The organism is Acinetobacter sp. WCHAc010052, from assembly GCF_002165295.2.
GTDB lineage: Bacteria > Pseudomonadota > Gammaproteobacteria > Pseudomonadales > Moraxellaceae > Acinetobacter > Acinetobacter chinensis.
In genome coordinates, this window is record NZ_CP032143.1 from 1095754 (window position 1) to 1153424 (window position 57671).

At 42.5% G+C, this 57671-nt stretch carries 45 protein-coding genes and 5 tRNA genes (2 of these 50 only partly in view); 25 read left to right on the forward strand and 25 right to left on the reverse strand.

All coding sequences use genetic code 11. From position 1 onward, the window contains the following. Together CDG61_RS05590 and CDG61_RS05595 are read left to right on the forward strand one after the other, a co-directional pair. Window positions 1-397, forward strand: the 3' portion of a protein-coding gene (locus CDG61_RS05590; protein WP_087550698.1) for an ABC transporter ATP-binding protein. 1190 nt of this gene lie to the left of the window's left edge; the window shows 397 of its 1587 coding nt (coding positions 1191-1587); its start codon lies off the left edge, out of view; the stop codon is at window positions 395-397. A 99-nt stretch (window positions 398-496) separates the two neighbouring features. Further along, window positions 497-1741: an NADH:flavin oxidoreductase/NADH oxidase family protein gene (locus CDG61_RS05595; protein ID WP_087550699.1), complete on the forward strand. Its 1245-nt coding sequence runs from the start codon at window positions 497-499 to the stop codon at window positions 1739-1741. A 538-nt stretch (window positions 1742-2279) separates the two neighbouring features. Here CDG61_RS05595 and CDG61_RS05600 read toward each other — a convergent pair. Continuing rightward, entirely contained in the window at window positions 2280-2834 is a 555-nt protein-coding gene (locus CDG61_RS05600) for a hypothetical protein (protein ID WP_087550700.1), read from the reverse strand. Window positions 2835-3124: 290 nt separating this feature from the next. On the opposite strand from CDG61_RS05600, the gene CDG61_RS05605 reads away from it, so the two are divergent. Further along, window positions 3125-3874, forward strand: coding sequence for a hypothetical protein (locus tag CDG61_RS05605; protein WP_087550701.1), 750 nt, complete (start codon window positions 3125-3127; stop codon window positions 3872-3874). Window positions 3875-4132: 258 nt separating this feature from the next. Here CDG61_RS05605 and CDG61_RS05610 read toward each other — a convergent pair whose 3' ends face one another. From CDG61_RS05610 to ahcY, 6 genes are all read right to left on the reverse strand, one after another. Next, window positions 4133-5374 (reverse strand): multifunctional CCA addition/repair protein, encoded by a 1242-nt coding sequence (locus tag CDG61_RS05610; RefSeq protein ID WP_087550702.1) that lies wholly within the window; start codon window positions 5372-5374, stop codon window positions 4133-4135. A 92-nt stretch (window positions 5375-5466) separates the two neighbouring features. Next, window positions 5467-7746 (reverse strand): NADP-dependent malic enzyme, encoded by a 2280-nt coding sequence (locus CDG61_RS05615; RefSeq protein WP_087550703.1) that lies wholly within the window; start codon window positions 7744-7746, stop codon window positions 5467-5469. 148 nt (window positions 7747-7894) lie between these two features. Continuing rightward, window positions 7895-10762: an EAL domain-containing protein gene (locus CDG61_RS05620; protein ID WP_087550704.1), complete on the reverse strand. Its 2868-nt coding sequence runs from the start codon at window positions 10760-10762 to the stop codon at window positions 7895-7897. A gap of 169 nt (window positions 10763-10931) precedes the next feature. After that, entirely contained in the window at window positions 10932-11648 is a 717-nt protein-coding gene (locus CDG61_RS05625) for a 16S rRNA (uracil(1498)-N(3))-methyltransferase (protein ID WP_087550705.1), read from the reverse strand. A 37-nt stretch (window positions 11649-11685) separates the two neighbouring features. Further along, window positions 11686-12522, reverse strand: a complete 837-nt coding sequence (gene metF, locus CDG61_RS05630; RefSeq protein ID WP_068975269.1) for a methylenetetrahydrofolate reductase [NAD(P)H] — start codon at window positions 12520-12522, stop codon at window positions 11686-11688. Between the two features lie 211 nt (window positions 12523-12733). Beyond that, window positions 12734-14116 (reverse strand): adenosylhomocysteinase, encoded by a 1383-nt coding sequence (ahcY, locus tag CDG61_RS05635; protein ID WP_087550706.1) that lies wholly within the window; start codon window positions 14114-14116, stop codon window positions 12734-12736. Window positions 14117-14590: 474 nt separating this feature from the next. Between ahcY and CDG61_RS05640 the strand changes: the two genes are divergently transcribed. Together CDG61_RS05640 and CDG61_RS05645 are read left to right on the forward strand one after the other, a co-directional pair. After that, window positions 14591-15223: a hypothetical protein gene (locus CDG61_RS05640; protein ID WP_205671800.1), complete on the forward strand. Its 633-nt coding sequence runs from the start codon at window positions 14591-14593 to the stop codon at window positions 15221-15223. 71 nt (window positions 15224-15294) lie between these two features. Further along, a complete protein-coding gene (locus tag CDG61_RS05645) occupies window positions 15295-16251 on the forward strand; it encodes a DUF4424 family protein (protein ID WP_087550708.1) in 957 nt (318 codons plus the stop codon). Between the two features lie 46 nt (window positions 16252-16297). On the opposite strand, the gene CDG61_RS05650 is transcribed toward CDG61_RS05645, so the two are convergent. The 4 genes from CDG61_RS05650 to CDG61_RS05665 all read right to left on the reverse strand — a co-directional run bounded on the left by CDG61_RS05650 (window position 16298) and on the right by CDG61_RS05665 (window position 19373). Then, complete coding sequence (locus tag CDG61_RS05650) at window positions 16298-16819, reverse strand: tetratricopeptide repeat protein (protein WP_087550709.1); 522 nt, start codon at window positions 16817-16819, stop codon at window positions 16298-16300. Window positions 16820-16976: 157 nt separating this feature from the next. Next, window positions 16977-17315, reverse strand: coding sequence for a DUF3325 domain-containing protein (locus CDG61_RS05655; RefSeq protein WP_087550710.1), 339 nt, complete (start codon window positions 17313-17315; stop codon window positions 16977-16979). Further along, window positions 17312-19027 (reverse strand): PepSY-associated TM helix domain-containing protein, encoded by a 1716-nt coding sequence (locus CDG61_RS05660; RefSeq protein ID WP_087550711.1) that lies wholly within the window; start codon window positions 19025-19027, stop codon window positions 17312-17314. Before CDG61_RS05660 ends, CDG61_RS05655 begins: the two co-directional genes overlap by 4 nt. 1 nt (window position 19028) lies before the next feature. Further along, entirely contained in the window at window positions 19029-19373 is a 345-nt protein-coding gene (locus CDG61_RS05665) for a hypothetical protein (RefSeq protein ID WP_087550712.1), read from the reverse strand. A gap of 321 nt (window positions 19374-19694) precedes the next feature. Here CDG61_RS05665 and CDG61_RS05670 point away from each other — a divergent pair, with 321 nt between their 5' ends. Next, on the forward strand, window positions 19695-20111 hold the full coding sequence (locus CDG61_RS05670) for a hypothetical protein (protein ID WP_087550713.1): 417 nt from the start codon (window positions 19695-19697) through the stop codon (window positions 20109-20111). A 101-nt stretch (window positions 20112-20212) separates the two neighbouring features. Here CDG61_RS05670 and CDG61_RS05675 read toward each other — a convergent pair. From CDG61_RS05675 to pyrC, 9 genes are all read right to left on the reverse strand, one after another. Continuing rightward, window positions 20213-20288 (reverse strand) — tRNA-Glu (locus CDG61_RS05675). 30 nt (window positions 20289-20318) lie between these two features. Continuing rightward, a tRNA-Glu gene (locus tag CDG61_RS05680) sits at window positions 20319-20394 on the reverse strand. 250 nt (window positions 20395-20644) lie between these two features. Beyond that, the gene (locus CDG61_RS05685) at window positions 20645-22063 is read right to left on the reverse strand and encodes an amino acid permease (protein WP_087511103.1); all 1419 of its coding nucleotides are present in this window, start codon (window positions 22061-22063) and stop codon (window positions 20645-20647) included. A gap of 106 nt (window positions 22064-22169) precedes the next feature. Then, window positions 22170-22245, reverse strand: a tRNA-Glu gene (locus tag CDG61_RS05690). 160 nt (window positions 22246-22405) lie between these two features. Further along, on the reverse strand, window positions 22406-23839 hold the full coding sequence (locus CDG61_RS05695) for an amino acid permease (RefSeq protein WP_087550714.1): 1434 nt from the start codon (window positions 23837-23839) through the stop codon (window positions 22406-22408). 229 nt (window positions 23840-24068) lie between these two features. Further along, entirely contained in the window at window positions 24069-26588 is a 2520-nt protein-coding gene (locus CDG61_RS05700; RefSeq protein ID WP_087550715.1) for a TonB-dependent receptor plug domain-containing protein, read from the reverse strand. A 171-nt stretch (window positions 26589-26759) separates the two neighbouring features. Next, a tRNA-Glu gene (locus tag CDG61_RS05705) sits at window positions 26760-26835 on the reverse strand. A gap of 20 nt (window positions 26836-26855) precedes the next feature. Continuing rightward, the gene (gene rnt / locus CDG61_RS05710) at window positions 26856-27515 is read right to left on the reverse strand and encodes a ribonuclease T (RefSeq protein ID WP_087550716.1); all 660 of its coding nucleotides are present in this window, start codon (window positions 27513-27515) and stop codon (window positions 26856-26858) included. Next, window positions 27500-28534, reverse strand: a complete 1035-nt coding sequence (gene pyrC, locus CDG61_RS05715; RefSeq protein ID WP_087550863.1) for a dihydroorotase — start codon at window positions 28532-28534, stop codon at window positions 27500-27502. Before pyrC ends, rnt begins: the two co-directional genes overlap by 16 nt. A gap of 150 nt (window positions 28535-28684) precedes the next feature. Here pyrC and CDG61_RS05720 point away from each other — a divergent pair, with 150 nt between their 5' ends. Beyond that, window positions 28685-29944, forward strand: coding sequence for a GGDEF domain-containing protein (locus CDG61_RS05720; protein ID WP_087550717.1), 1260 nt, complete (start codon window positions 28685-28687; stop codon window positions 29942-29944). Window positions 29945-30006: 62 nt separating this feature from the next. After that, on the forward strand, window positions 30007-31248 hold the full coding sequence (locus CDG61_RS05725; RefSeq protein ID WP_087550718.1) for a sensor domain-containing diguanylate cyclase: 1242 nt from the start codon (window positions 30007-30009) through the stop codon (window positions 31246-31248). Window positions 31249-31309: 61 nt separating this feature from the next. Here the strand turns inward: CDG61_RS05725 and argG are convergent, their stop codons facing one another. Together argG and CDG61_RS05735 are read right to left on the reverse strand one after the other, a co-directional pair. Then, window positions 31310-32653 carry an argininosuccinate synthase gene (gene argG / locus CDG61_RS05730; RefSeq protein WP_087511115.1) on the reverse strand — a complete coding sequence of 448 codons (1344 nt, stop codon included), beginning with the start codon at window positions 32651-32653 and terminating at the stop codon, window positions 31310-31312. A gap of 258 nt (window positions 32654-32911) precedes the next feature. Continuing rightward, window positions 32912-33763 (reverse strand): LysR family transcriptional regulator, encoded by an 852-nt coding sequence (locus tag CDG61_RS05735; protein ID WP_087550719.1) that lies wholly within the window; start codon window positions 33761-33763, stop codon window positions 32912-32914. Between the two features lie 185 nt (window positions 33764-33948). Between CDG61_RS05735 and CDG61_RS05740 the strand changes: the two genes are divergently transcribed. From CDG61_RS05740 to dld, 5 genes are all read left to right on the forward strand, one after another. Further along, on the forward strand, window positions 33949-34851 hold the full coding sequence (locus CDG61_RS05740) for a DMT family transporter (protein WP_087550720.1): 903 nt from the start codon (window positions 33949-33951) through the stop codon (window positions 34849-34851). Window positions 34852-35347: 496 nt separating this feature from the next. Continuing rightward, complete coding sequence (gene lldP / locus CDG61_RS05745) at window positions 35348-37018, forward strand: L-lactate permease (RefSeq protein WP_171405577.1); 1671 nt, start codon at window positions 35348-35350, stop codon at window positions 37016-37018. 61 nt (window positions 37019-37079) lie between these two features. After that, window positions 37080-37823, forward strand: coding sequence for a transcriptional regulator LldR (lldR, locus tag CDG61_RS05750; RefSeq protein WP_087550722.1), 744 nt, complete (start codon window positions 37080-37082; stop codon window positions 37821-37823). A 2-nt stretch (window positions 37824-37825) separates the two neighbouring features. Continuing rightward, window positions 37826-38980: an FMN-dependent L-lactate dehydrogenase LldD gene (lldD, locus tag CDG61_RS05755; protein ID WP_087550723.1), complete on the forward strand. Its 1155-nt coding sequence runs from the start codon at window positions 37826-37828 to the stop codon at window positions 38978-38980. 303 nt (window positions 38981-39283) lie between these two features. Beyond that, complete coding sequence (gene dld / locus CDG61_RS05760; protein ID WP_228199618.1) at window positions 39284-40993, forward strand: D-lactate dehydrogenase; 1710 nt, start codon at window positions 39284-39286, stop codon at window positions 40991-40993. A 43-nt stretch (window positions 40994-41036) separates the two neighbouring features. Here the strand turns inward: dld and CDG61_RS05765 are convergent, their stop codons facing one another. Then, window positions 41037-41936: a hypothetical protein gene (locus CDG61_RS05765; protein WP_087550724.1), complete on the reverse strand. Its 900-nt coding sequence runs from the start codon at window positions 41934-41936 to the stop codon at window positions 41037-41039. 223 nt (window positions 41937-42159) lie between these two features. On the opposite strand from CDG61_RS05765, the gene CDG61_RS05770 reads away from it, so the two are divergent. From CDG61_RS05770 to CDG61_RS05810, 9 genes are all read left to right on the forward strand, one after another. Further along, window positions 42160-44193: an NADPH-dependent 2,4-dienoyl-CoA reductase gene (locus tag CDG61_RS05770; RefSeq protein WP_087550725.1), complete on the forward strand. Its 2034-nt coding sequence runs from the start codon at window positions 42160-42162 to the stop codon at window positions 44191-44193. 98 nt (window positions 44194-44291) lie between these two features. Further along, a tRNA-Ser gene (locus tag CDG61_RS05775) sits at window positions 44292-44381 on the forward strand. An 809-nt stretch (window positions 44382-45190) separates the two neighbouring features. After that, on the forward strand, window positions 45191-45451 hold the full coding sequence (locus CDG61_RS05780; protein ID WP_087550865.1) for a hypothetical protein: 261 nt from the start codon (window positions 45191-45193) through the stop codon (window positions 45449-45451). Window positions 45452-45468: 17 nt separating this feature from the next. After that, window positions 45469-46050 (forward strand): hypothetical protein, encoded by a 582-nt coding sequence (locus tag CDG61_RS05785; protein ID WP_087550726.1) that lies wholly within the window; start codon window positions 45469-45471, stop codon window positions 46048-46050. 11 nt (window positions 46051-46061) lie between these two features. Then, entirely contained in the window at window positions 46062-46442 is a 381-nt protein-coding gene (locus CDG61_RS05790; RefSeq protein ID WP_004960803.1) for a hypothetical protein, read from the forward strand. Between the two features lie 113 nt (window positions 46443-46555). Next, window positions 46556-46855, forward strand: a complete 300-nt coding sequence (locus CDG61_RS05795) for a hypothetical protein (protein WP_032000530.1) — start codon at window positions 46556-46558, stop codon at window positions 46853-46855. A gap of 88 nt (window positions 46856-46943) precedes the next feature. Continuing rightward, window positions 46944-47981 (forward strand): DUF932 domain-containing protein, encoded by a 1038-nt coding sequence (locus CDG61_RS05800; RefSeq protein WP_087550727.1) that lies wholly within the window; start codon window positions 46944-46946, stop codon window positions 47979-47981. A gap of 144 nt (window positions 47982-48125) precedes the next feature. Then, the gene (locus tag CDG61_RS05805) at window positions 48126-49199 is read left to right on the forward strand and encodes a YqaJ viral recombinase family protein (protein ID WP_087550728.1); all 1074 of its coding nucleotides are present in this window, start codon (window positions 48126-48128) and stop codon (window positions 49197-49199) included. Window positions 49200-49337: 138 nt separating this feature from the next. Then, complete coding sequence (locus CDG61_RS05810) at window positions 49338-50234, forward strand: hydrolase or metal-binding protein (protein ID WP_087550729.1); 897 nt, start codon at window positions 49338-49340, stop codon at window positions 50232-50234. A gap of 103 nt (window positions 50235-50337) precedes the next feature. Here the strand turns inward: CDG61_RS05810 and CDG61_RS05815 are convergent, their stop codons facing one another. After that, window positions 50338-50934: a putative adenosine monophosphate-protein transferase Fic gene (locus CDG61_RS05815; RefSeq protein ID WP_005176409.1), complete on the reverse strand. Its 597-nt coding sequence runs from the start codon at window positions 50932-50934 to the stop codon at window positions 50338-50340. Window positions 50935-50946: 12 nt separating this feature from the next. Then, the gene (locus CDG61_RS05820) at window positions 50947-51117 is read right to left on the reverse strand and encodes a YhfG family protein (protein WP_087550730.1); all 171 of its coding nucleotides are present in this window, start codon (window positions 51115-51117) and stop codon (window positions 50947-50949) included. A gap of 301 nt (window positions 51118-51418) precedes the next feature. Between CDG61_RS05820 and CDG61_RS05825 the strand changes: the two genes are divergently transcribed. The 3 genes in view from CDG61_RS05825 to CDG61_RS05835 are tightly spaced (each overlapping or abutting the next) and all read left to right on the forward strand, a layout consistent with a single transcriptional unit that may run on beyond the window. Further along, window positions 51419-53704: a type I restriction-modification system subunit M gene (locus tag CDG61_RS05825; protein WP_087550731.1), complete on the forward strand. Its 2286-nt coding sequence runs from the start codon at window positions 51419-51421 to the stop codon at window positions 53702-53704. Continuing rightward, the gene (locus tag CDG61_RS05830) at window positions 53704-55107 is read left to right on the forward strand and encodes a restriction endonuclease subunit S (protein WP_087550732.1); all 1404 of its coding nucleotides are present in this window, start codon (window positions 53704-53706) and stop codon (window positions 55105-55107) included. The genes CDG61_RS05825 and CDG61_RS05830 overlap by 1 nt, the downstream gene beginning before the upstream one ends. Then, a protein-coding gene (locus CDG61_RS05835; RefSeq protein ID WP_087550733.1) for a type I restriction endonuclease subunit R crosses the window boundary here: on the forward strand, window positions 55104-57671 show its 5' portion. It continues 681 nt past the right edge of the window; only the first 2568 of its 3249 coding nucleotides appear in the window; it begins with the start codon at window positions 55104-55106; its stop codon lies beyond the right edge, outside the window. The genes CDG61_RS05830 and CDG61_RS05835 overlap by 4 nt, the downstream gene beginning before the upstream one ends.

Consider the following 57671-nt stretch of genomic DNA (forward strand, 5'->3'; position numbering starts at 1 on the left):
CAGACAGGCTGTGACTGTTGCTCTTGGTGAAGTTGAACTGCCTGTCAGTTTTCTGCATCGTTATCCGCATGAACTTTCGGGTGGGCAGAGACAGCGGATTGCTCTGGCAAGAGCACTGGTACTGCAACCTGATTTACTGATTCTGGATGAACCGACATCCGCACTGGACAGAACTACACAGGGTGCAATTGTTCAGTTGCTGCGAAAACTGCAGGAACAGCACAATATTGCTTATCTGTTTATCAGTCATGATTTTCAGGTGGTTCGGGCGCTGTGTCAGAAGGTACTGGTGCTTAGACATGCTCAGGTTATCGAGTTCCAGGAAACTGAAAAACTGTTCAGTTCACCTGAGACTGAATATGTCCAGAAGCTGATTGAGGCGAGTCAGTATACTTAAAGTCGCAAACTTGACATAATATATTGTCAAAAATAACTTGACGTACCGAATAAAATATTTAGAGTAAATACTCTATAGAAATAAAAACAGGAATACATCATGAGCCATCTTGCTGAAGCGATATCAGTGCGTAATGTCACATTCAAGAACCGAATCATAAAAGGTGCAATGAGTGAGGCACTGGCGAACTACGAAGGGCAACCCAACCATCTGCACTTCGGATTATATGAGGCATGGGCAAAAGGTGGACTGGGCTGCGCCATTACAGGCAATGTCATGGTGGATTTCCGTGCGAAAAATGAACCTGGTGTTGTTGTCGTAGAGACAGAGCGTGATTTGTCTGCACTGAAAAAATGGGCTGATATTGGCAAAAAATATGGCATGGTGCAGCTGATACAGTTGTCTCATCCAGGACGACAGTGTCCAAAAGGGCTGAATAAAGAAACTGTTTCGGCATCTGCTGTGCCATTCAGTCCATTACTGGCGACGACTTTTGGTACACCACGTGAACTCCGTGAAGAAGAAATTCTGGATATTATTCATCGTTTTGCTGAAGCTGCACGTATCTGTGAAAAAGCAGGTTTTGAAGGTGTTCAGCTTCATGGTGCGCATGGTTATCTGATCAGTCAGTTCCTGTCTCCTTTGACCAATAAGCGTCAGGATCAGTGGGGCGGTTCCATAGAAAACCGTATGCGTTTTCTGCTGGAGATTTATAAAGCAGTCCGTGCTGCAACATCAGAAAGCTTTATTGTTTCAGTCAAACTGAACTCAGCAGATTTCCAGCGCGGTGGTATTACAGAAGAAGAAGTGATTCAGGTCTTTAAAGCAATAGATGACGCAGGCATCGATCTGATTGAAGTTTCAGGTGGAACTTATGAAGCACCGGCAATGGCGGGTGCAAAAGCAGATAAACGTAAAGTCAGTACCATTGCACGTGAAGCATATTTCCTCGATTTTGCAGAGAAAGTCCGTAAGGAAGTTAAATGCCACATTATGGTAACAGGCGGTTTCCGTACAGTTTCAGGCATGAATGCTGCGCTGGACAGTGGTGCCTGTGAGTTTATCGGGATTGCCCGTCCGCTGGCAGTAGAAACTGATCTGACTGACCGTCTGATTGCAGGTCAGGATGTCCGTTATGCGGTTGAACAGATTAAAACAGGAATTCCAATGGTGGATAAGATGGCCATTATGGAAATTTTATGGTATGCCGCTCAGTTCAAAGCGATCGGTGAAGGTAAAAAGCCAAACCCTAAACTTTCGCCATTAAAAGTGTTCTTCCATTATGCAAAAAATAATGTCAAAGCGGTTATTCAGGGGCGTGTGAACTCCAGAAAATCTGCTTAATCTATTTTAAAGCTGTTCAGATCAAAAAAGCCCTCAGTTCTTGAGGGTTTTTTATATTTCATCTGAGAATCTATGAATAGATACGAATAAAATAAACAGTCTGCCATTTTGTTGTTTAACACTTGAGGGAAAATACCGATTGTATTTTTTTAATATACCTCGTTATTTCAATTACCTACTTTCTAATGAATCTCACTGGAAGCCGCTTTATGCAGGGGGGATGGAATCTGCAGAATCTGATAGTTCGTAAATTTTTAAATCCCTTTACGCTTAAGCATACAAAATTGCAGAAAATTTATCTTTAGCTTGATTTGTGGAAAATATGGATGGTTTCAGAAATGTGACTGTTGAGAAATCAGGGGGGATCGCTTTTTGAATAAAATTATTGGCAGGAAATATTAAAACTGCTTATAAAAAAACCGATAGGTTTTAGTATCTGTTTTTTGCTGTTTTTAGGTTGATCAGAAATTTATAATTGTATGAAAAAATGATTTATGAGAATAATTTTGCATAGTACCCATTATGTTAAATGGGGAAGTTAGATCCATCCTCCAGTAATAAAATCTCCTGAGTCATACCCAATAGAGTATCCAATCTTTCTCTCTAGATAGGTGTTTTTATAATGATTCAGTGATGCTTGTGCCAATTTAAGTGCATAAGCTAAGAACAAAGGATACTCTGCGTAATTATTCAGTTCAGTCTCATCTGCTAAATCTTCAATAGATCGTAGAATTTCAGAGCTAAAAGCTCCTTGCTCAGGATAGTATATTTTTGCTTCAGACATCCAATCAAGGTTATCTTCTTCAGCAATGTATTGATCTGATACTGCAAAATATAGATATCCATTATCAGAAAGACCGAACCAAAAGCCTTTCTCAATAAACGGGGAAGGCTCTTTTTCTAAAGAGTCAATTACATGAGATGCTAATTTTTTAACTTCTGTTGTGTAATCTAATTCCTTGAATAGATCCCAACTTTTTTGTGGCTGCATTTCATGGCAATGATTGATGATCGTTGTCATGAAATTATCAATATCTGGATCATTTTTATGAAGATCAATTTCTTTAGAGATTTTTACAAAGTCAAATGACATAAATAGCCTGTATTTCCTAAGATTTTAATAAGTAAGATACTTTTTAGACTTCCTAAAATTAACATAATACACCTGATATGAAAGGTATTGTATGAGTTAAATAATTTCAATAACTTTAAGTTAATGAAATGTCTGGCATGTTTCAGTATCTGTTTTTAGGTTGATCAGAAATTTATAATTGTATGAAAATAATTTCGTATAACAGCCATCATGTTAAGTAGAATAGAATTTGAACGATAAAAAATTAACAGTCATACATTATCATCAACAGATAATAGGGGATATTTTTTATGGGTGATAAATTGAAAGAAATACCAGTACTTACTGGGTGTTTTATTGCGGGTACTTTAGTACGTGTACAGAGGGATCTAAATTTACCACATAGAATTTGGAAAAAAATCGAAGATATACAGGTAGGTGATCTAGTTTTATCCAGACCAAAAGAGGGTATAGAAATACAGGAATATAAACCTGTAATTAATACTTTTAAACTCGAGAAGAAACCAATTTGGTTATTAAGTGTTTTAGAATTAGTCGATGATTTCAGAAACAATCCAACTTATCCAAAAAAGGTAATTGCAACACCTAACCATCCCTTCTGGGTGTGTGGTTGGGCATCTATCTCAGGTGAATTGGATAGTCTTGAGCTTTATGACAAAGGAAAATGGTGTCGATTGGATCAGTTAATGGAGGGTGATGTGATCCAATCTAATGACAAATATTATGTTATACATTTTACAACACCTTTGTATCAGACGGAACAACCACATATTGCATGGGCGATGGATCCAGAAAATAGAATGGAGGAGTGTGGTTGGAATTTTGATCTTGAGGAAATAAAACAAAGCGGTCAAATCATAGGAGATTTTTCTTATAATACATATTATCAAGAAAATATGCACGGAGAGCGGGAGTATCTACCATATCTTGCTGATGTTTATAATCTTGAGGTTCAGTATTACCATACTTACTATGTAGGTGGTGCATGTCTATGGGTTCATAATACCAATTGTGGGGCATTTACGAGCCCAAATGACTAAGTACCTAGTTGAGATGAATTAGTGGATCACTATGGTTGATATAATTTTAGATTTTCTAAAATTAACATAATACACTTTATGCGCAAAGTATTGTTTTAGTTAATTAATTTAAATAACTTGAAGTTTATAAAGTGCCTGACTTAGACAGATTAGGCTTTTTTATATGAAATTTCATTGTTCCACGTAAACCATCATTAAGTAGTTATAAATCATTGCCAATAATGAATGTAATCCTCCCATCACTGAGAGGATTTTTCTTTAAGCGATATGACTGTGATAACCCCGTTCTTGTTTTAAGTGCCCAATCGCTTCAATCCGTTTCTGAATCAGCATCTCTCCAATATCAGGACCTTTCACATCAGAAGGTAAGTCTGATGCTTTAATACTGCGGACTTTTTGCATGACATCCAGCAGATACTGAGCCTGAGGGTAAGCACGATCTTCCAGTCCCAGACGACCACGCGCATCACATTCACATGCCTGAACAAAAGCCTCTACACGCTCAGGACGACGCAGTACATCCAGACGTTGCAGTAAACGCCATACAGTACCTGCTTTCAATGTAAATGCCTGATGGCACTTTAAATGTTCCTTACATACAGCAAGAGCCAGCTGTTTTGTATTTGTAGGCACACGCAAACGGTCACAGACTTCAGTCACAGGGGCAATCCCGCGTTCTTCATGCATGATGTGACGGGGTAACTCATCGACAGGAGTTAAAGCTTTACCAAGGTCGTGTACGAGCACTGCAAAACGGACATCCAGTGAATAACCGGCTTTACATGCCTGCTGTAGGGACATCATGGTATGAATGCCGCAGTCTATTTCCGGATGATATTCTGGGCGTTGTGGTACACCGTACAGTGCATCAATTTCAGGAAATAAAATTTTTAAAGCACCACAACTGCGTAATACTTCAAAATACACATCGGCATGATTTTCCATCAGTGCCCGTGCTGTTTCTTTCCAGACCCGTTCCGCTGTCAGTGCCTGTAATTCGCCTGATTCTGCCAGCTGGCGCATCAGGGTAACGGTTTCTTCAGCAACGCTGAAACCATAAGCTGCATAGCGGGCAGCAAAACGTGCAACACGCAAGACACGCAGAGGATCTTCTGCAAAAGCATGAGAAACATGACGTAGGATTTTATTGTTCAGATCATCTTGACCATTATAAGGGTCATAGATATTGCCATCATCATCCATTGCTATGGCATTGATGGTCAGGTCACGTCGGATCAGGTCATCTTCAAGTGTGACAGAAGGGTCAGTATAGAACTCAAAACCATGATAACCATGCCCAGACTTACGTTCAGTACGGGCGAGAGCATATTCATCTTTGGTTTCAGGATGTAGAAAAACAGGAAAATCTTTCCCCACAGGCATATAGCCTTGTGTAATCAGCTGTTCTGGCGTAGCGCCGACAACGACATAATCTTTTTCGTGATAGGGGTGTCCGAGCAACTGATCTCTGACGGCACCACCTACTAAATAAACTCGCATGAAAAAACCTCTATTCTTATTGCCATCATGCAACAGAACAGAGGTTTTCTCAAGTGACAAGATGTGATCAAGTCTGCAAATTAAGCAAGTGCTTAAAGAGCATCTTTCTCCGTTTCCTGAATTTCAGCGACAGTCAGCGCAGTCATGTTGACTACACGACGGGTTGTTGCTGTAGGTGTCAGAATATGCACAGGTTTCGCTGCACCAAGTAAAATAGGACCAATGGTCACATTATTACCAGAAGTGGATTTTAAAAGGTTAAACGAAATATTTGCAGCATCCAGATTTGGCATGATCAGCAGGTTCGCAGAACCTTTGAAACGCGAGTTCGGGAATGCAAAGTGACGGATGTTTTCATCCAGCGCAGCATCTGCATGCATTTCACCTTCCACTTCAAGTTCAGGTGCAATCTCAGTCAGGATCTCAAACACTTTCCGCATTTTCTGTGCGCTTGGGTCAGTCTGGTCAGAACCAAAACTTGAGTGAGACAGTAAAGCAACACGAGGTGTCATACCGAAACGGCGAACTTCTTCAGCTGCTAAAATGGTCATTTCAGCAAGCTGTTCAGCAGTAGGATTAGTATTTACATACGTGTCGGCAATGAACAGGTTACGGTCTTCAAGCATCAGCGCGTTGAGCGTAAAGAAGTTATTACGGCCTTCTTTCAGTCCAATGATATTGCGCACGAAATCCAGATGGATGTCATAGCTTGAATAAGTACCACACAACATACCATCTGCTGAACCATGACGGACCAGCATTGCAGCAATCAGGGTTGAACGGCGGCGTGATTCACGCTGAGCGTATTCTGGAGTAACACCTTTGCGCTGCATGATGGTGTAGTAATCATCTGCAAAAGTTTCATAATCAGGGTTATTTTCCTGATCAACAATAGTGATGTTCACACCATTTTCCAGGCGTAAGCCCAGTTTTTTGATGTTCGCTTCAATGACTGCTGTACGACCAACCAGAATTGGCAGGGCTAAACCTTCATCCACTGCAATCTGTACTGCACGAAGTACACGAAGATCTTCACCTTCAGCATATGCAATACGTTTTGGATCTGATTTTGCCTGAGCAAAAATTGGTTTCATCATCAGTGCAGAGTTATAAACAAACTCAGACAGACGCTGACGGTACGCAGAGAAATCAGTGATAGGACGGCTTGCAACACCTGAATCCATTGCAGCCTGAGCAACAGCAGGAGCAATTTCAAGAATCAGACGCTGATCAAGTGGACGTGGAATTAAGTAGTCACGACCAAAAGATGCTGATTTTTCACCATAAGAAGCGGCATCTGCCTCCACGTGCGCCATACGAGCAATCGCATGTACGCAGGCAATCTTCATTTCTTCGTTAATGGTGGTTGCACCAACGTCCAGAGCACCACGGAAAATGTACGGGAAGCAAAGTGCGTTGTTTACCTGGTTAGGGTAGTCTGAACGACCAGTCGCCATAATCACATCAGGGCGAACTTCATGTGCATGTTCAGGTAAAATTTCTGGATCTGGGTTTGCCAATGCAAAGATGATAGGATCAGCTGCCATCACTTTAACCATTTCTTTGGTCAGAATACCTGCCGCAGAAAGACCCAGGAACATATCCGCCCCACCGATCACATCTGCAATCTGTGAGCCTTCAATATCCTGTACATAACGTTTTTTGGATTCGTCCAGACCTTCACGTTTTGTGGTTAATAAGCCACGTGAGTCAGCAACAACGATGTTTTCTTTTTTCGCACCGATTGCACACAGCAGATCGAGGCAGGAAAGGGCAGCAGCACCTGCACCTGAAGCGACAATTTTGATTTCATCAATTTTTTTGCCGTTCAGCTGTAAAGCATTGATCAGCGCTGAACCTACAATGATGGATGTACCATGCTGGTCATCGTGGAATACAGGAATATTCATGCGTTCACGAAGTTTCTGCTCAATGTAGAAACATTCTGGCGCTTTAATATCTTCCAGGTTGATACCACCAAAAGTAGGTTCTAATGCTGCAACGATATCAACAATTTTATCTGGATCATTTTCAGCAATCTCGATGTCAAATACATCAACGCCTGCAAACTTCTTGAACAGTACGCCTTTACCTTCCATAACCGGTTTTGATGCTAAAGGACCAATATTGCCCAGACCCAGCACGGCTGTACCGTTACTGACCACTGCGACGAGGTTTCCACGCGCAGTATACAATGCTGCTTTTGATGGGTCTTTTTCAATTTCTAAACAAGGTGCTGCGACCCCAGGAGAGTAGGCAAGAGCAAGGTCGTGCTGGTTGACCAGCTGCTTGCTTGGTGTGACGCTGATTTTCCCCGGTGTTGGAAATTCATGGTAGTAAAGGGCTTGCTGCTTTAATGATTGATCGTCCATCTGAATCTCGATTGTTACTTAAGTTACCAGCGACGCTGATAGTTTTTGCTAAATTTGATCGAATATACCATTAGTTGCCTGCTTATCACAGTCAGACATGACTCTTTTTCAAACAAACTTAGATTTCAGGTCAATAGACTTATAGCTGTTATGTATAAGTAGGGCTTTGCATATTCTGTTCAAGGTAAATGGTTGCATCCTGTTCGGGGAGTGGGCGGGAGAACAGATAGCCCTGAGCAATGTCACATTCCAGTGATTGCAGATAGTTCAGTTGCTGCTGTGTTTCAATGCCTTCTGCAACAACGGTCATGCCCATGGCTTTACCCATTGCCACCATAGCACTGACAATCGCTTCCTGTTTGGCTTGTCCGATTTTGGAAACAAAACTGCGGTCAATTTTCAGAATATCAATTGGAAAGTCTGCCAGGTAGGATAATGAAGAATAGCCTGTACCAAAATCATCCAGTGAAATATGAATTTTCCGTTGTTTGATACTCTGTAAAACATCTTTGACTGATTCAGAGTTTTCAACCAGGGATGACTCTGTAATTTCCAGTTCCAGGCTTTCACCTGAAATGTTGTAGGTGCTGATGGCAGCATCGAGGTCTTCAATAAGCTGACCACGCTGAAGCTGCTGAGCAACAATATTGACTGAGACGCAGATATTCTTAAAACCTTTTTTATTCCATTCCTGAATCTGTTTTGCAGTCTGCTGAATAACGATTCTGCCGATATCAGAAATCAGACTGGTCTGTTCGGCTAAAGGAATAAACATATTAGGTGGAATAATACCTTTGACCGGATGATTCCACCTGACCAGGGCTTCAAAACCATAAATCTGCTGATCACGGAAATTGATCTTTGGCTGATAATAGACAATCAGTTCATTGTTCTGAATGGCATGACGTAAATCCCGTTCCAGATAAATACCTTGTTCCAGTAATTTTGTATTTTCTTTGGAATAGTATTTGATGGTATTGCCACCCAGACGTTTTGCTTCTGACAGTGCCTGTTCAGCACAGTTATTCAGATAATCCAGCTGGCGACCATGTTCTGGATAGAACGAGACACCCATGGACAGTGTAATAATATGATCCTGTCCAGAAATGTTAAAAGGCATGGAAAATGCTTTTGCTATTCTTTCACAGTGCTGCTGAACCGATGTTCTGATATGTGAGATTTCATAGACAATTGCAAAATCATCGCCATTGAGATGCGCAAGGAACAGTGCTTCTGTATTGGTCAGACGTAATCTTTGTGCGACCTGACGGAGAAGTTCATCACCGCCATTATTGGTCAGGTATTCATTCAGTGGTCTGAAGCGGTCTATGTTCAACCGGATAATGGCAAATTGATTGATTGAATCTTCCTGACTGACCAGATACTGGTGCAGCTGGTAGTTATAATAAAAACGGTTGGGTAGATCAGTCAGTGGATCATAGTTTTCTAGGTAGGAAAGACGCTGTTCCTGAAGCTTGCGTTCGGTCAGATCTGTGACGATACCAATATAATGAATGATACGATCCTGCTCATCTTTAATCGCACTGATATGAAGTCTGATGGAAAGCTCTTTGCCTGAAAGGAACTTTTCATTAAACTCAGCATCATATTTATGTGTTTCAAGTAGTTGCTTTACAATTTCATTGTGTTTTGAGCGCTGCAGTGATTTGTAATTTGCAGTGATGTCAAACAGATGCTTACCCAGGATTTGCTCACGGTTAAAACCGCTGATTTTTTCATAAAATGGATTGGTGTCGATATAACACAGATCTTCATTGAGTATGAATATACCCTCGGCAGCCTGCTCAAGGACGCTTGCAGCAAGACGCAGGCGCTCCTGATCTGTACGTTCCTGATGAATATTACGTCGGATACCTACCATACGAAGCGGTTTTCCAGACTGTGGGTCACGTTCAATGACTCTCCCGGTATCATGCACCCAGTACCATTTTTCCTTGGTGTTCTGAAGACGGTATGTTGTTTCATAGCGTTCAGTTTTTCCACGAAGATGGTGCTTCATGGAAGTTTTCAGGTGTGTAATATCATCGGGATGGATTTTATTCTGGAGTAACAGCTGATGTGAGCGGGCATCAATTTTTCGGGTCTGTTGCTGTTCGTTGGTAATGGAAAAATGTCGTTCTTTGATGTTCCAGTCCCAGGGATTCAGCCCCGCAATTTCGTGAGCGAGGTTTAAATTGTCCTGCTGTTCCTGAAGATTTTTATGCATCAGTTCAATATCATAGATGCGCTCTCGGACTTTCTGTTCCAGTAACTGGTTATTCAGCTGTAGCTGTAACTCAATGTCTTTGGATTTATTCATTTCCGACTGAAGTTGCTGACACAGCTCATCAGACCAGCTTGCCTGTTGTTCTGCATTTTTTTTCAGTACATTGTTCCGATAGTACATGCCTGTCAGACGACTGTGCATATTCATGATGGCATTGGCACATAAGAGTAGTATGATCAGAATAAAGTTGGTTACCAGATGAAACAGCGGATCAGACTGGCTGGTCATAAATATCTGAGAAGCCACATAAGGTAAGACTGTGGGAACGGCAACCAGTAAAAAGAAGCTGAGGCGTTGCGTCAGATAAGTCAGGGCAAATGTCTGTGACACCAGAATCAGCAAACCAGAAAGAATTAAGGCGTGGAATTCACTGAAATCAGGGTTGATACTCGGCAGATAGTAGTACAGCAGGGCGATGCCGATGGCGATGAGGATACCTGTCATCAGACAGACAAATTTCAGCCAGTAGTTCCCTGTCTGAGGGTTGAACTGTCCTTTTTTGAAATACAGTGTGGTGATCATCAGCATGGAGCTGACCGAAACAGCAGTAATGACAAACCAGGAATTGAAATAAACCGAAGTCTGAGAAAAATAAAACTGATAGAGACAGAATGTATAAATACAGGCAATAAAAATACTGACCAGATACAAGCGGATAAACCGAATGGTATTGGTTATTTGAGCCGCACGAATATGCTGCTCCAATAGCTCATCTTTAATGTCTGACATGAATCCCCAAAAACCTTATTTTTTTTCTGTAGTAAAGAAAACAGCAATTCCAAATATTTTGCTAAGGTGCTAAATCAACAGGCAATCTGTTGATTTAATGTATAGAGATTAATCATGTCAATGATAAAAATCAATAAATTAAGACAGGTTTTTTTTAAATATAGATGAGTTACATGTTTAAGTTGTAATTAAGAATGGATAATGCGACGACTGGAGCAGTTTCAGTCCTTAAAACACGGTTCCCAATACACCAGTTCTTAAATCCGTGATCATTCGCCTGGCTGATTTCAGCTTCACTCAGACCGCCTTCTGGACCAATCAGCAGCACAATATCCTGGCTTGCATCTTTGAGCACATCCGTCTGTTCTTTTTCAGGTGCGAGAACCAGTTTTGTTGCAGGTAATTCTGTTTGTAACCATTGCTCTAAACTGAGTGGTGCAAGTATTTCAGGAACAATATTCATTCCGCATTGTTCACAGGCTGCAATTGCGATCCCTTGCCAGTGATCAATTTTCTTCTGATCACGGTCGTATTTTAAACGCATTTCACAACGTTCCGAAGTCAGCAGCTGAATTCTGGAAACACCGAGCTCGACAGCCTTTTGAATCGCATAATCCATACGGTCACCTTTACTCATCACTTGCCCAAGTAGAGCTGTGAAGTGTGGTGTACGGTTGTCAGAATTAAATGCATCAACATGTACTGAAGCGGATTTTTTCGCAACATCTGCCAGTGTCACAGCATATTCACCACCTTGTCCATTGAACAACGTGGCTTTTTCACCGGTTTGCGCACGTAAGACTTTTACCCAGTGATGGAAAACTGTTTCAGTCAGTTCAACCGTAGTATTTACAGCTAAATCAGTTTCAATATAAAAACGGGGCATTCAGTCTTACTCGCAAAATAGGTGATTCAATTTTGAATTATGCTAAACCAAGGTCAAGTACAAGCTGACGGTTTGGTTCAGTATGGTTCATGGTATAGAAATGCAGACTTGGCGCACCACCTGCAATCAGGCGTTCACATAGCTTCACCACAACTTCATGACCAAAGGCTTTGATACTTGCAGAATCATCACCATAAGTAGCCAGTTGCTTACGAATCCAGCGTGGAATTTCCGCACCAGTACCATCAGCAAAGCGAATCAGATTACTTGCATTGGTAATCGGCATGATCCCTGGCGCAACTGGAATATCAATGCCTTCTTTTTGAATGCGGTCTACAAAGTAGAAATACGCATCTGGATTGAAGAAGAATTGAGTCAGTGCTGCATTTGCACCTGCGCGGGCTTTGTCACAAAAACGTTGAATGTCTTTGTCAAAACTGTCCGCTTGTGGATGCATTTCAGGATATGCGGCAACTTCGATATGGAAATGATCACCTGAATGTTCACGAATGAAGCGAACCAGATCAGTGGCATAAGGCAGTTCACCTAAACCTACCTGACCTGAAGGTAAATCACCACGAAGTGCAACAATACGGTCAATGCCTTGTGATTTATACAAATCCAGCAATTCAGCAATACGTTGTTTGCTGTCACCAATACAGGAAAGGTGAGGGGCAACTGGTGTACCTTTGCCGTTGAAATCGTCCAGTGTAGACAAGGTGCGTTCACGGGTAGAACCGCCCGCACCATAGGTCACTGAGAAAAATTCAGGATTCAGTAACTGAAGTTCTTGATGTACAACTTTAAGCTTTTCCGCACCTGCATCGGTTTTTGTCGGGAAAAACTCAAAAGAAATCGGGACACGTTTGGTCATGGTTAAATCCTTTTTTATCAATATTTTTTCTTCATATTAAACCCTCTCCCTGACCTCTCCCAAAGGGAGAGGGGCTATTCATTACTGAAAAAAATTCAGTAGGCAAACCAAATTAATCTAAATGAAGAAATCAGAATTTCATCAAATATTAAATTAGGTGGTCACCCTCTCCTTTCAGGAGAGGGATGGGGAGAGGTGCTTTTATTGAAAATTAATATTTATAAGCCTCAGACTTAAACGGACCTTCAACAGTTACACCTAAGTAATCTGCTTGTACTTGAGTCAATTGAGTCAAGACACCACCGAAACCTACAACCATTGCCGCAGCAACTTCTTCATCCAGTTTCTTAGGAATAAGTTCTACACGGATTGCAGCTTGTTTTTGATCTTCAGGAAGATCAGCAAATTTCTCAGCGAATAAATGCATTTGACCTAAGACTTGGTTAGCAAATGAACCATCCATAATACGAGAAGGGTGACCAGTTGCATTACCAAGATTCACCAAACGACCTTCAGATAAAAGGATTAAGTAATCGTTTTCATTTTCTGTACGATAAACTTGGTGTACTTGTGGCTTCACTTCAACCCATTTATAACCACGTAAGTAGTTGGTATCGATTTCAGTGTCAAAGTGACCGATGTTACAAACCACTGCACCTGCTTTTAATGAATCAAGCATTGCAGAATCACATACGTGATAGTTACCCGTTGTTGTTACGATCAGGTCAGTGTTTTGAAGAAGGTCAAGATTGATGTCTTCTTTTTTGCCTGTTTGTACGCCATTTTTGTATGGAGAAACAACTTCATAACCGTCCATGCATGCTTGCATTGCACAGATTGGATCGATTTCAGTTACACGTACAATCATGCCTTCTTGACGAAGTGATTGCGCAGAACCTTTACCTACGTCACCATAACCGATCACAAGCGCACGACGACCAGATAAAAGCATATCTGTACCACGTTTGATGGCATCGTTTAATGAATGGCGGCAACCGTATTTGTTGTCATTTTTAGACTTAGTCACTGAGTCATTTACGTTGATTGCAGGAACTTTTAAAGTACCGTCACGGTGCATTTCATACAGACGTTGAACACCTGTAGTTGTTTCTTCAGTAATACCATGAATTTTAGCAATGACTTGAGGATATTTTTCATGAACAAGTGCAGTTAAGTCACCGCCATCATCCAGAATCATGTTGGCATCCCAAGGTGTGCCATTGACATTGATCTGTTGTTCCAGACACCAGTTGTATTCTTCTTCAGTTTCGCCTTTCCACGCAAATACAGGAATACCCGCAGCAGCGATTGCAGCAGCAGCATGGTCTTGTGTAGAGAAGATGTTACAAGATGTCCAGCGAACTTCTGCACCTAACTCAACCAGAGTTTCGATGAGAACCGCAGTTTGGATTGTCATGTGGATACAACCTAGAATCTTAGCACCGGCAAGTGGTTTCGCAGCAGAATAGCGTTTACGAAGACCCATCAAAGCTGGCATTTCTGCTTCAGCAAGTTTGATTTCTTTACGTCCGTAGTCAGCAAGTGAAATATCGGCAACTTTATAATCTGTAAATGAAGCATTAACCGCGTTCATCACGATCTCCTTAAAATAAATAATTGATCATTATGCTCGCGGATGCCGTTGTTGGTGATTCTGAACAGAATACCGATGGTCGAGCCTAGCGATCTTACATTTAGTGCCTGTAAGAAAGTCGCAGCATCCCTCGACTGGCGACTATTGTACCGATATTTTAATTTTGTTCCAATGTAGATTGTATAAAAACGTATCAACTAAGGTTTAAGGTATTTTAAATGCTTTAAACTTAGAACAAGGATTAAAAAAATGAATTAAATGAGTAGTGGAAAATAAAAATTGAGTAAATTCATACATAAATTAAAAGAAAATCTAAGTCTCATTTTCGGAATTCCACTTGTTGCTTTTGGGCTTTGGTTGAGCTTATTTGATAATGAAAATCTTCGGGTTGTTCCTTATAGCATTGTACTTTCTTTGATTATTTTATTGAGCAGTCAATTTTATTTTAAGAGGAGAGTAGCTTGGTATCTGTACTTGGTATTGCCATTTGTTTTGTATTTCTTTTTACAGATTATTTTCCGATCTTCGCCTTTGTTGCAGTTAAAAGAGTTTGAGTGGACGCATCCTGGCTGGCAACGAGGGAGCGATGTTCAGTTGGTCTCACTTGAACTGGATGCTCATCGGGGTTCGAGACGTATTAATTCAACTTATGGGATTCTGATTTATCAGTATCAGTTTGATGGGCAAATTTATAGTACTGAACAGAGTGATGTAGCTCGGCAGTATACTTTGTGGATGAGTGATGATGCTTTGGATCTGTATCAGCTGACTGAATCTAAAATTCAGCAGTCATTTCAACAGGGGCAGAATATTGTATTGATAAACTCAAAAGATCCATCACAGTCCATCTTTTTTTACAGTCAGGACATTGTTGATATTCGAGGTTCGTGGATTTCTGAGTTTTTAGTGATTTTGCAGGTTTTACTAGGCTTGGGTGTATTTGCTGTGATCGGTATTGGAGTGAAAAAGATTATAAATCCACACAATACAATTCAAACATGGTCTAAACCTAAACGTTATGCTTTTATTGCCGTATTTTTTATCATCGCATGGAGTGTATTATTTGCAGGTTGGATTTTATTTATGTACATCAAAAATGCACCTTAAATTTAGTATTTAATCGTACCTTAATATCTGAGATTATAAACTTCTGAGCTTATAAAAAATGGAACATGATAATGAAAAAATTAATGATATTCATAAGCTTGTGTATTTCAACTCTGACATATGCCAATGATTCAACGGGCTATGTGGGAACAGGGGGAATTGAATATTTAAAGAATAAAAATATTGCGATGCAAAGCGAAGATTTATTTATCAGTAAAAAAATTATCAAAGTCGATTATCAGTTTAAGAATCTCAGCAAACAGGATGTGACAGAAACCATCTTATTTCCTTTACCTCAGTTAGATAATTATCGTGATGGAGACTTTGCCCATACCGAAGAATTATTAAAAAATTTTAAAGTTCAGGTGAATGGGAAAACTGTAGTGCCTCAAATGCATGTCCGAGCATTTATGAAGCCTTTGAAAAATGGTGAAGTCGATGAGAGTGCAAAAGAAACAGATGTGACTGATGAGTTTAAGCATTGTGGCTTTTCTGAACAAGATTTATTGACGCCTTGGATGGATGCTTATGAGAGTAAGTTTTTTTCATCCAGAATTTTTAATTGTAAAATGCCAAAAATTCAAAAACTGGTACAAGGTTATACAAAAGATCAGGAAATTTACTGGACAGGGCAAGTCATTTATAGCTGGAAGCAAACATTTAAAGCCAATTCAGTTACACAAGTGAAGCACCAGTATAAACCACTGGTTGGTGGTTTAGTTGCACTGTATGAAGATGAATATAATCAACAATTTTGTATGGATGCTCACTTTAAAAAAGGTTTGAAAAAAGCGCAGTCAGAAAATTCCTCATTCAGTGCATTGGGCTATATTTTAATGACAGGGGCGAACTGGGCAAAACCGATTGAAAATTTTAAATTAACCATTGAACGTGATCCAAAAGAACTGGTGTCATTTTGTTGGAAAGGGAAAGTCAGCAAAATTAGTCCAACACAGTTTCAGATGGTGGAGAAGAACTTTGTTCCTAAACAGGACTTGGATATTATTTATGTATATTTACGCAATTAAAGAAAGTGGGCATCAAACTCATATGGTATGAGTTTGATGCTTTGCATTATTCGGCAGAGTCTTCAGCGGTATTTGCTTTTTCCGCCCAGAAGTCTGCTTTGTCTTCATCTACGTCTACACCTAAACCATGTTCATAGATCGCGACAAGATCACGCATGGCTTGCACTTCGCCTAACTCAGCAGACTGGATCACCATTTGTACAGATTTTTCAACATCTTTCTCAACGACATCACCACGACGATAAAAACTGGAAAGCTCCAGTATAGCAGCAGGATGGCGATGCTTAACTGCTTGCTCTAACCAGCGATGCGCATGTTCAAACCAGACTTTGGCTTCTTCTGGATCTTCTTCACGTAAGTCTTTTGCATAAGCATGATAGCCTTCACCAAGCCAGTACATGGCTTCTACATGACCGAGTTGAGCCGCTTTCAGTGCCCATTCTTCTGCCAGCTGGTTATCATCTTCGTCATCACTTTCCATGTAAATTTCAGCAAGTTCAAATTGAGCTGCTGGGTTTCCCATGGCTGCACGATTGAGAAGTTCAGCAGAAATGATGATTGAAGCCATAAAAAATCCACAAGATAATAAAAAGGAAGATCAGCAATGAAAAAGTCAGTCCATGGACTGACCTTGAATGGTTGCTGATTATAGCCTGAATCCGGTCTGTATGGGATAGGACAGAATCGGATTCAGGAATGCATCATGGTTAAAGTAACTTCTGCATTTACATAAAACTGAATACTGCACTGATCAGGCTGATGATGATCATGACAATGGCAAACCATTTCAGGCGTATTGCCAGATAACTGGTGACCAGTCCAACAGATAAAGCAGAGAAGGTCAGCACAACGACCCAGTAACTGATCGCTGTACTCCAGTGATCTTTCAGGAGACAGGGAATCAATGAAAACAGTAACAGCCCCCATCCTGCCCAGCTGGCAGACCGAGTCTGAAATGGTGTTAATTCAACCAAAAAAAACTGCTTCTGATGTTTTGACATGGAACAGGCCAGTGCTGTAAATCCAAGGCAGGACAGTGACCAGATCAATAAAAACCACATCATGTCTGAGCCTCCTGTGCTGTTTCTATTTTAGCTCTGGTTTTTTTTACAGGCAGTCCAGTGTGATTTTTCACTTTATAAAAACTGTATGCAAACAGCAGGGCAAGTACCCACATGATGAGGTCAAATGAGGCAATCATCCACTGAGCATTGGCGATACTGTTCCATAAGGCTTGACCACCTGTCATAAAGTTCAGGACGGGCAGTAAAGCAAAAAGGAGAGTTGCACATGCCAGCAGTTCAAGCCATGCCTGACGGTGATTACGGATCATGGCGTAGAGCAGTGTGATGAGCCAGACAATGAAGAAACTACGGATTTCCCAGTTCAGACGCATGTCCATTTCAGCAGGAATCAGGCGGTTTGCGTAAAAATAGGCTGCACAGGCAATCGGTAGTCCAATGATAGCTGCAATATTGGTCACTTCCATCACACGGTAACCCACAGACTTATAGCCCTGTTTCTGCTGTTGCGGTGCTCTTTTAACACACCACAGAATCAGACCCGTTGCGATCATTAATGTACCTACAACGCCAGACAGGAACAGTAACCAGCGCAGAGCCAGATCAACTCCGCGTGCTTCATGCAGGACGGTTACAACATTATAAATTCCGGCAGGAATGGATGGGTTGGCAAGGCTTTCACCGTCTTTACTGATTTTTTGACCTGTAACGCCATCAAATTTCAGACTGGCATAAACGTTACGATGTGCCACACTTTCCGCATGTAGTGCACGCAGTTCAATTTTTGCCTGACTGGTATTGGGTGCAATGATACTGATGGATGCAATCGGGTTATTTTTCCACTGTGACTGAGTATAGCGGATAACAGGAGCAAGATCTGTCAGTGCTGCCGGCTGACCTGTTTCATCTTTTTTATGCTTGCGACCTTCGCCACGGCCGCCGCTGCGGCGTTCTGATCTGCCTTTCAGCTCAGACTGCGCTGTATGATTTTTTTGTGCATTGTCAGGATTCTGCTGAATTAAACCCGCCCGCTGATCCTGGAGAAACTCCTGACGGCTTTCGTAGACCTGATTGATCCCCCAGGGCATCAGAGTGAACATCAGCAGCAGCAGTCCACTGAATGTGATCATGATGTGAAAAGGCAGGGCAAAGACTGCTGTTGCATTGTGTGCATCGAGCCATGAGCGCTGTCCCTTACCAGGACGGAAAGTAAAGAAGTCCTTAAAGATTTTTTTGTGGGTAATGATGCCGCTGATAATTGCCACCAGCATCAGCATGGTTGCAAGCCCCACAATCCAGCGTGCCCAGATACGATCCATTCCATACAGTTCAAAATGGAAACGGTACAGGAAACTTCCCCCACGTGTTTCGCGGTTTTCGATTTTCTCACCTGTCGCACTGTCTATGGTAATGCGTTCCCCACCACGGCGTGCCTGCAGATCTTCACCCTGTTTACGGATGTTCAGTTCAGTTGTGGTCTGGCGTGAGTTGGGCAGTTGAACAGTCCAGCTGCCAGCATCAGGATAGTTTTTCTGTAAATAGTTCAGCGCTACCTGAGTCTGCTCAATCTGTGATTGTGCAGGAATGGACTGATGGCTTTCGGGTTTCATCCATACCGAAATTTCGGTCTGAAAAAAACTCAGTGTACCTGTCAGAAAAATCGCATAGAGCAACCATCCTAAAATCAGGCTTGCCCAGGTATGCAGCCAGGACATGGACTGGCGTGGCCCTTCTGTTTTGTCATCTATGCGCATATCAGTTCCCCATCATTTTATAGAGTGCAAATAAAATGAGGCAGGGCAGCACAATACCTAAAGTTGCTTTCACGGTTTTTTTGACCATGAAGATCCAGATAAAAGTAGCGCAATAAACGCAGAATGCAATCAAGGTTGCAGACATGACAGCAGCAGCCCGATATTCAGCAAAGTATTGTGCAATCACGATGGCAGAAAGTGCTGAAAGTGCATAACCACCTGCAAAAGCGAGTACAAATCTGTAGAAAATCATGATTCGGTACTGATTGAGAGAGGTCACGGTTTTTTTCGGCTGAGAATGAATAGGAACGGATGTACTGACATCAAGTCCAGTCGGATTGTTCATGAGCGGAGAAGATTTGTTGAAACATAATGTAAATGATATCAATTATCATTAATAATTAACAGGGCTGATTTTAAAAAAATATATTGAATCAGTGATATAGAAAATTCAGTCAAAAAAGACTGAATCGGGTTGAATTAAAATTTAAAGAGAGAAAGGTATTGGGGCTGAAGCATGATTCTGTGAAAGATGATTGAAGAATTACACAACTGCAACAGAAGCCTGTTCAAGCTTATTAAAGTAATAATAAATAGTCACACATGCAGATGCCGGAGTTTCTTATGATAAGCAGGCAAAATAATAATTGTAAAAAATGGAGCAAAAATGAAAATAACAGCAAAGCAATGGATGTTGATGATCTCACTTGGACTGTATTCTGGTTTGAGTATGGCAGCAGTCTGTAACAGTCAGATTAACAACAATGCAGTGGGTGGATTGAGTGTCCCTGCAAATGCGACCTGTATTATCAATGGTACTGCTGTCGATGGTAATGTGAATGTACAGAAAGGCGGTTCACTGGTACTGCATAATTCTTCGGTCAGTGGCAGTATTCAGGCTGATGCAGCAAAGTCGGTTCAACTGATCAATTCTGCAGTTGAAGGCGATGTCAGAACAGCAGGTGTTACGGGTTTACTGAAAGTGGATAAATCATCTGTTGAAGGAAAACTTTACTGTTCTTCTGCAACCAGGTTACAGGCAAATATGAGCAGTATTAATGGAACAGTCGGTAAGTGTAAATAACTGAAAAGATGTTTCGGTTTTCATATACAGATTTAATAAAATAAAAAAGCCTGATGCTTAATGCTCAGGCTTTTTTATGAAAGATAAATACTTTCAGAATATGGCGTCCCTACGGGGATTCGAACCCCGGTTACCGCCGTGAAAGGGCGATGTCCTAGGCCTCTAGACGATAGGGACTTATATGAGGCAATACTTCTGAAAAATTAATGGCGTCCCTACGGGGATTCGAACCCCGGTTACCGCCGTGAAAGGGCGATGTCCTAGGCCTCTAGACGATAGGGACGTTTCAGAGGTGGGCGTATATTAGGTTGAAAATACGGAGGTGTCAAATCATTTCAGGGAATAAAACTTAAAAAAATGACTGGATGTATGAAAATAAATCACTTATGCAAAATTGGAATAAAAATACAGCAATTTAAGAGTTCTTTCGTACTTTTGACTTCATTTTTCTGAGATCAGTAAATGATGCGAATTGAACTTTATAAATAAAAAAAGAGCAGTTAAAACTGCTCTTTTTAAGTATGGGGACTGTTTTAGGATTTTTTGTGATAAAGCAGGTAGTAACTGATATAGCATCCTGCAATAAAAATCAGACAGCCAATAAAACCTGGCAGCATTTCTGGATCAAAAACCATGCTGATACAGGTGATCAGACAGAACAGGAAACCCAGAACAGGAACAACAGGGAACAGCGGTGCTGCAAATCCTAAGTCTTTGGCAGTTTTACCCTGTTTATACCATTGGCGACGGAAGTTGAACTGGCTCAGACAGATACTCATCCACACCACCACCATGGTAAAAGCTGCAATTCCCAACAGATTTTTAAAGATAGTTTCCGGTGCAAATTTTTCTGAAAGTAAGCCTGGTAATCCACCCAGCATAGTTACGATAACTGCAACATAAGGAATGCCGCGAGTGTTTACGCGGGAAAATATGGCAGGTAACTGCTTCTGATAAGATAAAGACCACATCATACGGGATGCAGCAAACAACCCTGAGTTTGCAGCTGACAACAGTGCCGTGATAATGACAAAACGGATAATATCTTCTGCGTAAGGAATACCGATATGATCAAACACAGTTACGAAAGGACTGCTGCTGACACCTTCTGCGTCCAGTCCTGCCATCTGATGGGGCAACAGCGCACTGATCACAACAATCGTTCCTACAAAGAAAATCAGCAGGCGCCAGATGGCTGTATTGATTGCTTTAGGCACATTTTTGGCAGGATCCTGAGTTTCACCTGCAGCAACACCAATCAGTTCTGTCCCTGAAAATGCAAAATTTACAATCAGCATGGTGGCAAAAATTGGAAACAGACCTTCAGGGAACCAGCCTTGAGCAGTCAGATTGCTGAACAGTGGCGCAGATTCATAATCCTGATAGCTCAGTACACCTGTAATGGCAAGCAAGCCCAGCAGGATGAAAGCAATCACAGTTACGACTTTGACCAATGCCAGCCAGAACTCAGACTCTGCAAACCAGCGGGTCGAACTCATATTCATTGCAAAGACAAATGCTGCAAAAATAATGGTCCAGATCCATACGGAAATATGGGGAAACCACTCCTGCATCAATAAAGCAGCTGCGGTAAATTCTGTGCCCAGTGTGGCAGCCCAGGTCAGCCAGTATAACCAGGTGATGGTATATCCGGTGCCAGGTCCGATATATTGTCTGGCATATGCACCAAATGAGCCTGAAACTGGCATATGGACAGCCAGTTCACCCAGGCAGAGCATAACCATGTAAGCAATGACACCGCCCAGAATGTATGAAATGATAGCGCCAACAGGACCAGTCTGTGCAATTACTTCACCAGAACCCAGGAATAAACCTGTTCCAATTGCCCCACCCAGTGAAATCATAACCAGATGCCGGGTGCTCATGGCACGCTTTAATGGCGCGGAACTGTCCTGTGATACAGAATCTTCCGTATTATGACTTGTCTGCATAACTGAAAAAATGAAAATGTGTAATGAAGCGCGCTATTGTAGTGAAAAATGCCAATACTGCAATGTAATAATGATAAATAGCGAAAGAAAATAAAGAAGATATAGATGGCGTCCCTACGGGGATTCGAACCCCGGTTACCGCCGTGAAAGGGCGATGTCCTAGGCCTCTAGACGATAGGGACGTTGCGAGGTGATGCGTATATTATGGATTTTTTTACAGGGTGTCAAACCAAACTGAATGTTATTTTTATAATGCTGATTTAAATGGATAAAAAATGTGTTATTTCATAAAAAAGGTACAGAGAAAAGTCTGTACCTTTTTTATTTATGGCAATCATCAGATTATTTTTTTGGATGATAAAGCCAGTAATAGCTGGCATAACATGCAGCCATAAACAACAGACATCCAATAAATCCAGACAGCATTTCAGGGTCTGCAGCCATACTTAAACCTGTTGCGGTACAGCAGACAAAACCAAGTATGGGCACGAGTGGATACCAGGGCGTTCTGAATTTTAATTCACTGAGCTGATGTCCCTGCTTCAACCACTGACGACGGAAATTAAACTGACTCCAGCAGATACTCATCCAGACAATCACCATGGTGAACGCAGCCACACCCAGCAGGTTTTTGAAAATAACATCAGCACCGAACTGTTCAGACAGTAAACCTGGCAGACCACCGATCATGGTCACCAGTACCGCTATATACGGAATACCAGATCGTGTAATTTTGCTGAAAACTTTAGGCAGCTGTCCCTGTGCAGATAAAGCCCACATCATACGCGAAGCCGCATACAGACCTGAGTTGGCAGTCGACAGTAAGGCTGTGATAATGACAAAGCGCATGATGTCTTCAGCATAAGGAATCCCCATCAGGTTAAAGACAGAAACGAAAGGGCTGCTGCTGATGCCATCACCATGTGCTGGTGCATTGATTCCTGCATCCTGGTAGGGCAACAGGGAGCTGATGACAATAATCGTCCCGACAAAGAAAATCATGAGGCGCCATACGGCAGCATGAATGGCTTTCGGTACATTCTGTTCAGGATTTTCTGTCTCGCCTGCTGCAATTCCGATCATTTCTGTACCGTTAAAGGCGAAATTTACAATCAGCAGAGTGGTAAACAGTGGAATCAGACCATTTGGCAGCCAGCCATGTTCAGTCAGATTGCTGAAAAGTGGAGCAGAACTGTAGCCCTGAAATGGGATAAATCCAAAGATTGCGCCAGCACCCAGCAAAATGAAAATCAGTACCGTTGCAACCTTAATCATGGACAGCCAAAATTCAGATTCTGCAAATGTCCGGGTGGAGCTCAGGTTGGAGAGTAAAACCCCCGCTGCAAAAATAAGTGTCCATAACCAGATGGATGTGGTGGGGAACCATTCCTGCATCAGGATTGCAGCAGCAGTAAACTCTGTTCCCAGTGTTGCGGACCAGCCCAGCCAGTACATCCAGGACACCATATAGCCTGTACCTGGACCGATATACTGAGTGGCAAATGCACCGAAAGAACCTGATACAGGTAAATGTACAGCCAGTTCGCCCAGGCAGAGCATGACCATATAGGCGATCAGACCACCAATAATATACGCAGTCACAGCACCCAGCGGTCCAGCCTGTGAAATGACTTCGCCAGAACCCATAAACAGTCCTGTACCAATTGCCCCTCCCAAAGAAAGCATAATCAGATGCCGTTTGCTCATGGCACGTTTCAGGGAAGGGCTTTGCTCCTCGGCAGTATCTGTCTGCGAAGGTTGAGAGGGAGAATGCATAACAAGATGAACTGAATTTTAAAGCAGTATTTTAAGTGTTGATTACATGAAATTTCAAATAAATTTAAAACAACAACAGTTTTGGGTCATTGTTGTGAATATTTAAAAGGATGGCTCCATTTTTTATGGTGATCCTGCAGTGCTTATTGCAGTGAGCTGCAGCAGATATCATCCGGAGACAATATCTGCCTGTGTATATTATGAATATATACTGAAGTCAGTGGGCTGTTTAAAATTTAAAAGTCACATCTGCAATGAACTGACGACCATATTCGGCATTTATCTGTCCAGTTGAATCAATATATTCATTGTTTTTATTGGTTATATTGTTGATGGTCAATCCAAAGACCGTGCTGTAGTTTTTAGAAACAGGCAATGTGTAGGTTCCACGCATGTCCCAGGCAAAAGTACTGGCATTTTTTACTGGGGTGTAACTGTCATAAATGTTGCCGTCTGTATCTGTGTATCCATTGGCTTTCAATTTCATGGCATCATAATGATATTTATAAGTCATGAAGTTACTGATTCGGACGGGCAGATCAGTCAGTGCAATGTCCCAGCCTGTACGGACAGTCCAGGGCTGATTAAAATTGTCGGCTGGACGGTTGCCGGATTGCATGATTTTGCCATCATAATAAATCAGGCTGTTCGGATCTTCATAACGATCATTATAAGAGCTGAAGTTACGCTGTGTGTCAGTATAATCCACTCCCAGGCTGAAATGGTGCAGGGTATTTTTAAATGGCAGAGCCTCAATATTTTTAAGGCTTAGCGTGAAGATATCAGACTTTGAAAAACCTGTATTATCAAGTTCATAAATACTGTACGTTCCTGAGCCTGTCGGTTTAGGCACTGTCTGATAGAGGGTCTGCCGTAATATATCCTGAGTATCACGGTTCACCCATTTTAATGACCAGTCAATATTTGCATGTTGCCCATTGATGGCAAAAACAGTCTCATCACTGAAAGGGGTATCCAGCTGATTGCTGAGCTGCATTGCCCCATATCTTGAGCCTGCTGTCTCTGTCCATGCATCGATGACACTGTTTCGTGTCTGAGTGGACTGCAGCATTCTTTTTCTGTTCTGCAGTTCATTGGCAAATGCATTCAGACCATAATAGCGGTTCCATCCTGTGGTAAAACGCAGGGAACTGTCACCAAAAGGCATATAGCTGAAAGAACTTCGCGGAGCAAAATTATTATTTTTTGAGAGTGAGTCATAATCTGCGCGCAGTCCCAGTGTCGCTGAAAAATAGCGGTCGTAGTCCATTCTGTTTTCCAGGTAGGCATGCCAGCGATCCTGCCGTACTGCAATATCACCTGCGCCATAGACAGTTCTCGTTTTGGCATATTGTCCATCGTATTTTGCTGCATTTGTGGTTGCTTCATCACATGCATCGTAACGGATACCTTCTGCTGAATAACAGGATGCTCCTTTCAAATTGGTAGTGCTGACATACCAGTAGCTGTCATTTTCTCTATGATTGAATGCTTCATAATGACCATAACCCGCGCCCATTTTGAAGGTGTTCTGGAGTTTGCCAAAGCTGATCGGTGCAAAACTGGTTTTGAGGGTGTATTCCAGCTTTTGTTCTTCCTGTTCAAACTGCCCAAAGCTGCCTTCCTGTGCCAGTGTGCCGGTATTGATCCAGTTTTTGGATTCGGATCTTAACCAGCTGTAGAGATGATCCTGTCCATCCCGTGCTCTGTTCTGAGTCTGATAGTTCAGCTGCTGTTCAATTTTCACTGCATCCAGCTCATTTTTCATCTGGATATAAAAAGCCTGGCTGTCTGAAGTATGAGTTGTTGCCGAATTTTTTACATTGTCCTGAAAATAATCCCCGCTATCTTCAAAAAGAAGCATGCCAAATTTTAACTGGGTCTGATCAGTGAGCGCGTAAAAGGTTTCCAGGGCGAAGTTGCTGGCCTGTCGCTCCTGTTCGGCATGAGTTGGATCGTTGAGAGATGTTTTCAGCGGAATATCCGACCAGCGATGAGAACCTGCAAGATTAAAACCGAGTCTGTCTGTTAAGTTTCCATAGAGTGTTCCGCTGAGACCCTGTTTGGTATAACGTTTCTGGTATGACTCTGACACAGAGTTTTCATACTTTGATTCTTCTTCCTGACTGACATAATTCTGCGTTGCCCATTTATCTGAAGTGTAGTCATAGGACAGACTTCCATGAAACTGGTTAACAGCGGTCTGTGGTGCGCAGGTTTCAGCTGAAACGACACCGCCTGTGAACTCACCGTATTCGGCACTGACATTACTGTCCAGAACCGTCACGTTGCACAGCAGGTCGGTGTTGACAGCGACCGTCTGACTGGAACCCATAAGGTCGGTATTACTGTTGGACGAGGCACTGCTGGCAGGGTTGATATTGTCGTTGATACTCAGTCCATTAATCAGAAATTTATTTTCATAAGGCAATGAACCATTAATGCTGATTTCAGCAGGGGACAGTTCACCTTGCTGACGACCTGAGCGCTGTTTTCTGTCGAACTGAACATTTGGATTTACTTTTAATAAATCAGTGATGTTCTTACTGCTGTTGGGCGTATTTTTTATTTCTTCTTCGGTATACGTGGTTTTACCGACCGTATTTCCCTTTTCTGCCTGGGTTTTGATGGGTTGTAACTGTGGGACTTCTACGGTTTGTTCTGGTACGGGTATTTCAGTTGTTGCGGAAATGGATGCGCTGATGACGGAGAGTATGGCAAAGGCGAGCGGAGATAGAGCAGGGCGCATAGTGTATAGAATATGTAAATATTAATGCTAGCGATTATCATTAACTTTAATATTGTAATCAATAGTAATGAGAATTATTTTCAATAAAAATATATAATTGAAATTCAGAATTTAATTGAAAAAAATGAAGTGTCTGAAAAAGACATAACAGAAGGAATGGTGTACAGATAATGGCGTCCCTACGGGGATTCGAACCCCGGTTACCGCCGTGAAAGGGCGATGTCCTAGGCCTCTAGACGATAGGGACGTTTTGAGGATGGCGGTATCTTATTGATCCGCCACCATTGTGTCAAGTAAGTGGGGTGCGAGTTTGTTCAAAATGTAGCAGAACAGTTCAGCTGTTTTCTGCGTGTCATAAAGTGCAGAGTGCGCTTCTTTACCATCAAACTCGATTCCAGCCTGGATACAGGATTTTGCCAGTACCGTCTGCCCAAACATGACAGCACTTAAAGTCACTGTGTCAAAAACAGAAAAGCTGTGAAACGGGTTCTGGTTTTTGGTACCGGTACGCGCAATAGCTGCCTGTACAAAGCCCAGATCAAAGTGTGCATTATGCCCGACTAAAACCGCATGAGTGCAGTTCTGCTGACGGCGTACTTCATTGACTGCTTTGAAAATACGTTTCAGTGCGGATTTTTCATCTTCTGCCATTGCCATACGCATAGGGTTGAATGGGTCTACACCAATAAAATCCAGTGAGCGACGATCCAGGTTTGCACCTTCAAAAGGATTGATATGTGCATGATAAGCCTGACCTGGAACAAACTGACCAGATTCATCATATACTATTGGAATTGCCGCAATTTCCAGTAAGGCATCTGTCTGAGCATTAAAGCCCGCAGTTTCGACATCGACAACTACAGGCAGAAATCCACGAAAACGCTGACCAATCACTGGCAAGGTTTCATCTGTCACACTTTTCTCCATTGGATGGTTTTACCCGCATACAGCGGAATAATCTGTTCACCATCCAGATAGTCTAAACTTTCAGGAATGACCTGATCTTCTTTTACAAGGGTAATCGTATTTGTATTGCGTGGCAAACCATAGAAGTCTGCACCGAAATGACTGGCAAAGCCCTCAAGGCGTTCAATTCGACCCACCTGATCAAATGCCTGCGCATATAATTCAATTGCAGTCGGAGCACTGTAGCACCCAGCACAGCCACATGCATTTTCTTTGGCATTTTTTGAATGCGGCGCACTGTCTGTACCAAGGAAAAATTTAGGATTACCACTGGTCGCCACTTCAAGCAGTGTCTGTTGATGAGACTGACGTTTCAGAATAGGCAGACAGTAGAAGTGAGGCTTAACACCACCGACCAGTAAGTCGTTGCGGTTGAACAGTAAATGCTGTGGCGTGATGGTTGCTGCAACATTCCGGTCCTGTTCCAGGACAAAATGAGCCGCTTCACTGGTGGTGATATGCTCTAGAACCAGTTTCAGTTTCGGGAACTGTTGCAGTAAAGGAGACAGTACTTCATCGACAAAACGCTTTTCACGGTCAAAAATATCAACATGATGATGAGTGACTTCACCGTGCAGCAATAAAGGAACCTGATGTTCTTCCATCTGCTCAATGACAGCATACACTTTACTGATGTCACTGACACCACTGTCTGAGTTTGTAGTCGCCCCGGCAGGATAAAGTTTAATGGCATTTACATGTTCAGAGTTCTTGATTTTCAGAACTTCTGCCGGTGAGGTCAGATCTGTAAAATAAAGCACCATGCGTGGGTCAAAATTTACACCTTCAGGAACATGCTGCATGATCCGTTCACGGTATGCATTGGCTTCTTCAACGGTTTTTACCGGTGGAACCAGGTTCGGCATGCAGATCGCCCGTGCAAACTGATTTGCCAGGTCCGGAACAGTACGTTGCAGGGAAAGTCCATCGCGTAAATGCGCATGCCAGTCATCTGGCTGAAGAAGAGTAATTGAGTTCAAGGTCATGCCGATCTTAGAAATAAAACAAATGATAATGCATAAATGTGAAAATGATAACGTTAAATAAAGATAAATGGTGTCATAAAGCTAAATTAAGCCAGATAAACTGTGCTATTTTTAAGCCATTATAAAAATTATATTTTTATCTGAATGGAATATAAATATAAACTTGCCAAGTTACAGTATGACAAGGAAAAAATTGAGGGGTTGATCTCACGTCAGAAAAGGCGGGCAGGTCAGGTTTTTCCAAAGCAGCTTGAACTTGAGTTCTGGGAGCAATACCTGGAAAGGGCACGGGACAATATTAATCAGTACTTCTGGTCAGGAGTGCTGACGTATTTCATTTTTATTTTATTGATCGTTCCGGGTGATTACTGGATTATTGATAAAACACACTTCAGATATGACTTTATTCATAGTTTGCTTGGACTGGTCAATGGCGCACTCTGTCTATTGGCATTGTTCTTCTTCGCACATTATAAAAAACTGAAACCGTTTTTTCCCTGGGCGTCCATGGCTATTGTCCTGTGGGCAGTCATCAGCATGACCTGGCTGACCATGACAGTTCATACTGAAGCACTGAAACATCAGGCGATGATGATTATCTGTACCATTTATATCATGGGCTATGTGCTGACAGGTGTTAAACCGTTTCATATGCTGCTGACAGGGCTTATGGCTGCCATTATTGCACTGATTATCCTGATGGTTTCATTCGTAAAGATTGATGTCATGGTCATGTCCAGAGTACTGGTTGGCAGCTGTGTGATGGGTTTTCTGATCAGTAAAATGCTGTGTACCCGTGAACGTATGATTTTCCTGATCATGCATCAGGCAAAAATCAGTGAACGGATCAATATTATTCATACCAATGAATTACTGCATTTAAGCCAGCATGATGAACTGACCAAGATATCAAACCGCCGTAATTTTGATGAAATGCTGAATGTCCTTTACGATCAGGCAAAGCGTAATAAAACTGCTCTGTCATTGCTGTTTATCGATGTCGATCATTTCAAAAACTATAATGATTATTATGGGCACCAGAAAGGTGATGATGTCATTTCCTCCATAGCACGTGCAATTAAAGATGCGATTCGCCATATGGATTTTGTGGCGCGATATGGCGGTGAGGAATTTGTGGTGCTTTTACCCGAAACCGATGCACATGGTGCTTATGCGGTTGCATCCAATATTTATAAAGGGATAGACAGGCTCGCTATTCCACATGCAAAGTCACTTGTGTCAAAGCATGTCACGATCAGTCTGGGGTTTACAGTTTATCGTGGCGAAACAGATTTAACTGAACATGAGTTTTTATCAGTAGCCGATCAGGCGCTGTACCGAGCCAAGCAACTGGGAAGAAATCAGATTTATTTTCAGTCCATGCAGACTGAACAGGTTGCCTGATGATGTGTTTTTTCAGCACTGGGTCAGCAGCATCTGACTGATGCAGGTATTTTGCTTTTATTATGGATATTGAACAGCAAGTCACAGAGCTTCAGCGGGATAAGCAGAAAATAGAAGCCGTGTTGCAGCAACAGCACAATCGTATGCAGTCCATCTTTTCCGTGGAGCTTGAGCAGAAGTTCTGGAAAGACAGAGAGGACAGACTTACACGCCTGATCGTCAGGGCATTTTTTCCTGCGACTGTATTTTATCTGTTTTTTGAATTAATCAGCTTGCCATTGAATTATTTCAGTATGGCTGCTGAGTTTCGTCGACATGATATTTCATTGATTATGACTTCATATACAACGGGGTGGCTGGCGTTATTTTCCATTTTCATTATGTCCAGAAATGATCAATGGAAAAAGTATTATTCTGTCGTTGTAACGACCGTGATCTGTATCAGCCTGACCGTTGTTCAGAGTGTACTGTTGTCTGTACAGTCGGTTGAGATGAGCTGGCGTGGTACGCTGATTATTATCATTGCACTGATGTTTGCTTATCTCTGTTCTGGTCTGCGTCCACGTAATATGCTTTTTGCAGGGCTGCTGTCAGCTGTACTGACATTGATCTATCTGGAAACAGTGTCTACGCATGTTTCATCGCTTGTACTTTCCAATGTATTTTTACTTGGAAATCTGGTTGGACTGGGTTTGTCTGTTTTAACCATATCAACGGAAAGAATCCGTTTTTTACAGTCGATCATTATCAAACTCGACAGCCAGATTCATGAGTTACTTGGACAGCATTTATATACATTAAGCCATCAGGATACACTGACTGCGCTGATGAACCGTCGTGGGTTTGAAGATCGCTTTAGTCTACTGTTCAGGGAGGCACAGGAACAGCAGGCTCCACTGGCTTTATTGTTTATCGATGTGGATTTTTTCAAACTTTATAATGATTTTTATGGGCATCAGAATGGTGATATTGCTTTAATCCGTGTTGCTCAGACCCTGAAGCGTCTCAGTGGTGAGCAGGGAGTGGCAGTTCGTTTTGGTGGCGAAGAGTTTTTACTGGTATTGAAAAATACAGATATGCAGAATGCTGTTCTGATAGCTGAATCCATTCTGACTGATATCCGTGAACAGTGTATTCCTCATGCAGACTCAAGTGTTTCTGAGTATCTGACCTTAAGCATTGGGGTGGCGGTGTATACCGGCGCTGAAAATATCAGTGAATATGATCTTTTAAATCAGGCCGATAATGCATTGTATCAAGCTAAACGGCAGGGACGGGATCGGGTGATGGCTGCTCACTACTGAAATCCTGTTTAGGCTGCAATAAAAAAGCCACTGATTACAGTGGCTTTTTTTAAGTCGAAACTTATTTGTTTTTGTCTTTTAACTGAGGAACAGCAGAACCTGTACCTACTGCAAGTAAACCTGCACCTGTATAGATGCCCAGTTTTGCACGGGTATCTGTAATGTCCAGGTTACGCATGGTTAACTGACCGATACGATCCATCGGAGTAAAGACTGAATCACCTTTCTCCATGGTCAAACGCTCAGCTTCATAAGTGAGGTTTTCAGATTCAGTGTTCATGATGGTGTAGTCATTACCACGACGAAGCTCTAAAGTCACAGTACCAGTGACTGCTTTAGCAACCCAGCGTTGTGCAGTTTCACGCAGCATCAATGCCTGAGAATCGAACCAGCGACCTTGATAAAGCAGACGACCTAAACGTAAACCGTTGATACGGTACTGTTCAATGGTATCTTCGTTATGAATACCGGTTACAAGGCGTTCATAAGCAATATGAAGAAGTGCCATACCCGGAGCTTCATAGATACCGCGGGATTTTGCTTCAATGATACGGTTTTCAATCTGGTCAGACATACCTAAACCATGACGACCACCGATACGGTTTGCTTCAAGAATGAACTCAACTGGATCTTCGATACGTTTGCCGTTCAGAGCAACAGGGAAGCCTTCTTCGAAAGTTACAGAAACTTCTTCAGCTTCAACTTTTACGTCATCTTTCCAGAATGCAACGCCCATGATTGGATCAACGATCTTGATACCTGCATCGAGGTATTCAAGATCTTTTGCTTCGTGCGTTGCACCTAACATATTCGAGTCAGTTGAATATGCTTTCTCTTTCGACATTTTATAGTCAAAACCATTGTCGATGAGGAATTGTGACATTTCCGCACGACCACCTAACTCATCAATGAAAGTCTGGTCTAACCATGGTTTGTAAATTTTAAGCGCAGGGTTGGTCAGTAAACCGTAACGGTAGAAACGTTCAATATCGTTTCCTTTATATGTTGAACCATCACCCCAGATGTTTACATCATCTTCTTTCATTGCGGTAACAAGCATCGTACCTGTTACTGCACGACCTAAAGGAGTCGTGTTGAAGTAAGGAACGCCACCAGTGCTGATGTGGAATGCACCACACTGAATCGCAGCAATACCTTCCAATGCAAGCTGTAAACGGCAGTCAACCAGACGTGCTTTTACAGCACCATAAGCTTCTGCTTTACGAGGAATCGCATCGTAATCATCTTCATCAGGCTGTCCAAGATTTGCAGTATACGCATAAGGTTCAGCGCCTTTTTGCTTCATCCACAAAAGTGCAGCTGAAGTGTCCAGACCACCAGAAAAGGCGATACCTACTTTTTTGCCTACTGGTACATTCTGCAAGATGGTTGCATTATCAGTCATTGCTTGTCCTAACTTTTCACTATTTCAGATATAGGCACCATAAAACGTGGTGGCCAAAGAGAATTCTATAACGCAGTATTATAGCACTTTTAATTAAACTTTTTTTCCAGTTCAAAAGCGCATTTGAAAAATATTCGCAGGTTTTGGATGGAATAAAGGTATTGAAATACAGCTCTCAATTGAAACGGACAATCATCTGAAGCGATAAAAATTTTCAGATGCTTGATGAAATCATGGATGCAGTGATCAATCCCACTGTTACAGCGCATCATTTAATGCAATAAACTGTTTTTCAACCGGTGTGAAAATATGATCGCTCCGTGCAATCAGATATAAGCCAATATGTCTGTATTGCTCCGGAATTTCCATCAGATACTGCACATCATATTTTTGAGCCAGGGATCGGGTCACCATGGAAACGCCCATGCCCAGCTGCGTAAAATGAATCAGTGCTTCATAGTCATTGATGTGGGTCATTTCGCCTTTGACCAGATGATGGTCCTGATACATCTGCTCAAGCACGGACGAATAACAGCATTCCATCGAAGTAAATAATAAGTTTTGCTGATTCAGTGCATGATTGATGTGTTCATGATTGATCAGGTCTTTACCGATCAGCACCAGTTCATCCTTACCTTTCTGGATGTACTGTAGATTTTTCTGTTCAGGATGACCCAGAGCATAAGCAAAGTCGATATGCCCCTGTAAAATTTCCTGTTCCAGAAAGCCTGTTGCACCTGTTTTCATGGTAATGGACAGTTCAGGATAAGTATTTGAAAGCTGACTGAATGAAGGATAAAAACGCATTCCGCCCAGGCTGGTATTTGTGCCGAATCTTAAAGTCAGATCATGCTGATTGATTTTATTTTCAGTTTCCTCCCAGGTGAACAGCATTTTTTTATACTGTGTATATACCTGCATGCCGGTATCTGTCAGTTCAACACCTTTGGGCTTGCGTATAAACAGTTGACGTTTATAGTGGTTTTCTATTTTTTTGATTTTTGCAGTCATGTTGGACTGTAAATAATTCAGTTTGTTTGCCGCGGCTGTTATGCTTTTCATTTCAGCCACATTCACAAAAGACCGGATATCACTGATATCAATATTCATTACGACTCCAGGAGGGTGCAGGCTGTTCAGCTTTATATATTATTTCAGACTGAGCTATGGCACAGGACAGGGGGAATAATACATTTAACATCAAAAATAATGATGGATATATTAAAACATAACATTATTCATGATGTTATTTATTTTTTAAACTCGCTCTACATTGCATCTGTTGAGTACAGAAAATGAATATGAAAACCGTCGGCGCCATTGCTGTGCTATGTCTGATCTGGGGATCTTTGTGGGGGCTGGTGAAATTCAGCTTACAGATTTTCCCACCTTTTCTGTTTATCGCTGCGCGTTTGATTCTGGCAGGATTAACATTGCTGGTGGTACAGCGGATGTTGGGAAAGTCGATTCTTCCTGCCAGAGAAGACTGGAATAAGCTGATAATTTCCAGTCTGATGCTTTGTGTCGGGTTCTATGCAACTCAGACTTTCGCAATGCAGTTTGTAGATTCAGGCTTATCGGCAGTACTGGTTTTTACCATGCCTATTTTTATCGCTGTGCTGGCACATTACATTTTGAATGAGCATCTGAGCAGACAAAAAATACTGGGACTGGTCTTTGGAGCACTGGGACTGATTTCAATTTTATGGCCGCAGTTACATCATATTCACATGAATCTTGCTTTACTGGGGCAGGGGATGCTGATCGGTGTTGGATTTATGTGGGCATTGACCACGGTCTATATGAAAAAGTACTTTGCCAGCTATGACAAGCTGAAACTGACCATCTGGCAAATGTTACTCGGCGGTGGGTTGATTCTGATCGGGGCTTTAATCCTGGAACCTGTTCATCTGGATGTCTGGACCACTCCATTTAATGTTTCCATTCTGTTTTATATTTCGGTGATTGGAACTGGGGCTTCATTTGTGATGTGGAACTGGATTGTCAGTCAGGTGGATACCTTTGTTGCATCTATTTCCATTATGAGTATTCCTGTTCTGAGTCTGATTTTTGGTTGTGTATTCTGGCATGAACCACTGACTGTCAATATTTTAATTGGCGCTGTTCTGATCCTTTCAGGCATTGTTTGCAGTTCGGTCAAAATCAGGTCATTCAAAACATCAGATGTCATCAGTTAATTAAAAGATGCAGTGAATCTGTAAATCTACCAATCCCGGGAATGGGCTCATCCATTCCTGGGTATTTTTTTGCTCTGAAATGCTTATTCGTTATGCTGACCGGACACTTTTTATGTGGACTGAATCCGCACTTCTTCGGCTTGTTCCAGCCACAGCTCAAGCCGAACCTCATCTGCTTTTTAAAAATTACACCTGAATTACGACTAAAGTTGTATTTTTCTGAAATGATCCGTTTAAATATTCAATAAAAACATAAATTTTATAAGAAAAAAGAACATTTTTAACTTGTGGAAATGTGATTTATTTAACCAAAAATACATTAATATTGGTCATACCAATATTAAGTTATTCAGACCATTATTGCTCTTTTATTTTTATTTATTTACTATAAAGTCGATTTTAAATGATATTTTTGAAATTAAACTAAAATTGGTCATACCAATTTAGATAAGAATGGTATGCGCTCAGACCACATTCCTGAAAGCATTTCAAGGAGATGACAATGCTTCAACATTGGCAGCAGATTTATGATCCGATGGGTAATATCTGGGTATCCAGTGCCATCGCACTTATTCCAATTGTATTTTTCTTTTTAGCCCTTGCTGTGTTCCGCATGAAAGGAAGCGTTGCGGGAACAATTACAGTTGTACTGGCTTTACTGGTTTCGCTTTTTGCTTATCAAATGCCAGTCGCTATGGCTTTGGCTTCAATGGTCTATGGCTTTCTTTATGGTCTTTGGCCAATTGCTTGGATCATCATTGGCGCTGTATTCCTGTATAAAGTTTCAGTCAAAACAGGGCAGTTCGATATTATTCGTTCTTCGATCATGTCGATTACTGAAGATCAGCGTTTACAGATGCTGTTCGTTGGTTTTGCTTTCGGTACTTTCCTTGAAGGTGCGGCAGGTTTTGGTGCGCCAGTTGCGATTACGGCTGCATTATTGGTTGGACTTGGGTTTAAGCCACTTTATGCTGCGGGTCTTTGCTTGATTGTGAACACAGCACCAGTTGCATTTGGTGCAATGGGTATTCCAATTATTGTGGCAGGGCAGGTTTCTGGTGTAGACACCATGGAAATCAGTCAGATGGTGGGTCGTCAGTTGCCATTCATGGTGCCGATCGTATTGTTCTGGATCATGGCAATCATGGACGGTTGGCGTGGCGTGAAAGAAACGTGGCCAGCAGTGATTGTGGGCGGTGGTTCTTTCGCATTGGCACAGTATTTAACCTCAAACTTTGTCGGTCCTGAACTTCCAGATATTACTGCTGCGATTGCATCATTGGTATCTTTAACGATTCTTTTAAAATACTGGCAGCCTAAACATATTTTCCGTTTTGAAAATGAAGAAGGCACGCCTGCGATTGATTTAGCTGAAGAACGTAAGAAGAAATTCACCATCGCACAAATTGCGAAAGCATGGTCTCCATTTGCAATTTTAACGGCAATGGTGACGGTCTGGAGTATTCAGCCATTTAAAGCTTTATTTGCCAAAGATGGTGCGCTTGCAGATTTAGTGATTTCGATCAAAGTGCCATTTTTGCATCAGATGGTGCAAAAGATGCCGCCTGTGGTTCCTGAAATGAAGGACTATGATGCGATCTATAAGTTTGATTGGTTCTCTGCAACAGGTACTGCGATAGTGATTGCAGCGATCATTACGATTATTTTCCTCAAAATGAAGCCAAAAGAAGCAATTGTGACATTTGGCGAAACTGTAAATGAGTTAAAAATTCCAATTTATTCTATTGGTATGGTGCTGGCTTTTGCTTTCATCGCAAACTATTCAGGTATGTCTGCAACACTTGCTTTGGCACTTGCACATACAGGTCAGGCATTTACATTCTTCTCACCATTCTTAGGATGGTTAGGGGTGTTCCTGACAGGTTCTGATACTTCTGCAAATGCGTTGTTCTCAGCATTACAGGCAACCACTGCACAGCAAATCGGTGTGCCAGAAGTATTACTTGTTGCTGCCAATACCAGTGGTGGGGTAACAGGAAAAATGATTTCTCCTCAGTCGATTGCAATTGCCTGTGCGGCAGTAGGTCTGGTGGGTAAAGAGTCTGATTTATTCAGATTTACGGTAAAACACAGTATTTCATTTACCGTGATGATTGGTATTATCATTACTCTACAAGCCTATGTGTTCCCGTGGATGATCCCATGATCTTGATGATGATGGATTTTCACGATATTGCACAGACCTGATGCAAAACTGAGGACAGCAGATGAAAGTCTCCGACAAAGTGGTACAAAACCTTCGTATGTTGATTGAAGAAACTAACATGCAAGTCGGAGATCGTCTGCCAGCGGAACGTAAGTTGTGTGAGCAACTCGGTGTATCCCGTTCCTCTTTGAGAGAGGCCATTTCGCAACTGACCAGTACGGGCATGCTGGTCAGCAAAGTCGGAGCGGGGACTTTTTTACAGCAATTGCCTGTGAACTGGTCACAGAATCAGATTGTTGAACCATTAAGTAATCTGATTGATGAAGATCCTGCTTATCGCTTTGATGTGCAGGAAGCCCGAATGGTACTTGAGGGGGGAACAGCTTGGTATGCCGCCAAGCGGGCAACTGAGCAGGATCTGGAAAAAATTCGCTATTGTTATGATCAGATTACCCATTTTCAATCTTTGGGTGATGATGATAAAGCCTCAATGGCAGATGCTGAGTTTCACCTCGCCATTGCTGAGGCATCGCATAATCTGGTGCTGATTCAGATGATGCGTGGTTTATTTGATTTGTTGCAATTCAACGTGGTTTTGGGACGACGAAAAGTCTATACCGAAGCTCGTCGTTATGATCAGTTGCGTGATCAGCACTTTCAGGTGATGGATGCAATTGAACGTCATGATCCAGAAGCTGCGCGGAATGCAGTCTGTGGACATATAGAATTTGTAGTACAGCAGGTGCGGATGATTGATGAGGAAGAAGCCCGTCGTCAGCGTGCCAGCCGATTGAACAGGATATAGCTATGATTATTTCTTCTGCGAATGATTACCGTGAAGCCGCGCGTCGTCGTTTACCGCCATTTTTATTCCACTATATTGATGGTGGTGCGTATGCTGAATATACCTTGAAGCGTAATGTAGAAGATTTATCAAAAATTGCGTTAAGACAACGTGTTTTAAATGACATGTCACAGCTCAGTTTAGAAACCAAACTGTTTGATGAAACCTTGTCGATGCCTGTGGCTTTGTCACCTGTTGGTTTGACAGGCATGTATGCCCGCCGTGGTGAAGTGCAAGCAGCAGTTGCAGCAGATAAAAAGGGTATTCCATTCACTTTATCCACTGTATCTGTATGTCCAATTGAAGAAGTTGCACCAGCGATTAACCGTCCGATGTGGTTTCAGTTGTATGTACTGCGTGACCGTGGTTTTATGAAAAATGCCTTGGAACGTGCTAAAGCAGCAGGTTGTTCAACATTGGTTTTTACTGTTGATATGCCTGTACCAGGCGCACGTTATCGTGATGCTCACTCAGGTATGAGTGGTCCAAATGCTGCAATGCGCCGTTATATGCAGTCATGTTTCCATCCACATTGGGCATGGAATGTTGGCATGATGGGGCGTCCACATGACTTGGGCAATATTTCTAAATACTTAGGTAAGCCAACGGGTCTTGAAGACTATATCGGCTGGCTGGGCAATAACTTTGACCCATCAATTTCATGGAAAGACCTTGAGTGGATCCGTGAGTTCTGGGATGGCCCAATGGTCATTAAAGGGATTCTTGATCCTGAAGATGCTAAAGATGCAGTACGTTTCGGTGCAGACGGTATCGTGGTATCGAACCACGGTGGTCGTCAGTTGGATGGTGTTTTATCGTCTGTGCGTGCATTACCTCCAATTGCAGATGCGGTAAAAGGTGATATTAAAATCTTAGCGGATTCTGGTATTCGTAACGGTCTGGATGTGGTGCGTATGCTTGCTTTAGGTGCTGATACTTGTATGCTTGGTCGTGCATTTGTTTATGCTTTAGGTGCAGCAGGTGGAGCAGGTGTTTCTAATCTGCTTGATTTGATTGATAAAGAAATGCGTGTAGCCATGACTTTAACAGGTGCTAAAACAATTGCAGATATTACTGAGGATTGTTTGGTGAAGTTAGAGAAAGAGTTGGTGGGGTGATGACTTTTGAATAGGTCTCTAGTGAAAGTGATTTATCATCAAAAATAAATTCACAATGAATATTCCCTCTCCTTGTAGGAGAGGGCTAGGGAGAGGTATTTACTGAATAATTCCCCTCATCCTCTTGCGGAGCGAGCTCCTCATCCCAAAGGGAGAAGGGATATTCATTATAGATTTTGATGATAATGACTGATCACTTTTGATATGTGCAAATATCCCTATTTGTTTAAAAGTTTTTAAATCAATACATCTCCATTACGTAACAATGCTATTCCTCTTTAGAGGGGAGAGGAAATATTGAAAATGGAAAATTCTATAAAAATGAAAACCTCCGCTTCAAGCACCATTCAAAACCTTATTCACATCGTTGGAAAACAGCATGTTTTAACCGACGATGCTGATACACGCCTATACCGACAAGGTCGTCGTTATGGTGCAGGACAAGTGCTTGCTGTTGTTGCACCTGGCAGTTTACTGGAGCAATGGCAGGTTTTGAAAACGGCTGTTGAAGCGGATTGTGTGGTGATCATGCAGGCTGCCAATACAGGACTGACCGGTGGTTCAACGCCATTCGGTGATGACTATGACCGTCCTGTGGTGTTGATCAGTACCCGAAGATTGGTGGGTATTCAGGTGATTAATGAGGGTAAACAAGTCATCTGTTTGCCTGGTGCGACACTGGATAAACTTGAAAAAGATTTAGCACCATTTAATCGTGAACCGCATTCAGTGATTGGTTCTTCATGTATTGGTGCATCGGTGTTGGGTGGGGTGTGTAATAACTCAGGCGGTGCTTTGGTGCGCCGTGGTCCTGCTTATACAGAACTGGCTTTATATGCACGAGTCAATGATTCAGGTGAGTTAGAGTTAGTGAATCATTTAGGTGTAAATTTGGGTGAAACACCTGAGCAAATTCTAACTGCGCTTGAAAATAAAAATTATCAAAGCCATGACATTATTAACAATTCAAGTTGCTGTGCTTCCGATCAGCGTTATTCACATGATGTGAAACAGGTCGATGAAAATACCCCTGCACGTTTTAATGCAGATCCAAGTCGTTTGTTTGAAGCATCAGGTTCGGCGGGGAAAGTCTGTGTATTTGCGGTGCGTCTGGATACCTTTGAAAAGATTCCGAGTCAGGTGTTTTATGTAGGTACAAACTCACAGGATGATTTGACCGAAATTCGTCGTTTTTTATTGAAAGATTTGCCACGTTTGCCGATTGCAGGCGAGTACATTCACCGCGTTGCTTATGATATTGGTGCGGAATACGGCAAAGACAGTTTTATGTTTATTGAAAAATTCGGTACGGCAAAAGTGCCTGCTGCATTTGCGATGAAAGATAAAGTTGATGGTTATCTGGAAAAAGTTGGTTTACGTGGTTTATCTGATAAGGTTTTGCAGATAGTCACCAAAATGTTGCCGAATCATTTACCACAACGTATGAATGAATTCCGTGATCTGTATGAACATCATTTGATGATTCGTATTGAAAATCAGGATGTTGATCAGGTTGAGCAATATTTAAAAACTTATTTTTCAGATAAAACTTCGGGCAATTATTTTAAATGTACCGATGAAGAAGGACGTAAAGCATTTTTACATCGTTTTGCGGTAGCAGGCGCAGCAATTCGTTATCGTGATACGCATCGTTCAGAAGTGGAAGATATTGTCGCACTGGATATTGCACTTCGCCGTAATGACCGTGAATGGGTAGAAACTTTGCCTAAAGCGATGGATGAAAAAATCATTCATAAATTGTATTACGGACATTTCCTGTGTCATGTGTTTCATCAGGATTATATTGTGCAAAAAGGTGTTGATCCTTTGGCAATGGAACATGAAATGTGGCATTTACTCGATGATCGTGGCGCGGAGTATCCTGCGGAGCATAATGTCGGACATTTATATGTGGCGAAGCCTGCTTTGAAAAATCATTATCAAAAACTTGATCCGACCAATAGTTTTAATGTCGGGATAGGGCATACATCCAGGTTAAAAGACTGGAAATAATCGTTCATTAAGACATGGTTGTATGCGAGTCGAAGCAGTCTGATTAATCAGGCTGCTTTGTATTTTTTAGTCCCATTTTTGATGAAATAAAACCTAAAATAAATGCACTGACAAAAAATACAACAGCGGAATACAGTGCTGATTGTGTCGTAAAATAAACGGCTAAGGTGGCTAAAACAACAATTGCTGTGCAGATCCACACCATCCAGGACGAGAGTGCTGACTGAGGTTCAGAATTTTGTTCATTGATATGGCTGGCATGGGCGTTTTGAATGGATGGTGTTTCAGATGTGTTCAGATCAGTCACAGCGGATTCTTCATGTAGCATCATATTTGGGTGAGTGAGCATGACAGAATTACTGCCATAGAGGAAATATTTTTTATCTTCATAGCGTTGCATGTCCTGCCGGATAAATTCCCAGAATGCCTGGGTATCTTCAGTCAGGGAAGATTGTGGATGACTCAGAGTCTCTATGTGAAACAGGGGAACTTCCAGAAACTCGGCATCATCAGGATCCAATGACAAACCACTGGTACGAAGCAAAATGTACGCAGGAAAATGTTGCTTGATCAACGCCTGAAAGTTGAGAAATTCTGAGGCGTAATCATTCCCCATTATATTTAATAATTCATGCTTTCTCGATTCTAAATTTGCCAGGGCATGCTGTTGGGAAATGACGAGATAGGCGAACTGACTTTCTTCAGAATTATCCTGAACTTCTGTAAAATCAGTTTCTGCATTTACATGATCAGTATCAAAGTCATCTGAATATTTGGCCCACTGAATATTTTCTCGACTGAACAAAAGCAGCCATAAAAGTGGAATAAACCCATCTGCTTCCAGTTCATAAGATGCAGAGCAATAAAAGTCATGCCATTGATTCAGACTGCCTATAGGCATATGTCCGAGTTGAGAGCTGGTCAAAAATACAGGATGGCTCATTCAGTTATTCTCATATTTATAGTGGAATGTTGGTATTAACATAGGCATATTGAACAGAGAGTTCCATAGTAAACACGTAAAACGGGCAGGAATGGAGTGTCTGGGGGATTACTGAATTGACTTTTTTTACGCTGAAAATATTTGGAACAGTCATCCAAAAATAATCAAAAGTATATAAAGTATTATGCAACAAGTTGCAAAGCCAATAAATTAAGGATTAGCCATGACAACCAGCTATGCAAATATTCTAAAACCACTTCATCTGGGTTTCACGACCATTAAAAACCGTGTAGTCATGGGTTCCATGCATACAGGTCTGGAAGATCGTTTTTATAACTACCCAAAACTTGCAGCCTATTTTGGTGAACGTGCCAAGGGTGGTGTGGGGCTACTGATTACAGGTGGTATTTCACCAAACAGACAGGGGTGGTTGTTGCCTGCAGGTGGTACTATGAATACGCTGGGCGATGTTGCTCCGCATCGTCTGGTTACGCATGCTGTACATAAACATGGTGCCAAAATTCTGATGCAGATTCTGCATTCGGGGCGTTATGGCTATCAGCCATTTGTGGTGTCTGCAAGCCCGATCAAATCACCGATTTCTCTGTTCAAGCCACGGGAAATGAGCGATAAACTGATTCTTGAAACCATTAAGGACTATGCCGATACAGCAAGCCTAGCAAAAAAAGCTGGCTATGACGGTGTGGAAATTATGGGTTCAGAAGGCTATTTGCTGAACCAGTTTTTAAGCCGTCATGTCAATCAGCGTGAAGACCGCTGGGGTGGTCCGATTGAAAACCGGATGCGTTTTGCAGTTGAAATTGTGAAAGCGATCCGTGAAAAAGTTGGCGAGAAATTTATTATCTGTTTCCGTTTGTCCATGCTGGATTTAGTCCATGATGGCAATACCATGGATGAAGTGATTACCGTTGCAATTGCATTGGAAAAAGCAGGTATTACGCTGTTGAATACAGGGATCGGTTGGCATGAAGCACGTATTCCAACGATTGTGACATCAGTACCACGTGCTGCTTTTGTGGACTATACCGCAGAAGTGAAAAAGCATGTGTCTGTGCCTGTGATTGCCTCTAACCGTATCAATATGCCAGATACAGCTGAAGAGATCCTGGCAGCAGGTAAAGCGGATATGGTACAGATGGCACGTCCTTTACTTGCCGATGCATACTGGGTAAATAAAACAGCAACCAATCGTGTCGATGAAATCAATACCTGTATTGCGTGTAATCAGGCATGTCTGGATCATACATTCCAGAATAAACGTGCGAGTTGCTTAGTGAATCCTCGTGCAGGATATGAAACTGAGCTGGTTTATGTGAAAACGAAAAAACCGAAAAAAATTGCGGTCGTAGGCGGCGGCGTGGCTGGAATGTCAGCTGCTACAGTTGCAGCAGGGCGTGGTCATCAGGTTACTTTGTTTGAAGCATCCAGTGAAGTCGGTGGTCAGTTTAACCTGGCAAAAGTTGTACCTGGTAAAGAAGAATTTCACGAAACCATCCGTTATTTTAAAGTTCAGATTGAAAAAACAGGCGTGGATTTACGTTTAAATACCAAAGTGAACCGTGAGCAACTGGAGCGTGAAGGCTTTGATGAAGTTGTGATTGCAACAGGTGTTGTACCTCGTGGACTGAAAATCGAGGGTAGTGATGCACCACAAGTGTTGTCTTATGCAGAAGTATTGCGTGGTGCGCCTGTAGGTTACAGTGTTGCTGTGATCGGTGCAGGCGGGATTGGTTTTGACGTATCAGAGTTTTTATTGAAGCCTGAACATCAGCCACAACCGCAACCTTTGACTGACTGGATGCGTGAATGGGGTGTTGATCCAGATCCTAACTATATGACTGAAGGTGGCTCAATACCAGCTGAAGTTGAAACTCCAGTTCGTCAGATTTATCTGATGCAACGTAAAACTACGCCATTGGGCATCGGTTTAGGGAAAACTTCAGGCTGGGTGCATCGTGCACAGTTGAAAAAGCATGCTGTGCGTATGATGCGTGGTGTGCAGTATAAAGCTGTGACCAATGAAGGCTTATGGATTGAGACTAACGGTCATGATCAATTGCTTCGTGTAGACACAATCGTGGTGTGTGCGGGGCAGGAGTCTGTAAAAGATTTAATGCCTGCCGAGGGTGAAACAACACTGGCGCAGTATCATATTATTGGTGGTGCAAAACTGGCGGGTGAGCTTGATGCGAAGCGTGCAATCCGTGAAGGTGCTGAAATAGCAGCTAAACTTTAATCAAATACCTGGTATTTGATGAAACAATATGCGTTTGAATGATTTAAGCCAATATTTCTCTTGTCAGAGTTGGAAAAGCTTAGTATTCTTGCGCACATGGAAGCGTGGCAGAGCGGTTTAATGCACCGGTCTTGAAAACCGACGAGGGCGCGAGTCCTCCGTGAGTTCGAATCTCACCGCTTCCGCCAAATATCTAAATAAGCCCTTGTTTTTACAAGGGCTTATTTTTTGTCTGTAGTTTTACCCCTCAACCTACCCCTCATCAAATTTTGGATTGGATTGATTTCTTTTGGTAGTATTTGGAAGATTAAGGAATATAGTTTAATAAGCTGTATTTAAATCTAACTATATTCTTATTCAAGCATTTTTTAATTATAAATATTTTCACTCCCCATTTACTTAGCTTGCTTGACGCTCTACAGCGTGCAGATTATCCTTAACCTGCTGACCTACATCGTCAGCGGGTTTTAGCAGACCCATTTACCTAAGTACACTAAAAAGTCTAACTTTTTGGTGGGTATCCCTACGTACCCCCTCTGCGGCGGAACGGGAGGGGGGACGTCTTCGGACGTGCTGATTTCTTAGGTATCAGTCTGCTAACCCGTCTTCTGTTTCGCCACCATCATTTAGCAGTGATTTGGTGAAACTTCTTTATACCTAAGGAGTACGCCATGTGCTTACATCAAGACTGTCTTTTATATTTCTTTTTTTTTTATGTGTGTGCCCGATCTACACCACAGGGGTAATGTGACGTGATGCTGTGTATTTCATGCATTGCTGTGTCGATCACTTTCTAAGAATAAAACTTTTTCAAGTACATATTACCGATATGAAGATGAATCTCTCATGCTGTTTTTGAGGGGCATAGGTTTGTGTGCTTTATCGACTATAACACTTCAAAAAAACATAGATATTCATTCCAACATTTATGACATGGGGAACACTGCGTCAGATTAAGACCAAGACCAGTGATGCCTATAAAAAAGAGAAAATGATGATGTTTAAAACCTTCCTAAAAACGACCCTGATTTCATCACTACTTGCAGGCGCATCATTGGCGCAGGCAGGCTGGTTTGCACAAGCCAGTGAATCCTACCTTGTTCAAGCACGTCATACAGGCGGTGGGGTTTATCAATGTCTTTATAAAACCAATCCTGGCAATCGTGGTTGGCGTAATTTCACGGTGAACTTTCAAGGTGGTTGTCCACGCTTTGTTCACTTTAATGTGCAGAATGGTCAAGTCACTGTGCCCAACTAAACGAGGGGAACATTCAAATGAACCAAAAAACCATATTGGGCTTGGCGGCAATCTTAGCCCTGACCTTGATCAGCATCGCAGGCTTCTACTTCTTTAGCCCTAAACATCCAACTGAAAAAACGGTTCCAGCCAACACTTCTGAGGTCAGCTCTGCACAACCTTTAGAATCTGCCAATTCAGAAGCAGTATCCACTGAGATTGCAGCAGCAGAAGTGGATGGGATTGATGTCAAAGAATTGACCACGGGAAGAAAAAGTCTAAGTCCATCAGATCATGAACCTGAATTGCTGAGTTTTGAGTTTGATCAAAACCTTAAGGCGGCGGATACCTTACTGTCGATGCTGCCTTATGATCAACTGCCTGAATTTGAGCAGGACAATATAGACAAGTATCAACGCTATATCTTTGCCAAAGCCGCAAAAGATACAGGCAAATCAGTGCAAGACTTTAGCTTGCAAGAACATGGCGCACTGGAGTCGGAGCAAGCGGGTAATCGCTACTACGTTTATAAATTTGATAACGGCACAGACTGTGAAACCCATTTGGCTAGCATTGATTTAAATACAGGTGATTATGGCGTGAGCTATAACTACTGCTAAGGATGAATTTGATGAAGCAACTTTTAAAACCCTTACTCCTCGCAGTGACTACAACGACAGGCATCATGTTGAGTGGCTGTAATGCTGGCCTTGATCCAAACACGTTTACGGTCGAACTCGATGTAATTGATACCAGTAACTGGTATGCCCAAAATCAATCCGCTACGGTATTAACCATCCGTTCCAATATTGCAGAGCCTATCGATGTCAGCCATGTTTCTGTCAATCATGGACAATGTCGTTATGAAGGCTATCGTCGATCATTGGAATATCCGCAGCATTTTAAGATGGGGCAACGTTTAAGACTGAAATTAACAGACTGTAGCTACAGTAATGTGGTGCAGGTTGATGTCGAAACAGATAAAGGTACTGCAAGCTATAGCTTTCAATAGCGACTCTCCTCGACAAAGCAAAATATCAATCAAACCGTGTCCTCAATGGGCACGGTTTTTTTATGCCCTCAATTCAGCTTTTCGTACCCAATTCATTTAACAAGGAATATTCAATGTCCTTAATTCAATGCCCCTATTGTCAGTCCACCCATGTCAGACAGACTGATTCAAGTCATGCAAACGCCAACTATTTCGAACAACTGCAACGCTGTATTTCACCGACACAGATGGCGCTGTTCGGCATGCAGTTTGCCAAAAAGGCAGGATTCCCGCCTTTTACAGGCGCAGCCATCGGTGTTGTGGTGGGTGGTGTATTGGTTATTGTCAGTCAGTACTGCTATGAAAAATATTACAGCAATGCCGAGCAGTATGTCTGCTTGGATTGCCAACAACAGTTTGCATGGGCGAGGTAATCACTTCTCAGCCATTGCACTGGTACATCGTTGAATAAATCGATTCTTTAAAACATCACATTACACATTCTTTTTAGGAATAATCAAAATGGCACATCAAATTGAACAAATGGCGTATGTCGGACAAACCCCGTGGCATGGTCTAGGCAATCAACTTAGCCCAAACCAACCGATTGAAGTCTGGGCCAAGCAAGCAGGTATGGATTGGCGTATTGAATCATCCAATGTCAGCTACATGGCTAAAAATGATCGTGGACAAAGCATCATTATGCCGTATGAAGAACAACGGGTACTGTACCGTTCAGATACCCATGCTCCTTTATCCGTAGTCAGTCAGCGTTATCAAGAAGTCCAACCGATGGAAATTCTGGAGTTCTACCGTGATCTAACCGAGCAATCCGGCTTTGAACTGGAAACCGCAGGTGTACTTAAAGGTGGGAAAAAGTTCTGGGCCTTGGCACGCACAGGCCAAACAGCAGAATTGAAAGGTGGGGATGTCAGCAATGGCTATATCCTGCTGGCAACAGCATGTGATGGCACCTTAGCCACAACCGCACAATGCACCAATATCCGTGTGGTGTGTAACAACACTTTAGCCATTGCCTTGCGTGGACAAAGTTCCAATGCAGGCGTGGTCAAAGTACCGCACAGTACTAAGTTTGATGCCGACAAAGTCAAAGATCAACTCGGTATTTCAGTGAAAACATGGTACGACCACATGTATGAAATGAAACAACTCACCCAACGTAAAGTCACCCAGAAAGAAGCAGCGGCTTATTTTGATGCGGTATTTAACAACAATAGCCTAAGTGCGATGGAACAGGAGGATAACATTATTCAGTACTACCGTAATGTCGCGTCTCAAGCCAATCAACAACCCAATAAAACTGAACCGAATGGACGTGCCATGACCAAAGTCATGAATATGTTTAATGGGCAGGGACGTGGAGCAGACTTATCTTCAGCCAAAGACACCGCCTATGGACTACTTTGTGCGATCACCGAGTTTGTCGACCATGAACGTCGTGCGATGAGTACTGATCACCGCCTTGACTCTGCTTGGTTTGGTGCAGGGGCAGCATTGAAACAACGTGGATTAGAACAAGCTTTACGCTTAGCGGCTTAAGCTGAATTTAATCTTGAAACTTTACCATCAGGGCATGTGATCAGTACGATCAAGTGTCCTCCTAATCAACGATCCCTCTTTGCCACATCTTCGGATGTGGCTTTTTTTATGCCGTTTTAAAATCAATGATAGAAGGATAAACCCATGAATCAGATTATAAACCCAACAGTAACGTCTCAATCTCAGTATTTACCAACTGTAGCCAATGACAAGCTTAAACAAAGTCAATCAGGTTCAAAACGCAGCTTAAATGCCAAACGTCTGATCAACACCAAACAACTGGACTATCAGGCATGGCTGGAAGTGCGTAAACAGGGAATAGGCAGCAGTGATGCCGCAGCTGCCTGTGGCTTGAATCCTTATATGTCGATGCTAGAACTGTGGATGATTAAAACAGGACGGGTACAGCAAAATATTGAAGATGAAAGCTCAGGACATGCACCTTTATATTGGGGCAAGCAGTTAGAACCCTTGGTCGCAGAATACTACAGCATGCACACCAATAATAAAGTCCGTCGGGTCAATGCGGTACTGCAGCACCCTGATCCTGACAAAGCCTTTATGTTGGCGAACTTGGATTATGCCGTAGTAGGCAATGAGGAAGTACAAATACTGGAATGTAAAACTGCAGGGGAATATGGCGCCAAACTATGGAAGGAGGGCGTTCCTCTGTATGTGCTATGTCAGGTACAACATCAACTGGCGGTGACAGGTAAGCAAGCGGCACATATTTGTGTGTTGCTGTGTGGGCAGGAAACCAAAATCTACAAAGTCAGTCGTAATGAAACTTTGATTGAACAGATCATTCAGGCAGAACGGTTGTTTTGGGAATGTGTTGAAAATGATGTTCCACCAGCAGTGGATGCCAGTGAATCGGCAGCCAAAGCTTTACAACAACTCTATCCTGAACATACCCCACTGAGCTGTGTTGATCTAACGGAGGTGGAACTTGCTAATGAACTGTTTGATCAGCTGATTGAAGAAAAGAAGCAGGTTGAACAGCATCAAAGCCAGTTTGACCTACTCAAACACCGTGTTCAGGCGCTGATGAGGGAACATGAACGTGCTGTCTTTCAGCAAGGTTCGGTGACATGGAAAAAGAGCAAGGATAGTACCAGCCTGGATACTAAATCCTTACTTCAGCACCAACCTGAACTCATCCAACAGTACCCACTGCAGAAAGCAGGTGGTCGTCGTTTTAACCTATATCACGATTAGCTCAAAGCCTAGAGCCAAACACTCAGCAAGAAGAAACCTGAAATCCCGTGCAGCCTGTATGGGATTTTTTTATGCCGATTTTATTTTAAGCAAACAGTGCAACACATCTAAACATCTCAACGACAGAGGAATTTCAACATGATTAAAGGTCTAGCAATCACACCACCACTCTTGGGACGGATCAGTATTGGTCGTGTAATAGAAAAGAATGGCAAGCGTCTGCCAGAAAAAGACGATCAGTTCACTATTACCAGTCAAATACAGGGCAAGGACGGTTGGATTAAACACCCCTTGGATGAGCAATTGCGTAGTCAAGCACCGAATCAAAAGTTACGTAGCATTCCTGTGCGTATGATCTTCAATGATCCTGAATTGAACTTACGTGCCGAGTACAGCTTGTTTGACCGACAGACAGGTCGCCCGATTTGTGTGGGGAATGGTCAGACCTGCCAACGCATGACATCACAAGGTGTAGAGCAACATCCGTGCCCATCCCCCGACTTATGCCCACTTGGACAAGGTGGACATTGCAAGCCTTATGGGCGCCTGCATGTCAATTTAGGCGAAGCCGATGAGTTTGGGACTTTTATTTTCAGAACCACTGGTTTTAACAGCATTCGCACTTTGGCAGCACGTTTGAATTACTACCATGCAGCATCAGGTGGTTTGTTGTCGTGTTTGCCGTTGCAGCTCACGTTGCGTGGGAAAAGCACAACTCAAAGCTATCGTCAGCCCGTGTATTACGTGGATTTAACGTTACGGGAAGGCGTGGATTTACAAACCGTGATTCAGACAGCCAAGGAGATTGACCAACAGGGAAAACAGGCAGGGTTTGATCAGGCGGCATTAGATCAGATTGCACGGCAGGGTTTTGCCAATGCCAAGTTTGAGGTGCATGCAGAGGAGGGGATGGAATTGCTGGAGGAATTTTATCCACACAGTGACAGTGATGTAGATACGGAGCATTCAGTGCAATTGAGCTATGTGCAGGAGATTCAGCAGGGGTTGCAGCAGAGTGTTAGAGCTGTGAATTGAGCACAGTTGAATTATCTAGTCAGCTTGGTAAGTCAATTAATGGATTCTGAACAAGTTGGCTAGTCACTAATTGAAGGGAGCTTTGGCTCCCTTAATTTTTTTGTTATTCAGGAGTGATAATGCAGGCTTCAAAAATAGCGATCAGTCCATCTAGCCGGCAGTTGAATCCATCAATATTGGCCTGAATCCAGACTTCCTTATTGTTAATTTTACTCCACTGTACCCCATAGCCGCAGTGAGCAAGTAGGTGTTCAAAGAAGATACGCTGGGTGCGTCCATTGCCTTCACGAAATGGGTGAATCACGTTGACTTCACAATAAAAATCAGCGATTTTTTGGATAAGTACTGGTTTGGCTAAACCTTGAAAATAGTGCTGCTGCTCAAGTTGCTTGAAGAGCTTATTGGCTTCAATTTCAATACGCGGGAAGGTACAAAAGCGGGTATCGCCTTTGGCAATATCCACTTGTCTTAGTTCACCTGCCCAGGCATACAGGTCTGAAAAGAGCTGAAAGTGAATGGATTGCAGGTATTTGAGATCGTAAGGTGGCTCCGCATACTCAATGCGTGTGCTGGCATACTCAGTCAACTCCAGTTCTGCCTGTTGCAGAATTTCAGCATCCTGAATGTTCAGTTTGTTTTTGAGGACGTCCGAGTCGGGGTAACAGTAAATGCTGTCACCCATTTCACCATATTTATCCATAAGGAAGCCTGATCACGATTCCGAAGTTTGTGAGAACTTTTTATATTTTTCTAAAATCTGTGCTTTATCTAATGTTGGGGCGGTTGAAGATGGCTGGATCCCTTCCAACTTTAAACTGGCCTGATAATTCTGTAGGCGCGTAGTTTGGATATATTTTTTTTTCTGTTCGAGAGTGTTTAGCATTTCGGAATTTCCTTGAACAAAGGTAATGTAAGCCTAGTTTAGCAGATGGGCTTATAAATAGGCACGGCTTTCAAAAGCAGGGTTGTAGCGTTATGGTGGATGAACCTTCTATGAGAAAAATCTGAAACCAGACGACAAAATTTGTCGCTTAACTGTCATGCAATAAATGAATAATCAACAATCTGCTTTTTAAATAATATAATATTATCCAATAGTTAAAAAATTATCAGTATTATCTCTAGTAACCGAAGTGTCGCCAGATGCTGATCACAGATAAGAATTCAGGAATTGATTCACCACTATGACCAACAATAACTTTTCACAAATCGCTTCTTTCATCTGGTCGGTTGCCGACCTGCTGCGTGGTGACTTCAAACAATCGCAATATGGCCGCATCATTCTGCCATTTACCTTGTTAAGTCGTCTGGAATGTGTACTGGAAGAAAGCAAGGCTGCGGTACTGGCAGAACATGAAAAAGTCTCCAAGCTGAATCTGCCAGAAGAAGCTCAAGAAAAGTTATTGCTGCGTGCCACCAACGGTCTAGCCTTCTTTAATACCTCCCCAATGGATCTCAGCAAAATGGGGCAGAGTGATATCAAGGCCAACTTGAGCACCTATGTGCAAAGTTTCTCTAAAGATGCCCGTGAGATTTTTGAATACTTTAACTTCATCGAATTTGCAGGCTTACTCGATGATGCCAACCTTTTGTATAAAGTCGTGCAAAAGTTTGCTACCACGGATCTGAGTCCAAAGAGCGTATCCAACCATGACATGGGCTTGGTGTTTGAAGAACTGATCCGTCGTTTTGCCGAAGGTTCTAATGAAACCGCAGGGGAACACTTTACCCCGCGTGACATCGTGCGTCTGACCACGGCACTGGTGTTTATGGAAGATGATGACGTGCTGACCAAAGACGGCATTATCCGTACCATTTATGACCCGACTGCGGGGACAGGCGGTTTCCTGTCTTCTGGTATGGAATATCTGCATGAGCTGAACCCGAATGCCGTGATGCGTGCCTTTGGTCAGGAACTTAACCCAGAATCCTACGCCATCTGTAAAGCTGACATGCTGATCAAAGGCCAGGACGTGAGCCGGATTAAACTCGGCAACACGCTGTCGAATGATCAACTCTCTGTCGATCAGTTTGATTACATGCTGTCGAATCCACCCTTTGGCGTAGACTGGAAAAAGATCGAACAGGACATCAAGGACGAGCATGAACAAAAAGGCTTTGATGGCCGTTTCGGTGCAGGCTTGCCACGGGTATCGGATGGTTCATTATTATTCCTGATGCACCTGATCAGCAAGATGCGTGATGCCAGTAGTACCGAGAGCGGTAGCCGCATCGGGATTATCCTGAATGGTTCACCATTGTTTACCGGTAGCGCAGGCAGTGGTGAAAGCGAGATCCGTCGCTATATTTTAGAAGCCGACTTGCTTGAAGCAATCATTGCCTTGCCAAATGACATGTTCTACAACACCGGGATTGCTACCTATATCTGGGTACTCAGTAATAAAAAAGTCGCTGAACGTAAAGGCAAGGTACAGCTGATCAATGCCTCCCACCTCAGTACCAAAATGCGTAAGTCGTTGGGTTCAAAACGTAACTATCTGACTGAAGCTGAAATTGCCACCATTACCCAAAATTACAGTGACTTTGTCGCGATAGACATCTTGGCGCAGGATGGCGAAACCGAACAGCAAAAACCATTCGCCAGCAAAATCTTTGACAGTCATGAATTTGGCTATCGTCGCGTGACCATTGAACGTCCATTACGTTTATCGGCACAGATCACGGATAGCGCGATTGCTGCATTACGTTTTGCGCCAAAACCGTTTAATGCCGTGATGCAAAGTATCGATGCGCAATTGGGTACAGCCTTTGGTACAGCGTGGACAGCAGAAACTTATGGTCAGTTGCAGGACGTGGCGCTTGAGGTGCGTGCCATGATTAAAGCCGAGTTTCCTGAGCTAAAAGAAAAAGACATTAAAGAGGTACTGGACAGCAAAATCTGGCTATTCCAGAAAGCCCTGATGGAAAAAGCCCAAGCTTTACAGAACGTGATTGGCACTGAGCAGTTTGATGACTTTAACCAGTTTGATGAAGTGTTGAAAAAAGCCCTCAAGCAAACCGACATCAAGCTGGATGCCAAAGAGAAGAAACAGCTGTTAGATGCCATCACCTGGAAGAATCCGGAAGCAGAACCAGTGATTAACAAGGTCGTGAAACAGGCGGAAAATCCACTATATGGCCAGTTCAGCTACCAAGGCAAAGTGGTTGAGTTTGTACAAGATGGTGATTTACGTGATGCGGAAAATATTGCTTTAAATCCAAATGTGAGCACCACCGATTTAATTGAGTCTTATTTTAAGCGTGAAGTACAACCGCATGTGCCTGATGCGTGGATCAATGCTGATAAGCGTGATGCACAGGATAATGAAATTGGTATTGTGGGCTATGAGATTCCGTTTAACCGCCATTTTTATGTGTATGAACCGCCACGTGATTTAAGCGAGATTGATGCGGATTTGGATGCGGTGAGCCGTGAAATTATGGCACTTTTACAAGAGGTGCATTCTTAATGGCGAATACAGTGGCGAAGTATCAGAAATATGCTGAATATCAAGATTCAGGTATTGAATGGTTAGGTGAGATTCCTAGTCATTGGGAAAGTAAAAAACTCAAGTATTTGTTAGATGATTTAGTGAGAGGTCCTTTTGGTAGTGCTTTAAAAAAAGATTTTTTTGTTGATTCTGGTTTTAAGGTATATGAGCAAAAAAACTGTATTCGTAATGATGTAAAAATTGGTGATTCTTATGTACCAAAGAAAATATATGAAGAATTAGAGCGCTTTAGTGTTAAACCTTATGATTTACTAATGAGTTGTTCAGGCACTATTGGTAAAGTTGTGCAAGTACCTGACCAATTTGAAATAGGAATTATTAATCAAGCATTATTGATTATGAGATTGGATTATAAATTCTTGAGTTCTCAATTTTTTCTATATTCATTCCGAAGCGATGATATACAAAACCAAATTAAAGATAATACTCAAGGTGGAGCTATGCAAAATCTTGTAGCTACCGATATATTTAAATCTATTAGTTTTGCAATACCACCTATTATTGAACAAACCCAAATCGCCAATTTCCTCGACCATGAAACCGCAAAAATTGACAGCCTGATTGCCAAACAGGAAAAACTGATTGAACTGCTTAAAGAAAAGCGTCAAGCAGTGATTAGCCATGCCGTGACCAAAGGACTCAATCCAAATGTCCCAATGAAAGATTCCGGTGTGGAATGGTTAGGGGAAGTGCCGGAGCATTGGCAGGTCGGAAGAATTAAACACTTAGCGCAAATCATTTCGAAAGGTACTACCCCTACAACTATGGGGGGAGACTTTGTTGAAGAGGGAATCCGTTTTCTAAAAGCTGAAAATATTGGAAAAGGATTTCGTGTAAATAATTATCCAGAATTCTTTATTTCGGAAAAAGTTGATGAGCAATTAGCTCGTAGCCGTTTGAAAGAACATGATGTTTTAGTCATTATCGCAGGGGCTACAACGGGGCTGGCTTCAGTTTTACAAAAAGAACTTTTACCGGCAAATACAAACCAAGCTGTAAGCTTTATTAGATTGTTGAATTTTAACTATTCACATTGGGTGTCTCATTGGCTGACTACTCAATTTGCTCAAAGCGTAATATGGATGGGGGCTGTTCAAGCTGCACAACCAAATTTATCGATGGAAAGTTTGGGTAATATTTATATTGCAATACCACCAGTTGAAGAAGTTATTGAAATTCTGAAAGATATTGAATTTAAATTAGAGTCATTTGAATCTTTAATAAATAAAGCTCAGCAACAAATTTCACTAATGCAAGAACGCCGAACCGCTCTCATCTCAGCCGCAGTGACTGGGAAAATTGACGTTCGTAATTGGCAAGCCCTAAAGATTGCTGAGGCAGAAACGGAGTTAAGCGCATGAGTCTAGACGCCACCCGTGAAAGTATTTTCCAGAACGACATCATTCAGCAGATGCTGGCTCAGGGCTGGCAACTCGGTACGCCACAAGGCTACAACCGTGAAACCGCCTTATATGAGCAGGACGTACTAGATTTTGTGCAACAAACCCAAGCACAAGATTGGCAGAAGTTTCAGCGCATCTTTCCAAATGATACCGAACGGCATTTTCTCGATGCGGTGGTTGCCCAGCTAAAAAAAGCCGACATCAATGCCACTGATGAACAGTCACGTAGCTATGGCACTTTAGGTGTGCTGCGTCACGGAGTGAAAACCCGCAGCGCACGTTTTTTCCTCTGTCAGTTTAAACCAGAACATGCGCTGAATCCCGATACCTTAGCCAATTACAAAAAGAACATCTGCCGCATTGTGCCAGAATTGGTCTATAGCCCCTATGCCACGGCTGCCGAGTTACAGAACATGGGCAAACAGGCCAAGAAATGGCGTATTGATCTAGTCCTGTTTATCAACGGCTTTCCTGTTGCTACTCTGGAACTCAAGTCAGAGTTTAAACAGGCGGTGCAAAATGCCATGTTGCAGTACAAACGCACCCGACTACCGAAAGATCGGGAAACTAACAAACCTGAACCCTTGCTGATGTTTAAGCGTGGCGCATTGGTACACTTTGCCGTGAGTCAGTACGAAGTCTATATGGCGACCCAGTTGGCTGGAGAAGATACTTTCTTCCTGCCATTCAATAAAGGCACGCATGACGGTGGCGCAGGCAATGATGTGCCAGAAGACCAGAATCAGTACGCCACCGCCTATCTGTGGAATGAAGTCCTCACACCGGACAATTTGCTGAATATCATTGGACGTTTTGTCCATCTGCAAATTGAAGAAAAAGAAGACTGGGAAGGACGCAAGTACAAAAAAGAACTGCTGATCTTCCCACGTTACCACCAATGGAATGTGGTCACCAAACTGATCAATGCCGCCTTAGTGGAGGGCACTGGACAGAAATATCTGATTCAGCACAGTGCAGGTTCAGGTAAGTCTAACTCGATTGCCTGGACAGCACATCAGCTGTCGACCCTGTACGATCAACACAATCAGAAACTGTTTGATTCGGTGATTGTGGTCACTGACCGTACCATTCTGGATGCCCAGCTACAGGACACCATCTACCAGTTTGAACATGCCGATGGCGTGGTCGGACGTATCAATAACAAAGAAGGCGATGGATCTAAATCGGAAAAACTGGCCAAGGCACTGGAAACCTCACAGCCGATTATCATTGTGACCATCCAGACTTTCCCCTTTGTGCTGCGTGCGATTGAAAACAGTACCAATCTGAAACAGCGACGTTATGCGGTGATTGCCGATGAAGCGCATTCTTCACAAAGTGGCTCTACGGCACGACAACTGAAAGAAGTGTTGATGCTGGAAGAGCGCGAAGAGGATGCTGAACTGTCTTCGGAAGATATTCTGGATGCCGTGGTTGCAGCACGTAAGGGCAGTAATAACCTCAGTTACTATGCCTTTACCGCCACCCCGAAAGACAAAACCCTGCAACTGTTTGGCCGTGTACCCAATCCTGAGCTACCGCCCTCCAAGCAGAACAAGCCGGAAGCTTTTCATGTCTACTCCATGCGCCAAGCCATTGAAGAAGGCTTTATTCTGGATGTGCTGAAAAACTATACCAACTATAAAGTGGTGTATAAGCTCAAACAAAAAATTGAACAAGCCGACAAACAGGTCGATGCCAAAAAAGCCAAGATCAGGCTGAATCAATGGGTACGCCTGCATGACCACAACATTTCCCAGAAAGTGAAAGTCATTGTCGAACATTTTAAAAATAACGTGATGGGCTTATTGGGTGGACAGGCTAAAGCCATGGTGGTGACCAGTTCACGTAAAGAAGCGGTGCGCTACAAGTTGGCCTTTGACAAATACGTGGCGGATCAGGGCTACAAGTCTATTCAGGCTATGGTCGCTTTCTCGGGTGAGGTTGAGTTTAATGACAAGGATACCGACAGCAGTGGTTTAGTCGGGCAGACCTTTAATGAACGCAACATGAACCCAGGACTGAAAGGTCGGGAAATGCGCAAGGCCTTTGACAGTGATGACTATCAGGTGATGCTGGTGGCTAACAAGTTCCAGACCGGCTTTGACCAACCGAAACTGTGTGCCATGTACGTAGACAAAAAGCTGGGTGGTGTGGAGTGCGTACAAACCCTGTCACGCCTGAACCGTACTTATCCGGGCAAGGCAGAGTCTGGCACCTTTGTGCTGGACTTCTTTAACGAGCCTGAAGACATTCTTGGGGCCTTCCAGCCTTACTATCAAACCGCAGAACTGGCTGATGTATCGAATCCGGATCAGATCTTTGACTTGTTTGAAAAGTTGAAAGCCAGCAAGATTTTCTTGTGGACGGAAGTCGAGCAGTTTGTCGATGCGTTCTTTACCAAGAACAAATCCAATGCCGCGATCAGTAACATTTGCAAGCCTGCGGTTGAACGCTGGCAGAAACGTTATAGTCAGGCCATCGAAGCCTATAACACCACCCGAGACATGCTGGAACGCTGC

What these genes read in the sequence shown, in the direction of transcription:
- lldP (WP_171405577.1), top strand. Translation starts at nt 35,348, where the DNA reads ATGACAATGCTTCAACATTGGCAGCAGATTTATGATCCGATGGGTAAT.
- CDG61_RS05825 (WP_087550731.1), top strand. Translation starts at nt 51,419, where the DNA reads ATGACCAACAATAACTTTTCACAAATCGCTTCTTTCATCTGGTCGGTT.
- CDG61_RS05765 (WP_087550724.1), bottom strand. Translation starts at nt 41,936, where the DNA reads ATGAGCCATCCTGTATTTTTGACCAGCTCTCAACTCGGACATATGCCT.
- CDG61_RS05700 (WP_087550715.1), bottom strand. Translation starts at nt 26,588, where the DNA reads ATGCGCCCTGCTCTATCTCCGCTCGCCTTTGCCATACTCTCCGTCATC.
- CDG61_RS05735 (WP_087550719.1), bottom strand. Translation starts at nt 33,763, where the DNA reads ATGAATATTGATATCAGTGATATCCGGTCTTTTGTGAATGTGGCTGAA.
- CDG61_RS05620 (WP_087550704.1), bottom strand. Translation starts at nt 10,762, where the DNA reads ATGTCAGACATTAAAGATGAGCTATTGGAGCAGCATATTCGTGCGGCT.
- ahcY (WP_087550706.1), bottom strand. Translation starts at nt 14,116, where the DNA reads ATGAACGCGGTTAATGCTTCATTTACAGATTATAAAGTTGCCGATATT.
- CDG61_RS05770 (WP_087550725.1), top strand. Translation starts at nt 42,160, where the DNA reads ATGACAACCAGCTATGCAAATATTCTAAAACCACTTCATCTGGGTTTC.
- dld (WP_228199618.1), top strand. Translation starts at nt 39,284, where the DNA reads ATGGAAAATTCTATAAAAATGAAAACCTCCGCTTCAAGCACCATTCAA.
- CDG61_RS05830 (WP_087550732.1), top strand. Translation starts at nt 53,704, where the DNA reads ATGGCGAATACAGTGGCGAAGTATCAGAAATATGCTGAATATCAAGAT.
- CDG61_RS05815 (WP_005176409.1), bottom strand. Translation starts at nt 50,934, where the DNA reads ATGGATAAATATGGTGAAATGGGTGACAGCATTTACTGTTACCCCGAC.
- CDG61_RS05650 (WP_087550709.1), bottom strand. Translation starts at nt 16,819, where the DNA reads ATGGCTTCAATCATCATTTCTGCTGAACTTCTCAATCGTGCAGCCATG.
- CDG61_RS05595 (WP_087550699.1), top strand. Translation starts at nt 497, where the DNA reads ATGAGCCATCTTGCTGAAGCGATATCAGTGCGTAATGTCACATTCAAG.
- CDG61_RS05725 (WP_087550718.1), top strand. Translation starts at nt 30,007, where the DNA reads ATGGATATTGAACAGCAAGTCACAGAGCTTCAGCGGGATAAGCAGAAA.
- lldR (WP_087550722.1), top strand. Translation starts at nt 37,080, where the DNA reads ATGAAAGTCTCCGACAAAGTGGTACAAAACCTTCGTATGTTGATTGAA.
- CDG61_RS05805 (WP_087550728.1), top strand. Translation starts at nt 48,126, where the DNA reads ATGAATCAGATTATAAACCCAACAGTAACGTCTCAATCTCAGTATTTA.
- CDG61_RS05720 (WP_087550717.1), top strand. Translation starts at nt 28,685, where the DNA reads ATGGAATATAAATATAAACTTGCCAAGTTACAGTATGACAAGGAAAAA.
- CDG61_RS05780 (WP_087550865.1), top strand. Translation starts at nt 45,191, where the DNA reads ATGTTTAAAACCTTCCTAAAAACGACCCTGATTTCATCACTACTTGCA.
- CDG61_RS05600 (WP_087550700.1), bottom strand. Translation starts at nt 2,834, where the DNA reads ATGTCATTTGACTTTGTAAAAATCTCTAAAGAAATTGATCTTCATAAA.
- CDG61_RS05665 (WP_087550712.1), bottom strand. Translation starts at nt 19,373, where the DNA reads ATGAACAATCCGACTGGACTTGATGTCAGTACATCCGTTCCTATTCAT.
- CDG61_RS05625 (WP_087550705.1), bottom strand. Translation starts at nt 11,648, where the DNA reads ATGCCCCGTTTTTATATTGAAACTGATTTAGCTGTAAATACTACGGTT.
- CDG61_RS05740 (WP_087550720.1), top strand. Translation starts at nt 33,949, where the DNA reads ATGAATATGAAAACCGTCGGCGCCATTGCTGTGCTATGTCTGATCTGG.
- CDG61_RS05670 (WP_087550713.1), top strand. Translation starts at nt 19,695, where the DNA reads ATGAAAATAACAGCAAAGCAATGGATGTTGATGATCTCACTTGGACTG.
- CDG61_RS05795 (WP_032000530.1), top strand. Translation starts at nt 46,556, where the DNA reads ATGTCCTTAATTCAATGCCCCTATTGTCAGTCCACCCATGTCAGACAG.
- CDG61_RS05810 (WP_087550729.1), top strand. Translation starts at nt 49,338, where the DNA reads ATGATTAAAGGTCTAGCAATCACACCACCACTCTTGGGACGGATCAGT.
- metF (WP_068975269.1), bottom strand. Translation starts at nt 12,522, where the DNA reads ATGACCAAACGTGTCCCGATTTCTTTTGAGTTTTTCCCGACAAAAACC.
- CDG61_RS05645 (WP_087550708.1), top strand. Translation starts at nt 15,295, where the DNA reads ATGAAAAAATTAATGATATTCATAAGCTTGTGTATTTCAACTCTGACA.
- CDG61_RS05790 (WP_004960803.1), top strand. Translation starts at nt 46,062, where the DNA reads ATGAAGCAACTTTTAAAACCCTTACTCCTCGCAGTGACTACAACGACA.
- CDG61_RS05605 (WP_087550701.1), top strand. Translation starts at nt 3,125, where the DNA reads ATGGGTGATAAATTGAAAGAAATACCAGTACTTACTGGGTGTTTTATT.
- lldD (WP_087550723.1), top strand. Translation starts at nt 37,826, where the DNA reads ATGATTATTTCTTCTGCGAATGATTACCGTGAAGCCGCGCGTCGTCGT.
- CDG61_RS05820 (WP_087550730.1), bottom strand. Translation starts at nt 51,117, where the DNA reads ATGCTAAACACTCTCGAACAGAAAAAAAAATATATCCAAACTACGCGC.
- CDG61_RS05695 (WP_087550714.1), bottom strand. Translation starts at nt 23,839, where the DNA reads ATGCATTCTCCCTCTCAACCTTCGCAGACAGATACTGCCGAGGAGCAA.
- CDG61_RS05615 (WP_087550703.1), bottom strand. Translation starts at nt 7,746, where the DNA reads ATGGACGATCAATCATTAAAGCAGCAAGCCCTTTACTACCATGAATTT.
- CDG61_RS05655 (WP_087550710.1), bottom strand. Translation starts at nt 17,315, where the DNA reads ATGATGTGGTTTTTATTGATCTGGTCACTGTCCTGCCTTGGATTTACA.
- rnt (WP_087550716.1), bottom strand. Translation starts at nt 27,515, where the DNA reads ATGGAGAAAAGTGTGACAGATGAAACCTTGCCAGTGATTGGTCAGCGT.
- CDG61_RS05800 (WP_087550727.1), top strand. Translation starts at nt 46,944, where the DNA reads ATGGCACATCAAATTGAACAAATGGCGTATGTCGGACAAACCCCGTGG.
- CDG61_RS05785 (WP_087550726.1), top strand. Translation starts at nt 45,469, where the DNA reads ATGAACCAAAAAACCATATTGGGCTTGGCGGCAATCTTAGCCCTGACC.
- CDG61_RS05610 (WP_087550702.1), bottom strand. Translation starts at nt 5,374, where the DNA reads ATGCGAGTTTATTTAGTAGGTGGTGCCGTCAGAGATCAGTTGCTCGGA.
- CDG61_RS05685 (WP_087511103.1), bottom strand. Translation starts at nt 22,063, where the DNA reads ATGCAGACAAGTCATAATACGGAAGATTCTGTATCACAGGACAGTTCC.
- argG (WP_087511115.1), bottom strand. Translation starts at nt 32,653, where the DNA reads ATGACTGATAATGCAACCATCTTGCAGAATGTACCAGTAGGCAAAAAA.
- CDG61_RS05660 (WP_087550711.1), bottom strand. Translation starts at nt 19,027, where the DNA reads ATGCGCATAGATGACAAAACAGAAGGGCCACGCCAGTCCATGTCCTGG.